Raw genomic sequence first — 57671 nt, forward strand, 5'->3', positions numbered from 1 at the left:
ATAAGGAGTACCAATTCGATCATCCACTTTTACAATAGGAATTGGAAGACGGTGTGGAGGATCCATTGGAATATATATATCATGCATACCTTCAAGAGCAAGAGGCTGGCTTGTATTGACTTCTATAATAACAATATCAGCACTTTGTACGAAGGATGCTGAATTACCCATTGAAGTGGTTGGAATAATATGTCCTTCTTCTGTAATAGCGCAGGCTTCAATGATCGCTACATCTACTTTTCCACCCAAAAATCCATATCTAGACATTTGTGCAGTATGACTTAGATGCAAATCACAATACTTAACGCCACCAGAATTAAGAGACTTGCGTATTTCATTGTTCGTTTGATAGGGTAAACGTCTATTTATACCATTAACTGCGGCAAGTGCTCCATCGAGTTCCTTCCCAACGGATGCACCAGTCCAAAGGTTAATTTGGAAATGTTCTTTTTTGATTCTTTCAGCTAAGGCCAAGGGTACTGCTTTCGGATAACCAGATGGGGTAAATCCACTTGTTCCAACATTCATTCCTGGCTTAATCACTGCCGCCGCTTCATCTGCGCTCACAATTTTGTCATGTAATGCAGAATTACGCACGCGATCTTTGATATCGATCATTTATAATGCCCCCTATTTTTTATCTCCTAGCAATCATACTAGAGATTGCTCAATAGAAAAAATCTCACCTCTGACAATTTTTCTGGTTTAGATAAATACTTTAATAGTTAAAAAGAAGAGCCCTTTCATCAGGCCCATAACAATCATATTTAATTTGTAAAAATAACTGCATAACTCACTAAACCGATAATACCAAACATAAAAAATACTACCATAAATCCTTGCCATCGATATGGAACACCAAAATTCCAGGTATCTCCTAAGAATCCTCGGCGAGTGAAAATATTGCTTTTCGTTCTTTTTTTAAACCACTGAGCCTTTCGTTCTTCCCCAATGATTTTAGCAATTATATAAATAATGGCTAAGGACGTCACAAAAGATATGATAATCCGTGTTACTTGCTGCGCCTCTCCCATCAGATCTCACCACCCTTCTATCTTCTGATCTACCTGCCACCATACACTATATATCCTCGAGGACAAGGAATGTCCTTGTCCTCGAGATGCAACTTGTTCTTCTAACTTACTTAGCAGGGAAAAATGGCCATACCATAGGAATAATGATAATGGATACAATGAAACATACCACAACAAGACCTGTACCAGCTTTTACATAATCCATGAATTTATAACCACCAGGCCCAAGAACCAGAGTGTTTGGTGGAGTTCCAACAGGAGTTGAAAAGGCACAAGATGCTGCGACAGCAATTGCCATCAACACTGCATGAGGACTAGCTCCCAACCCATTGGCAATGGAGATACCAATCGGTGCTAACAAAGCTGTACATGCAGTATTTGACATGATTTGCGTTAGCCCACCAGACAGGGCGAATAATATGGCTGTCACAAATATAGGGCTAGGGTTATTGCCAAGAATGCCAACTACTTGATCGGCAATTAACTTACCTGCACCACTTGTTTCCATCGCCGTTGCAATGGGCATCATACCAGCAAAAAGGAAGATGGTGACCCAATCAATCCCAGTATATGCTTGTTTCTCAGATAAACACTTGGTCAAAACGAGAATGAGAGCACCAATCACAGCAGCAATCTCAAGAGGTAATTGTTTTAAATCAAGGGCCATGACAATAACAACACCGATGAGGGTCGCTGCAGTGATCCACATTTTCTTAGGATCTGTTGAACCTGCTGTCGCTTCCGCCACTGCTTCTTCATCAATGACAACATCGCCAGTAATATGAGCTTTCGGTAATAAATGTTTACCGACAAACATCATATAAGCAATACCCACAAGAGTCAAAGGAATACCAATCCATGCAAATTCAAAGAAACCAAAGGGCTCAAAACCAGCAGCTTTTAATGACCCTGCTGCAATAATATTAGGCGGTGTACCAACAAGAGTAATAATACCACCAAGTCCTGCACCAAAAGCTAAAGGCATAAGCTGACGAGATGCAGGGAGTTTTGCTACTTTACAAATACCGATAATAACAGGCATCAATGCTGCTGTCGTACCTGTATTAGAGGATACTGAAGAAATAGCAGCCGCGATGACCATTGTACCAAACATTAAGGCATTTTCACCTTTACCAACAGCTCGTACGACAGCTTCTCCTAATTTCTGAGCTAATCCAGTATGAAACATGGATGCGCCAATGACAAACATGCCAGCAAATAAAACAACAGTTGAATTTGATAAACCAGAAAAGACCATTTTCATGGGAATAATACCAAGAACACCGAGAGCAATTGCACCGCCGATAGCAGTGACGGCTAGAGGAATCACTTCTGTAACAAACAATAAGGCAACAATACCTAAGACAATCAGTGTGATTACAGCTGCTGACATATAAATTCCCTCCTTTTTTACATACCCATGAGAAATTTGATCAGTTGGATTGTACATGGTAGTTGTCAGGAATGAGAGTATCCTTTTATATCTCATTCCTGGCAAACCAATGATAGAGACGTCACTCTATTCTCTATCATTGATACCAATAATTACTTGAGCATTGCGAGCATCGTACCAGCTGCAACAGCCGTTCCAATAACACCTGCTACATTAGGTCCCATGGCGTGCATAAGTAAATAGTTGCCAGGGTTGGCTTGTTGACCAACAATTTGGCTTACACGGGCAGCCATGGGTACTGCTGATACACCAGCAGAACCGATTAATGGGTTAACCTTACCACCACTAAAATAATTCATGATTTTACCAAACAGTACACCACCAGCAGTACCAAAAGCGAATGCCACTAAACCAAGAAAGATAATCTCAAGAGTTTGGATGTTAAGGAAATTTTCAGCTTTCATTGTAAGACCAGTACCTGTTGCCAAGAAAATAGTCACGATGTTGATCAGTGCATTTTCTGAAGTATCGGCTAAACGAGCTGTAACTCCTGATTCCCGAAATAAATTTCCAAGCATAAGCATCCCCATCAAAGATGAGATAGGAGGCAATAATAAGCTGATAATAATAGTAGTCACGACCGGAAAAGCCAGTTTTTCAAATCTAGAAACAGGACGTAATTGATCCATCACAATTTCTCGCTCGGCTTTCGTCGTCAATAATTTCATAATCGGAGGTTGAATGAGTGGTACTAAAGACATATAAGAATAAGCAGCTACAGCGATAGCCCCCAACAAATGAGGAGCCAATTTCATTGTTAGATAGATGGCTGTCGGACCATCAGCACCACCAATAATACCGATAGAAGCAGCTTCTTGCACATTAAAACCAAGAGCCATAGCCCCCATTAACGCCACAAAAACGCCAATTTGAGCGGCAGCACCTAATAATAAAGTAGAAGGACGAGCAATCAGAGGACCAAAATCAGTCATAGCACCAACACCTAAAAAGATCAGAGGTGGAAAGACTTCATGAGAAATACCAAAACCAATCAGTTGCATCAAACCAGGATCTGTTTCAAATCCTGTTTTAGGAAAGTTGGCTAGAATACAACCAAAAGCTATGGGAGATAATAGTAAAGGTTCAAACCCTTTGGCAAAAGCTAAGTATAGCAAAATGATACCAACAGCAATCATAATCGCGTGACCGGAGGTGAAATCGGTAAAACCGCTATCTGCCCACACAGCCTGCAGGGAAACAATAAATGCATCCATCGTGTTTTTTCCTCCTATATCGTCATGTTTAGCATGCTTTATTACTTTAAGCAGTCACAATTAGCACATCACCGGTTGACACTAACTGCCCTACAGTAACGCGTACATCTGAGACTTTACCATCCTGGGTTGCCATAATTTCATTTTCCATTTTCATGGCTTCTAAAATGCAGATAACATCACCACGTTTAATTAAATCACCAGGCTGCACGTTTACTTTGAATATTTTGCCTGGCATTGGTGCAAGGACCGTTTGTGCACCTGCGGGAGTTGCTGTGGGTGTTACCTTAGCTGCTGGGGCTGGAGTCGATGCCGGAGCAGATACTGGACTTGGAGTTGGAGTGGAAACAGTTTTCTTTACCACTGGAGTCCCTCCAGTAATTTCTTCCACATCTAATTCATAGACTTGACCTTTAAAAGTAATTTGAAATTTTTTCATGTGTAATCCTCCCTTATTCTTCATATCATGGCATATTACTTACTATCCCTATTCAATTTAATTCATTCCGTTTTTTCGATTTGCACCTTCTGTACGAGCCACTTGTGTCCAAGTTGGAGCACCGATTGGGCGAATAGCGACAATTCGTGCATCACCATGACCATAAGCAGCAATGGCTGCTGTGAATAGGATCATCATTTCATCGTAATCCTCTTCGATAGCGGCATCAGCCACGACAGGAGCGGAATTAACGACTACCGGTAATTCATTTTGTGTTATCTTTTTTTTTTGCGTAGGATCGATGATGCGAATCAGATTGACAATTAGGCTAAGACCATACAAAACAGCGAATACCACGGTCATATTGATTGCAGCAATCAATATTGGATTGGTTGTAACTGGTTGACCCATTATGTTCACCTTTTTCCTTTCTTAAATTTTTATTAATGTTTAACCTTACCTATACTGGAAAGTTACCATGACGTTTCGCAGGGCGTCCTTGCCGTTTCGAAGCCAGCATACTGAAAGTATTAATCAATACTGGACGGCTTTCTTGAGGTTCAATCACCATATCAACGAACCCGCGTTTAGCTGCCTGATAAGGAGTAGCAAAATTTTTAACATATTCATCTGTCTTAGCCTTGATATCCTTATCATTCTTGAAGATAATATTGGCAGCACCCGCAGGTCCCATCACAGCAATTTCAGCCGTCGGCCAAGCGATAACTTGATCTGCACCAAGATCTCGAGAACACATGGCAAGATAAGAGCCTCCATAGGCTTTTCTAAGAACAAGAGTCACTTTTGGTACAGTTGCTTCTGAATACGCATAGAGCATCTTAGCGCCATGACGAATGATACCACCATATTCTTGATTCGTACCAGGTAAGAAACCAGGAACGTCAACAAGATTAAGGATTGGAATATTAAAAGCATCACAAAATCGAATAAAACGAGAAGATTTATCCGAAGCATTAATGTCGAGGCAACCAGCCATGACCTTTGGTTGATTGGCAATGATCCCCACAGTTTTGCCATCTAAACGAGCAAAAGTTGTGATAATATTAGGTGCATAATAAGGTTGTACCTCATAAAAATCCCCATCATCTACAATCTTAGCAATCACGTCTTTCATATCATAAGATTGGTTCGAATTATCAGGAATGATTGTATTGAGGGTTTCATCCATTCGCATAGCGTCATCACCATTGTCAATAACAGGTGTAACTTCCAAGTTATTACTAGGAATGAAACTAATAAGGCGGCGAATTTGTTCTAAACAATCATCATCATTCTCTGCCACAAAATGCGCTACGCCTGATGTAGCATTATGAGTCATAGCACCACCAAGATCTTCAGAAGTGACTTCTTCACCCGTAACTGTTTTAATTACTTGAGGACCTGTGATAAACATTTGGCTGGTATTCTTCACCATATAGATAAAATCTGTTAATGCAGGAGAGTACACTGCACCACCAGCGCATGGTCCCATGATCGCCGAAATTTGAGGAATGACACCAGAAGCCAATGTATTTTTGTAAAAAATTTTTCCATACCCCGCCAAAGCATCTACAGCTTCTTGAATGCGTGCACCACCTGAATCATTAATACCAATGATTGGAGCTCCCATTTCCATTGCGAGATCTTGTACTTTGCAAATTTTTGCCGCATGCATTTCTCCAAGGGAACCACCAACGACAGTAAAATCTTGTGCATACACATAGACCAAACGTCCTTCAATCGTACCATATCCTGTAACGACACCTTCAGCAGGCGCTTCTGTTTGCTCCATACCAAAATTGGTACAACGATGAGTCACAAAACGATCTAGTTCCATAAAGCTTTTTGCATCTAGTAATTTTTCAATGCGTTCACGAGCAGTTAATTTCCCTAAGGAATGTTGCTTTTCAATGCGCTTTGTTCCACCACCAGCCATGATTTTTTCTGTCTGTTTTTGCATATCCTTGATTTTTTCAAGTGTTGTCGACAAGAATTCCACCCCCAACTCTTCTTTACTAAGTTTCATTAATCTAAAAATACACAATTTACTGACTTTTTTCTAGTATAGTTAACTTTTGAAAGCTATCTGTAATTAAAGTATATAAAGTAATTAAAGTAACCGCAATTAATGGCTATTTTATAAGCAGTTTAGTAATTAAAATAAAGCTAATCTTACCATATAAAAGTGGTAAAGATTAGCTTTATTAGTTATATTTCTCCCTATCTCTCACACTAAATACCCTTGGATACTTAATCTTGAGAAAGATCACACAATGATAAAAGCATCACCAGGCGGTTTTCTCCTGCACCATATTCATCTACCCTTCTATCTTTCCCCACGAAGCCCAACTTTTCTTGATAAATCTTAATTGCACTAAAATTTTTAGGATCTACAGTCAATTCAACTGCTTCAATATTCTCTTCTTTCAATGCTCTCAAACTAGTGCGCATCAATATTGTACCTAGACCCTGTCCACGTAATTTTTTTGCTATGGAGACTCCCATTAGATATGCCTTATTTGGATTCTTCCAATCCCGCATATACTGAATCAATCCTACAACTTTTTCTTGTTCTTTAGCAATATATACTTGACCATGACGGATAAAGGGCACAAGATGCCATTCATTTAATCCTCCTATTCCAAATGCTTCTGCTTCCAATTGTACTAAACTCTGTAAAAAATCTAAATCAAATTCCTCTACTAATTCAATTCTCATATTCTTTTCCTCCTTTAAATTGTTTTCTTACATAACGTGAGTCGCTTACGGAAAGTAACCCTGGATACGTCAAGCCAAAAACAACTTCATCACCAACTGCAATTTCTTTGCTAGTATCGGTGATATCTATAATTGTATGATCACTGCTAGCACCTAGTATGTTAAAATCTCCTTCTAATGGAAAAACACCTTCAATATACACATCTTGTTTGCCTAAAGCTAAAATTGCACGTTTTCTGATTCCTATATCAACGAATTTAGGAGTATTACCAAAAGCATCTTTACCAACTTCCCCAATTGGCATAGACGGTTTGTCTTTTACCTCAATCACTTCAGCTCTAAGAGTAAATGCATCTTGATGCAGCCAGGGAATCTTTCGGTTATTCGTTGTATCCGTTCCTAGTAAAATCCCTTCTCCAATCCGTAGCTGATTAATCCCCATTGGAACCATATCATTCTCCACTAATAACAGAGTCGACGTACCACCTCCAGAGACAATGTCCAATCGATGTCCTAAATGTCTTTCTAGATCATGCCGCAATTTCGCTAAAATCCCCAAATTGTCAACACTCGGTAATATACCACCAAAACACCCCATGTTTGTTCCTAACCCAACAACGGTAACTCCAGGCAAACCGCAAATCTGCTCGGCTGTATCTAATACATTCTCCTCCATGATTCCCTCACGCAGATCCCCCAGATCTACCATCAAAATAATATTGTGTACTTTTCCACTACGAACACTTGCAGCAGCTAATGCTTTTATAACCGCGACTTCTGAATTAATACTGGTATTGGCATACTGGACTACATTATCTACATTGCTTAGTCGTGGAATCCGTAATAAAGTAACTGGATTATGAATATTTTGTTTTCTAAGTTCAACGATATTTTCCATTCTAGCATCTGCCAACTCTTCAATACCTCCAGCAAGCATTGCATTAACAATTTGGTGCATGGCGCTAAATCCTTTAGTAACGCCAAGAACTTGTATTCCCTTTTCCCGACATTTTTCTACTACTTGTTCTGCATTCTCAGTAATTTTACCTAAATCAATTTCAAGAACTGGACATCCTTGCATTTTCGTCCCCCCCTTATCCTTTATATTGATCGTAACCAACTTACTCAAGATCTTCCCTAGCATTATTAAGCAATTTGTGAACATGGAATATCTCTCTCAAAATATCTTTGGCAATGGGCGCTGCCGACTGCGAACCGTACCCACCATGTTCAACAAACTTTGGATTTTCAAATGGTGCATACGCTACAAACCAACCATGATCATCACCATGTCGATTTTCTGCAGTCCCTGTCTTACCTGTAATAGAAATGGGGAATCCTTGAAAAACATCTGCATCCGTACCACCGGGCAAAGCATCACGAATAATCCTAAGTGTTGCCTTAGATATATTGATATAACCAGTCTCTTATGAGATACCTTTATTAAATATATTTGGATCAAAAGCAGGTCGGCTTACCATCGCTAAAATCTCACCAGTCTTTATATTCATAACCATAGCGGAGGTAGCCTTAGCCTTTAGTTTATGTTGTTTAGACTGCAAATAATAAAGTCTTTTATCAATTGCTTTTTCTGCAGCCCTTTGAATATTGTAGTCAAGCGTCACCACCAGATTATTGCCGGGTATAGGTTGTCTCTCATCCAATACGTTAATCGGTTGCCCATTAACGTCGACTTCGATTTGTTCAGCCCCAACCGTACCACGAATATATTTATCATATACTTTTTCCAAACCAAATTTTCCTACAATATCACCTGTTTTATAACCTTCTTTCTTTTTATCTTTTAATTCTATCTCGTCAATCTCACCTACATATCCAAAAACGTGTGCTGCAAAATCCTGATAAAGATACTTTCGAATTGGCTGTACTTTAATCACTATTTCAGAGAATTCTTTGCGATTTTCTTCTATTTTAGTTATAGTTTCTGAGTTAACATCAGACTTTAACAAAATTGGCTCCAAAGTGAATTCGGTTTTTAGATTAACTTTTTCTTTAATTTCCTCTGCGCTCATATCCAAAATTTTACCCAATTTATAAATCACAGAATCTGGTATAGAATGTGAAAACGTTGCTACCGCGCCTTCGAAGCTAGGACGTTTAGAGACTAACTCTAACCGTCTCATCATGACTTGCCCCACAAGAGACCTCCTTTCCTACTATGATTATTTAATTAATATACAGGAATATTATTTCTAAACATCTCGGCAATGATTGTTTCCATGCTATATATTCCATGAGGTTTACCTATGAGAAATTTCACTGCAAAAATAGCTCCTTGCCCAAATGCGGCCCTATTTATGCTTTCATGGGATAACCTTATCATTTGATTTGGTAGGCCAAAGATGATTTCATGACGCCCAACGATCCCACCAACACGAATTGAATGTAAATGTTCCTCTACGTTAAGGCAAAGAGCATTTGCAATTTTTTTGGCAGTTCCCGATACTTCTTTTTTCCCTTTAAAATGTTCCTCTATAATTTCAATATCTGCATGAGGAGCTATTTTTTGCAAAATTTGAGCTGCTACCATCAATACATTAATTCCGAGTGTAATATTCGGAGAATAAAGTACCGATGTAGACTCTGCAAAACTTTTCAACAGATCTAATTCTTTTTGCTCATATTTTGAAATAGCAGATATAATTGGTATTCCCGCTTTTGCTGCTTTCTCATATAGATAGAGTCCTGTAGAGTCAGAGAAATCTACAAGAGCATCTACTGGTTTTTCTATAAAAAACATTTCGTCAATGTCCTCAACAGAAAAGATTTCCCCTGCATCAAACTCTTGTCCTAATAGTCGACTAGCATATTTATGATGTTTTTCGTGACCTTTGCGCACTACCCATTCCAGTTGAAATAAGCTGTCATTTAAAAATTCAGTGGCAACAATTTTACCAGTTTTCCCAAAACCAAAAATACCGATTCGAATTTTCTCCATTTCGATTCCTCCTTATATTCTGAACTATTAAATTATTTTTTTTAGCCTTATGGCTATTGTTAAAATTCTCTTATTAACTCTAATTTTACTTAACATTTGCAGTAGCAAAATAGAAATTATGTACTTTTTTTTGATCAGTAACAATCGATAATATCATTGGTTTATCACAAGCAATTTTCTTTTCTAAAAAATAAAAATAACATTGTAGTCTGAACACTGCTTTATCAGAACGTTTGAAAGTCTCCTCCGCTTCCTGTGGAATTACAACCTCATAATTTTGAATCACTTTTTTATTTTGCTTAAGTACGACTTTAGCTTTTTGCCCGAAATATGGATTATCTCCAAATAAAACAACACTAAAGCTTAACACATTACCATAATTTTCAAATATTCTTTTACTATCTTCTAATGAGATTTTCTGTCCATTTAAGCTTTTTTCTCTGGCATCTGTGGCAATTAATAAAAAAGATGTATATAAATATGCATGTTCTGCGCCTTCATTAAGTCTCTCAGCTTTTTCTTCATAGGATATCCATGGCTGCAAAAAATCATAGAGCGGGCTATAGTTATGTTTTTGTCCATAATCTTGAGCTTCTTTTATCATATCAATATTGATCGGCGAAATTGCATAAACTGTATTATTTAGCATCAATATAAATAAAATCGTCCAAATAATTTTCATTGTAATAACTACCTCCTGCATATTACATGTTATTTTAAAACTCAAATTTCTTTTCTAAAAAAAACAGATGAAGTCCGTTTTGCAGACTCCACCTATAATTTACTTGCAATATTCATTTATATTGAGTGAGTAACCAACTTATTTTTATTAGTACATGAAAGCATGATCTACAATTTAAGAACAGGTTTTGTCTAACAACTCTATCATCTACAAAGAAGTTGTTAGTTATATAATATATTATTTTACAATTAATATCAAGATCTATTTAATAATTAATAACACTCTTCCGCCAAATCACGGAGTTGTTTCCCTTGATCAGCATTAGCCATCACAAACAGATAGTCACCAGCAATAACTCGTGTATCCCCTTTAGGAACAATTTCAACATCACCACGTTTTATACTTACTAATAAACATTGTAGTGGCCAGTCAATATTCTTAATTTGTTTACCATCTAGCTTTGAACCAATACAAATTACTAATTCAATAATCACTCGTTTTTTTGACGCCATATTTACTGGAACTTTCCCCTTCCTACTCAAGGATCGCTCCAATAATTCTTCATAGATAGGTTTCATTTTAAAAATATCTGCAACAAGATAAGAAATCATCGATACAACAATTAGTGAAAGCATATGATCAAAAGAACCAGTCATTTCCATAATCAAGATACTACCTGTAATTGGTGCTTTAACAACAGCAGAAAAATAAGCGGCCATTGATAAAACAATAATTGTTGTACTGTAATAGCTATCGAGTACTCCAATCGGAATGGCGATGTGAGTAAATACGCTACCTGCTAAGGCACCAATCACCAACATGGGCAGAAAAATTCCTCCTGGAACACCAGAACCATAACTAAGCATTGTAAAGAGAAATTTAGAAATCAACAATACACATAAGAATGTTAGACTAAAATGCTTTGATGCTAATTCATCAACTAAGTTATTACCGCCACCTAATATTTCAGGTAGAATAAATCCAATGACTCCAGCAACCATCAGTGGCAAGATTACTTTTCCCACACCAGTTAGCACCTTTTGTTTTTCATAAATGTTCAATGTCTTGATTAGCATACGATTAAAAACGATACCTAATAATCCCATGGCTATACCTAATAAAATAATGAATCCATAGTAACGAACGGGAAGAATTGGCAAGCCATTAAATTTAAATACTGGATTCACTCCAAAAAACTGTTGCGTTATTACATCTGCCGTTAACGCTGCCGCTACTGCAGACATTAATACTGCGGGTGAAAAATTTTTGTGTAGTTCTTCTAAAGAAAATATGACTCCTGCCAGTGGAGCATTGAAAGCAGCAGATAATCCTGCACTAGCTCCACTTGTGATTAAATATCGCTCTTCCATTTTTGTTCTACCTAATAATCGACTCAATCCTTGCCCGATTGTTCCCCCTAATTGAATTGATGGTCCTTCTCGCCCTAGAGACAATCCTGCTCCAATCGCTATGATCCCCCCAATAAATTTACTGACCAATACTTTTAACCAATTCATTTTCATTAAACTTAAAATAATCCCCTTAACTTGAGGAATACCGCTACCAGCAGACATCGGCTCAAATCTAATGATCCAGTTCAGTATATAAGCAACCCCCAATAGGCCTAAAAATAACAATACTGTCATCGACAAGTGTCCTGTCTGTAAATAGTTATAAACCCCTCCCCGTAATTCTTCCGCTTGTTCAATGAAATAACGAAATAACACAATAATAATTCCAGCAAAAACTCCAATTAAGATACCCTCTCCAAATAGCTTAAGCCTAAAATCCTGCCAATGAGTTAAAGAATAATAGACTTTACTAAGCCGTTGTATACGCATAAAACTTCCTCCATAAAAATTATATAAAAATTCGGGAATGGCATATTATCCATCCCCGTTTATTATTCTTTTTGTTTATTTATAAAATCAGTAACCTTGTGTAAAACATTATTGGGTCCTACAACCACAATACGATCCTTTGCTTGAAGAACTGCATTCGGACCAGGCGAAACAATAATCTCAGTCTTCCGACGAATAGCTATAATCGTAGCACCAGTGTTATGCCATAATCTAATATCTGCTAATGACTTTCCTACTGCCATTGAATCATCTATAATTTGAATTTCGACAGGGTTATAGGGTGTAAGATTCTTTAAACGATCAGAATAACGCATAATTTGAGTAACATTTTTATGAAATTGCTTATCTGTTTCTTCTTTTTTTTCAAGCAGTATTTCTAGTTCTTGTTTTAAGGAGTAAGCAGAAACCATTTCCTTATGATGTTCAATAAAATGATAGGATTGTTGTGGAGATAATACAACAATTTCTTTTCCTTGAGATACTGCAACAACATTCGCTTCTTTCAAAATAGCAATAGCTTTGCGAATGGTTTCAGGTGAAACGTTATACTGACTAGCCAGTATTGTTCGACCAGATATTTTATCCCCTGCAAAAAATTCAGCATTGACAATTCTTTTAGCAATATCCAATGCAATCGATTGATAAGAAGCAACAGTTTTTTTCACGTATCCACCTCATAAACTTTATCATTTCTTTAAAATAGAATTAAAAAGTGTAACACTTTTTGATTCTAAGTAAGATTAATCACTACTTGGGAAAACCAAGCTTACCTATAATTATATTATACATCAATTTTTCACAAAAAAAAACCAAACTAAAAACTCATTTTTTTCAGGAGGAGTTGTTAGTTGTTTGTAGAATTATATCTTATTACCTGCTATAAAGACATAAAAAAGAAAGGAGCATGAAATTTGTCACTATCAAAAAAGAGATTACCATTATGGTTTATAATGATCTCTATATTGCTGTTAATTAGTATCTATTATCTCCCACTTTCCTCAGGATCAGGGGTGCCAGTCTTAAATTATCATCAGATCAATGGGGAAGCGCACAACGTATTAACACTCAGCCCGCAAGAATTTGATGCCCAAATGGCTTATTTGTATAAATCCGGTTACACTGCAATATCTCCTAAGGAGTTAGTTGATCATTTGCAATATGGTACAATTCTTCCTGAAAACCCCATTTTAATTACATTTGATGATGGCTATGAAGATAATTATCGTGTGGCATATCCAATATTACAAAAGTATCACTTTACTGCAACATTTTTCATTATTACCGATTTCGCTGGCAACAATGATCGCTATATGACTTGGAAACAAATCAGTGAAATGTACGATAAGGGTTTTAGCTTTGAATCTCATACTTTAAGCCATCTATTTCTGACAAATATTTCAAACGATGATGATATTCTTTCTCAGCTTATAAAATCACGTGAATCACTAGAATGGCATCTTAAACAAAAAATAGAATATCTTGCCTATCCTGGTGGAATGTATGACCAACATATCATCGAATTGGCAAAACAAGCTGGCTACCGAGCTGCTTTTACAATAAATTTAGGACGCGATGCAATAAACTGTAAACTATTCACATTAAACCGAATCCCTATTTTTGCAGCATCTCACAGTTTTTTGCGTTTTTGGTTGCGTTTAAATTTCACCGAAATTTTTATGTATTTACAAAATCTTAAAGATAGCCTTACTAGACTCGGCGCACCAAAAATAGCAAGCTCAATTATAATTCCATAAATTTTTGTATAAAATCTATTTGATTTTAACTTAGGAGGGAATCATTGTTCTAATGAAGAAATTAGTTATTCCAATTATATTGTTCACACTTATATTTTCTATACAACCTTGGCGACATGCTATGATTGCAACAGCTGAGAAAGCCGAAGAAAATTTATACCAGCGAGCTAACGATTTAAGTCGCAAACCAGAGGATCCACCTTACCTCAGCCTTTACTATCGTTTCAAAAAGATGTGCTTTTCCATTGATCCTCATCATGCTCATCCCGTAGTATTTTTAGGTGATAGTATTACAGATGAAGGTAACTGGTCAAAATTGTTCCCAAACTCACTTGTAGAAAATAGGGGTATTGGTGGTGATACAACGTTAGGTGTATTGAATCGATTAGATCAAGTCATTTTATCAAAGCCTTCTCAAATTTTTTTGATGATTGGAACAAATGACCTTTGTTTTAACCGTTCAATTCCAGATATTATCACTAATTATCGCCATATCCTTACGCGTTTTCAGACTGAGCTACCAAATACAAAGGTTTATATTCAAAGCGTATTACCCTTTAATGATACAATGTTCCCTTCACAAAATTTGCGCACTAATAACAATATAACACAGCTAAATATCGAAATTAAACGTTTAGCTCACGAGTACCATTACAAATATATTGATTTGACTCCTGCTTTTACTGGTGTTGATGGTCGCCTACCAACTCAAGATACAATTGATGGCCTACACCTTAACGATACTGGGTACTTAATTTGGCATGAACAAATTAAAGGATTAGTGAATGTATCACACTAAATAAAGCCATTTTCCCTTAACAATGATTAGGGAAAATGGCTTTTCGTATAATAAATTTTTCATATTTACTAAAATTGTTTTCATTTTACATTTTTTCAATATGGAAATAATAATTTTATTGATGGGTTCTTAATATATTTAATTTTTATCATAAGATAGTGTTCTTACCCTTGTTTAAATAAGTTGGGTTAGTATAACTATTTATGGCTAATTTAATAATTCTAAGAATCATACCATTAGTAAATTATTATAAATAGCGTTGAATACAATTATTTACAGAATTAATACAGCGATACTTATAGATAGGTCTACCCACAGTTCCATAAATTAATTCTAATTGTAAAGTTCCGATTTGGCGCAAAAATTCTAAATATTTACGCATAGAGACTCGCGAGATTCCAACATATTTTGCCATTTCTTCTGTTGAAAAAAAGCCTTGTTCTAGTTCTTTTATCTTTCTCCATGTTATTGTTAGGGTATTTCGGTCAATCCCTTTTGGCAATTGAATGGATGTCGGTTGTTCTTTATACAAGATGCATTGGTCTAGTTCAATCTGACTTAATCGTTCTTGATCATCCATTAAATTAGACAAGCCTTGATATGCTGACAATGCAGCATTAAGTCGCTCAAATTCAAAAGGTTTGATGATATAATCGACAGCACCAAATTGTAATGCTTTTTTTATATTATTACTATCACAAGCAGCTGTGATCACAATGACATCAATACTTTTACTCATTTGCCTTATTTGAACCAATAATTCCAAGCCATTTATACCCGGCATAAAGATGTCTAACAATAGCAGGTCAACATCTTCAGTATCCAATATTTTGAGAGCTTGACTAGCCGAATGAACGACATATTCCACATGAAATCCTGCTACTAATTCTACATAACGTTTATTAAATTCTGCCACCATAGGATCATCATCAACAATCATAACTTTAATCAATATATCCCTCCTTGCTCCAATAAGGCATAATCACCTGAAAGACAGTTCCATGCCCCACTATTGAATTCACTGAAATTGTTCCACCTAATCGCTGTAAGCTTCGCTCAATCAAATATAAACCTCTACCTCGATCATCTCCTTTAGTGGAGTACCCTTGTATGAAGATATTTTTTTTTATTTTTTCTTCAATTCCCGCCCCTGTATCACCAACCTCAATTGTTAAGATGTCACTATCATAAGAAAAATCTACATGAATCTGTTTTACTGTGGAATTCTCGACTGCTTCTAACGCATTATTAATTAAATTTCCAACTATTGTGATTAATTCATGGACGACTTCCGGCTCAGCTGGTTCTGGTACAAAACTACTCTCAGACAAGATCAGTTCTGCGCCATTTTCACGAACCAAACTTAATTTCCCCAATATAACTCCCGCTAAAACTGGATCTTTAATTTTTTTAACCACATAGCCAACTTCGACTTGATATTGATTGGCAATTTGACTCACATAACTAATCAACCGCTCATAATAACCCATGCGTACCATACCAACAATAACATGCAGTTTATTCATAAATTCATGGGTTTGAGAGCGCAATGCCTCAGCATAAACTTGAACGCCTGTGAGTTTTTCCGCTAATTGTCGCATTTCCGTCTTATCACGGAAAGTAGAAATCGCACCTACAATTTCACCATCAACAATAATGGGAATACGGTTAGCTAAAATAATGATCCCATTTAAATCCTGTTCTTGGTCAAACTCTGCCTGCCCATTCATTAAAATATTTTGCATTCGAGTATTCGGTACATACTCATCGACTTTTTTTCCAATTGGATCATCCAAGATACCCACTTGGCGAAAAATCCGCATTGCTTCTTCATTAGCAACCGTGATATGAGAGCCTTTGTCAACTGCTAAAATTCCTTCTCTCACGGTTTGCAACATTGCGCTACGTTCTTCAAAAATTTTTGCAATTGCAAAGGGCTCCAATCCAAACATACTTTTTTTAATATTTCGTGCCAACGCCAAAGAACCAACGATGCCCACTAATAGCCCAAAACCAACGGCAACATAAATGGCAGCTCGACTATTATCGACTGCTGCTTGCACACTCTCACTCAAAATTCCAACAAGTACAACTCCGACTTGCTGACCATCAGAATCAAAAATCGGTGAAAATGCACGTAAAGAGATTCCTAATGAGCCTCTATTTATCGACATAGTTTCTTTTCCATCAAAAGCAGGATTCACATCATCTTCTTCATAATGGGACCCAATCAAGGATGGATTAGGATGTGATTTTCGAGTTCGATTCATATCCATCACAGTAATAAATCGAACTTCACTAACACTCAGAACTTTATCAGTAAAAATTTGAATATCTCTTTCATCTCTTTTGCCACTTAAGGCTTCTATAATTGTAGGAGAATAGGCAATAATGCGAGCAATTTCAATGGATTTATCTGTGGCACTAATTCGTGCATTTTCAGAAATCTTATCGTTAATAATGATATCAGCAACTAGCAGAGCCAAGGCAACAACAATACAAGCAAATACAGCAATTTTCGTCTGAAGACTAAATAAAGGCTGATCTTTTCTCAAACTACCATCATCCTTTCCCTATCTCACACCTAATCCGTTCTTTGGATATCGTAAAAAACGCAAAAAAACAAAGTGAAGCCTTGTTGACAGACTCCACCACAAAAATTTCTTTTGCCTTCTATAAAAATACAAAAGAAAATTTAACTCTATTCTTTTTTAATTATTATCTAAATTGTCATTATTTTTACTTTTATTTCTGTTGTTTAACTTCCATAAGGCTTCTTATAATTCCTGCTTTTAGTGTTTAGTTCTATAAAAAAATAATAATTTATTTAAATAGGAATATTTTTCCTAAAATACTGTATTTTTTTAAAAAAAGAAAGGTATTACGCAATTTTCTTCGAATTATTCGTAGAGTAAAGCATTAGCATTCACTGTACACGGTCTCTTTAACATAATTAAAATCATAGAGGAGAGTTATCATGTTATCAAATCAAGCTTGGATTGCCTTAAGTCTATTCATTTTAGCTTATGGGGTTATTGTCTCAGAAAAAATTCACCGAACGAAAATCGCTCTTATCGGTGCCATCTGTATACTACTATTTAGAGTCATGCCCCAAGAAGAAGCCATTCGTTTGATTGATTTTAACACCATTGGTCTCTTAATTGGAATGATGATCATTGTTGCCATTACGAGTAAAACGGGTCTCTTTCAATACATGGCAGTCAAAGCTGCTAAAGCCGTCGGAGGGGAGCCAGTTAAAATTTTGGTTGTTTTTTTCTGGTTAACTGCCCTCTGTTCTGCCCTTCTTGATAATGTAACAACAGTATTATTATTTACCAGCGTTACCTTCGCAATCAGTGATATTTTACAGCTTAATCCTATTCCTTTTCTAGTTGCAGAAATCATTGCATCCAATATTGGCGGAACTGCGACTTTGATCGGTGACCCTCCTAATATTATGATCGGAAGTGCAACAGGACTTGGATTTAATGATTTTATTATTAATTTGAGTATCCCTATTCTTACGATTACTATCGCAACTAATTTAATCCTGTATTGGCTGTACCGTAAGGATCTCAAAATTGCCGCTGAACAAAGACAACGAGTTATGACTTTGGATGAATCCTCATTTTTGATTGATTTACCTTTGATGAAAAAATGCATTGCAATTCTTTGCTTAACAATCCTTGGCTTCATGTTACACCAATTCCTTCACCTTGATTCTGCAACAGTTGCCATGTCAGGTGCCGCTCTGCTACTATTAATTGGTAAACTTGAACCTGAAGAAGTCTTTAAAGAAATCGAATGGAATACTATTTTCTTTTTCATTGGATTATTTGTTTTGGTAGGTGGTCTTGAAGTCACAGGAATTATTCATATGGTCGCACAATGGGCGATGGATGTAACTCACGGTAATGTGATCATGATGCATTTTTTAATACTTTGGCTATCAGCAATTGGTTCAGCCTTTGTCGATAATATTCCCTTTGTTGCTACTATGATTCCTTTGATCAAATCAATGGGCGAAATCGGCAAGATGGATGTAACCTCGCTCTGGTGGACTTTATCTCTTGGTGCATGTTTGGGTGGAAACGGAACTCTCATCGGTGCTTCAGCCAATGTAGTCGTTTCAAGCCTAGCTGCAGCCCATGGACGGCCCATTTCCTTTATGGGCTACATGAAAATTGCTTTTCCTCTGATGATCTTATCGATCATTATTTCCAATATTTATATTTACTTTGCTTATTTATTATAAAAATTACTTCTTAATTTTCATGGACAAAATAATAAATTTACTTATACAATAGATTACAATGTGAAAAATGATCTGAAAGGTGGTTCTTTATGAAAAAAACTGTAGCACATTCAGAAGTACATATTTCCAAACTCATTAGTCCAAGTCCGAAATATCCAACAGGACGTGTACATGCAGGAGAAATTATGCAGCTTATGTATGATACTGCACGACAAGTTGCAACTAAACATGCTGGTACAAATGTGACAGCAATCCGTGTTGATGAGATGCTTTTTCTTCATCCCTTGCGTGTGGGAACTGTTCTTACTTGCCACGCCTATCTAACATTTACTGGTAAAACATCTATGGATATTGAGGTCAATCTTTATGTAGAAGGTTTAGAGCCCTCAAAAGCGGCTCTTACATCTTACTTTACCATGGTTGCCTTAGACGAACATCACCAACCAACTACAGTACCAGGATTAAAATTAACGACTGACTCCGAAAGAATTAAATTTGAACAAGGAAAACAACGCTATGCGTTACACCACACCGTTGCAAAAAACATTCTTCTATGACTCTGATCCGAGACGTTTTGTAAAAATATGAAAAAATATAGTTGTTAAAAGAGAAATTGCCCTTACTATTGACGCAAGGGCAATTTTTTTATTGATTCTTAGAAAAATTTCAGAAGAGATTATTCTCTACAGTCCAAGGGGTAACCCTATTTCTCCCTGCTATTTTACTTTGATACATAGCTTTATCTGCTTTTTTTAATAAATCGAATATCATATCACCATCTTCAGGGAAAGAAGAAACTCCTGCACTAAATGTAATTGTAGTTTCATGGTCTCCCTTTCCAATAAATGTTTTGTTTTCAATTATTCTTCTTAATTTATTAGCAAACTCTACTGCCTGTTTTTTATCTGTCTCTGGTGCAAGTATAACAAATTCCTCTCCGCCAAACCTACCAATAGAATCTGATTTTCTACAGAATTTTTTTAACACTTGTGCAAAATCAAATAAAAGTTTATCTCCAAGTAAATGTCCATGAGTATCATTAAAATGTTTAAAATTATCAATATCAATAAAAATAATACTCATTTCAGTCAAATGTCTTTTCGCTAAGGATAAATTTTTTTCAAATATAACATTTAAAGCATTCTTATTATAGATATGGGTAAGACAATCATGCATGGTTTGTTTTTGCAGTACATCAACTAATTTGAGAATTTTTATTGCTTCACAAACCTGTAAACCAAACATTTTGAGCAAAAATATTTCTTGAGTAGAAAATGGATCGACTTTTTTCCTTGCAACAGTGATACATCCTGTACTCATCTCTTTCCCTTTCAGTGGAACGCTGACAACAGATCGTATACCCTCTTCACGAAAAATTGCCCTGTTATTACAATCCATCACTCGAGTAATATCAGCATGTACAAAGGGTTTACTATCAGCTACCACATGACCAATAATTCCCTCACCAAGTTGGATCGAAGACTTGGATAGATAGATTTCAGAAAGTCCATACGCCCTAATAATTTTAAGTTTTCCACTTTCTATATCAAAATCTCTTATAGCAACAGCATCAGCATTTGTGATAAGAATCGTCGTTTGAATAATATAATCTAAAATATCATCCATCTCAATACCGTCGACTAACCGTTGTGAAATAAAAAACATTTTTTCTAAAGTTTCATCACTAGGTAGGACTGAAAACATCTCTACACCTCATACATTCTGATTTTAGCGACCAAAATTTTAATTATTTTCTTCTTCACCATTTTCTAAATTTTCCCTATTAATAATTTCAATTTCTTTGTAAAGCTCAAAAACATCGCAAATTAACTCATCTATTTCCATTTCATTGATATGATCTTCAGCTTCTTCTTGCTCGTTAATAAAAAATCCCCCTCAAAAAAAAAACTACCAGGCACATCAAATCATGATGCAACCTGGCAGTCATAGAATCATACTATCGTTAGACCCAAGGCTTTGCGTCCCTGCCTTTCGGAAGGTTTGCTTATAATTCAATTTTATAAGTATCAAAAATACTTCTTATTGGACTTTATTAAGTATAATTCAATATCCAACTATATTCTATTATCCCTGTAAGCTAATTTTTTAGCGAAAACATAAGAAATCTTTATCCTCAAACAAAATTTACCATTACTTTTTAATGTTTTTTTATAAATTGACTAATACTATATAATTTTAATGCCACTGCAAGAGCTAAACGTGTCTCGAATAAATCAATCGATACTCCTAAGATTTTTTCAATACGTTGTTTGCGAAAAATCACTGTTTTAGGATGGAGAAACATTTTTTCTGCTACTCTTTTCAAAGTTGAACTTTTTAAAATTTCATCCAAGGTAATTAGAAAATTTGTCCCCTTATCTTGATCATAACTGATGAGTTTACCAAGTTGTTCTCGTATAAATTCATCCGAACTTTCATTTCCTATACTTCGAACGAGAAGCTGTAGAATCCCCAAATCTTTATAATGATAGGTCCCTTCTAATTTCTTACCATGGCATTGGGCTGCAACGGTAGCACTCCATGCTTGCCAATAAGCTTTACGAAAACTATCAAAACCCCTTTGTACGCTACTAATTCCAACCATAACTTGTAACTGAGGATTATTTTTTTTGATTTTTTCTAGTAAAAAATCAGCAAAAAAAAGACTACGTTCTTCATTTTCTTCCTGCTTTTCAATATAATGATAGATAATCCCTATATTATTTTTACACTCCCAGACAACATACTCTTTACTCTCACTCAATATTTCTATTATAAAATTTTTTTCTTTTTCGTTATCAACGAAGCTTTCACTCACTAATAAACAACAAAATAATGGACGTGAAAGGTCAATGCCCAACTTTTTCATGGAACGGCTGACAATTTCATTGACCTGTATACTTCCTGTGATAATATCATTTAAAAAATCACTTCTACGTCTTAATTCATAGAGAAAATTTAATACATTCTCAGCCTGTTTACGATCAGTAATATCATGCAACGTACCTAAAGTACCTATTATGTTTTCCTCTTTATCCATCCTAGGTCGCATATAGATCTGTGCCCACCGCAATTCACCTTTTCTAGTGCAATAACGAATTTCATAACGACAATATTTTTTGTCTCCTCGTATGACAGCTAAGAACTGTTTTTGCTGAAAATCTCGATCATCTGAACTTATATAATTCAAAAAGTATTTTCCTAAACTTTCTTCGCGACTAAAACCTGTAAGTTTCGTCCAAGTAGGGGTTAAAAAAGTCCATAATCCATTTTTATCAGTCTGAAAGATAACACCTTTCATATTATCAATAATGGCCTTGTATTTTTTCTCTATATGTACAAGTTTACTTTCAAGATTATTGATATGTAGTACTAATTTGTTCTTAGACTCTCGACAATTACTTTTAATCTCTTCACTACATGTGATGCCACATTCAAAATCTTTACTAATTTGTTTTCCCCTATTATCCAAAAGGCATCTCTCCTTCTGAGTTGTTAGCGATACTGAATTAACTACTCTTACCAGAAATTATGAATTAATCTTATTTCTTCTTTTACTTAAAATACATACTCTTTCATTGCTTATGATATTATACTACTATCTGGTAAAATTCCATAGCTTTTGCCACTATGTCTTGATAAAAAATTAAGAAAAGACTTGGCTTGTGCCAAGTCTTCAGACGCAGGCAGAAGCCTTAGCCGTTCTTACTTGTAATCGAGAAAGTGTTATACTTTCTGATTACGTAAAGAAAGGCGAGGTAATCGCTACCTCGCCTTTCTTTAGTTTGTAATTAATAGTTTACTCTTTTTAAAATAATAATAATCTACAAAGTTTTTGTATGTTTCACGCGATAGTTCTTAATCATTCCCACTCCATTTTCAATTAGAACGAAAAGAACTGGGATTAAAAAGATTCCAAGAGTTGTCGCTGCTAGCATACCACCTACAACCGCTGTCCCCATGGAATTTCTCGCACCGGCACCAGCGCCAGTAGCAATAACCAGAGGCAAACATCCAATAATAAAGGCTAGTGACGTCATTATGATTGGACGCAAGCGTAATTTAGCCGCTTCAATGGCTGCCGAGACTGGATCCATTCCTCTATCTACCCTAACTTTCGCATATTCTACAATTAGAATAGCATTTTTAGCTGCTAATCCAATCAGCATAACCATACCAATTTGCATGTAAACATCATTTTGTAAATTACGTACATATTGGAACAAGAATGCACCGAATATCCCCGTCGGAACTGATAAGAGAACAGCAAATGGAATACCAAAACTCTCGTAAAGAGCTGCCAAACATAAGAATACAAATAACAAAGCAAAACCAAAGACAAAAGGAGCACGGCCTGCTGATATTTTTTCCTCACGACTCTGATCAGCCCACTCATAACTAAAATCAGTTGGCAAGGTTTGTGCTGCCACTTCTTCGAGGGCCGCTAAAGCTTGCCCTGAGCTATAGCCAGGTGCTTGGTTACCACCTACCTGAATGGCTCTATATCCATTATATCGTTTAATAACTGGCGGAGCCGTAATTGTTTGTGGTTTTAATAAAGTATTGAGTGGTATCATGGCTCCCGAAGAACTACGAACGAAGAAGAAACGTGTATCTTCTACATCATTACGAAATTTTTCATCCGCCTGCATGACGACTTTATAGGTTCTACCAAAACGGTTAAAATCATTGACCTGCACACCGCCAAGGAAAGTCTGTAAAGCAGTAAATACGTCTTTTACTGGAACACCTAACTGCTCTGCCTTCTCTCGGTCTACGTCAAAACGATAACCAGGAGTATCAATGCCAAAGGTAGAATAAATCATACCAATTTCTGGACGTTTACGAGCAGCAGCCATAAATTCCTTAGAAATTTTATCCATCTGTTCAATGGTATTGCCGCCTTTATCTTCGATCATTAAGGTAAAGCCACCTACGGTACCAATACCCGGTAATGAAGGAGCATTAAAGGAAACGACTCTGGCTTCTGGAACATGAGAACCATTCATCAGAACTTTCATAACTTGATCTTGAACACCAAGTCCAGGGGCCATACGTTCATCCCAAGAATCAAGTCTTGTGAAAATAATCGCTGAATTAGCTTTTGCTGCACCAGCTAAAATATCATAACCTTGTACGATAATCGCATCTGTTACCCCTGGCTGTTTACGTATATCGTCTGCAATTTTATTAGCTACATTCGCAGTACGATTCGCACTTGCCGCCTCTGGTAAGCTGATACTTGAAATAAAGTACCCTTGGTCCTCACTTGGCACAAAAGAAGATGGTACAAGTTGAAATAGTTTACCAGTGACAAGTAATAAAACTGCTAAAAATACAACACCTAGAGCAGACCGTTTAATAAACTTTGCCAAACCTTTACCGTATCGCTCTACCGTTGCCTCAAATAGATCATTAAATTTGTTAAAGAATGTTTCTAAGATACCTGAATGAGCATTTGGATCATGAGGCTTTAAGACCAATGCACAAAGAGCTGGCGTTAAGGACAAAGCCACAATAGCCGATAAAGCCATTGATACTGCAATTGTTAAGGCGAACTGTTTGTATAAAACACCTGTTGTTCCACCAAAAAAGGCTACAGGAATAAATACAGATGCTAGTACAAAGGCAATCGCAACAACTGGGCCAGATACTTCACTCATGGCCAACTTAGTTGCATCTTTCGGACTCATACCATTATAGCGCATGTGATGTTCTACTGCTTCAATTACAATAATCGCATCATCAACTACGAGTCCAATGGCCAAAACCATCGCGAAAAGAGTTAGGGTATTAATTGAGAACCCCATCACCATAAATGCACCAAAAGTTCCGATTAAGGAAACTGGAATAGCCAGCATAGGGATGAGAGTTGCACGCCAACTTTGTAAAAACAAAAATACAACTAATAATACTAATAGTAGTGCTTCTGCAAAAGTTTTAGCAACTTCTTTCATGGATTCTCGTACAAATTTCGTATTATCAACGACTGAAAAATAAGAAACATCTGAAGGGAATTTTTTTGATGCTTCTTCCAATGCTTGCTGTACCTTGGTAATCGTTTCTAAGGCATTGGCATCTGTGGTCAGCTGAACTGCAAATGCAACTGCTTGATCACCATTAAGGAAAGCTTGAAAGCCATAGTCTTTGCCACCCATCTCAACTGTGGCTATATCTTTTAGACGAATAAAGTTATTATCCTTGGAACTAATAATGATATTTTCAAATTCACTTGGTTCGGTCAAACGACCTTGTACCCGTGCGGAATATTGAAATTCTTGCTGAGCAGCCGTTGGTCTTTGACCAATGGTTCCTGCTGGCGCCTGGACATTTTGTGTCGTAATGGCATTAGAGACATCACTCCCTGTCAGTCCTAACTGAGCCATTTTGTCAGGATGCAGCCAGATTCTCATGCCATAATCGGCACCATATTCCATAATATTACCGACACCCTTGATTCTTTTCAAATCTTCAACAAGGTAAATACTACCATAGTTCTTTAGAAAAGTACTATCATAAGTCCCTTTCGGAGAGGATAGAGTAAAAATCAACGAATTATCAGGAGAAACCTTACGAGTCGTAAGACCCGCTGTAGTAACTTCTGTAGGAAGGGATGCATTAGCTTGCGCTACCCGATTTTGAGTTTGTACAGTTGCCATATCAGCATTCTTACTTAAATCAAACTTTGCCGTCAAAGTGTAAGAACCTGAATCGGAGCTAGTGGAAGTCATGGACACCATATCTTCTGTTCCATTAACTTGTAGTTCAATGGATTGGGCCATGGTCTGTTCTACAACTTCAGCATTTGCCCCTGTATAACTACCACTTACACTCACTTGTGGTGGTGTAATTTGCGGATATTGAGCTATTGGCAAATTAAATGCGGAAATTAAGCCAACTAGCGTAATTACAATAGATAACACGATCGCAAAAATGGGACGATCAATAAAAAACTTAGCCACCCGATTACCTCCTATTGCTTCGCCGGAGTTTGTAAATCATCCGGGCCGATCATTATTACCGTTACAGGTGTTCCCGGCGGAGTCTTCATAAAGCCTTCTACGACAATACGATCATTTGCTGTCACGCCTTCATTTACAACCCACATATTACCAACTTTTGTACCCATTTTAACGGCCCGCGTTTCGGTCTTCTCACCTTCGACGACAACCGTAACGAGAGTTTTATCCAGCATTTGCTGAACAGCTCGTTGTGGAATTAATAAGGCTCCTGGACGGACCTCACTTTGAACTGCAACACGAGCAAACATACCAGGTACAAGCAGCTTGTTAGGATTAGCAAAAGAGGCCTTAAAACTTAATGTCCCTGTGCCAGTTGTTAACCCTTTATCTACCTGTTCGATTTGTCCAGTGATTGGATAGGTAGAACCATCACTGAGAATAAGTTTCAAGTTTTGTCCCCACTCAGTTGGAGAGGCACCTGGTTGAGTTTTAGCAAACTGTAAATATTCATTTTCACTCATACTAAACTTTACCATGACTGGATCAATGGAAGAAATCGTAGCCATAATTGTCGATCCAGCTGACACAAAGCTACCTACACTTAAGTCATTAATATCAATTTTACCATTAAGGGGGGAAAGAATAACTGTGTCTTGAATATCTTCTTGCGCTTGCTGTACTTTAGCCCAATTTGCCTGAGCAGCAGCGGCGTTTTGTTGTTCAACAGCTACTGCATTATCTAAAGTTTGCTGGGAAACAGCACCTTGTGATGCAAGTTGATTGTATCTGCCAACCTCTTTGCGTGCATTCGCAAGTAAAGCTTCTGATTGTGCTGCTGTTGCTTGATTTGTCAGTAATGCAGAGTTATATTGGCGACTGTCAATACGGAACAGCGGCTGACCTTCTGAAACAGTAGCCCCTCCTGTTACCATCTTAGCCACAATATTACCTGATACTTTTGCCCGAATTTGAACTTCATTTTTCGCTTCTACCGCTCCGACAAATTCGTATGTAATCGGCGTATCTTTCTGCATAACCTGCATAACTTTTACCTCTACAGCCTGGGGAGCTGGTTTTGCGACTTGACTACTGCACCCACTCACCGCAACCATCCCAATTAAAAAAGTGAGTAAAGCGACATATTGCCAACTTTTTTTTGATCTCATATGAACCAATTCATTTACCTCCTAACTATTGTGACTAACCAGTCATTAAAGTCTTATTCGACTCAATCAATACAATTCCTTCCTGTAATTTCTTTTTTTTATAAATTATTATTCTTTTTTTAAATAATAATTTATAAAAAAGAAAAGACTTGGATTGCGCCAAGTCTTCAGGCGTCGGCAAAAGCTTGAGTCCTTCTTACTTCAAACCGAAAAAAGATTACTATATTGATTCTATAACATACTATTTTTTTATGAAGTTGATCATGTAAGTCTTAAGCATAGCCAAGTTGCTTCTAAAATTTTCTGTCCTTTATAAAAAGCAACTCCCGTTTGTTTTAGTACTTTATCGGAAACTTTAAGGTTTTTTACGACCATTTTAACAGTTGCCTTCGATTTAACATAACCAAAAAAATGAACATTTTCCAATGAAGCTAATCCCCAGGACGCTTTTTGAAAAATACCAATTTGAGTTACGCCTGCCCCACCGCATTGTACCATTGATTCGATAAGAATAACGCCTGGAACGATTTTCTCTCCTGAAAAATTCTCTTGGTAAAATAAAAAAGATGTATTATAAGTTTTTATTCCTACTGTTTCATTTCTATCTGCAGATAGAATTTCATCAACAAATAAAAAAGGGTAACGCTGAGGAAGTAACTGCTCAATCTCAGACAAAAATTCGCCTCCTGACAATGTATATGCATTGAATTAAGGATTATACGTGGCACTTCAATTTTTTATTGCAACTTATACATTCTTCATTGTAATTGTCGTTTCAGCCCCATCCTATCAATTTTACCACTTTTATTTAATGGTATTTCATCAATAAAAATAATCTTACTCGGGCAATAATGAGGGCGCATTTTTCTTCGACAAAACTCTATAATATCTCCACTCATCAATGTCTTACTCTTTTTCACAATCCATGCACATACTTTTTGACCTCTGATCGAATCATCAATACCGCCAACAACAACATCTGCAATACCAGGACATTGAAGTAAGACTTTTTCAACTTGTTCAGGAATCACTTTGATCCCTCCCGCATTGATCAGCCCCTGCTTGCGGCCCAGCAAATATAAATAACCGTCTGCATCAATTCGACCTAAATCTCCGACTGTCGCCTTGGGTCTATAGTCTGGAGCAAGATATGGACTTTGAGCCCATATACAATCATCCTCAATCGTAAGTATGACACCAGGAAAGGCTTTGCCGACAGATTCAGGATTGAGCAAAAGATCTTCCGCTGTTGAATAACTTACATGCCCAAGTTCACTTGCGCCATAATATTCATAGATCTTTGCCTGAGGAAATTTTTCCACTAGCTTTTGTACTGTTTCTTGGTCAATTTTTGCTCCTGCGGTAACGATTGATGTGACCTGAGGAAGAGAACTTTTCATAACTTTTAGTAAGATTCGATAATTAGCCGGAACCATAAAAATAGCACTAATATCATGATTCATCATGTCTTTCAGCCAAGTACGCGGCAGACTATGACTTGCCATCACAACCGTACCACCCTCAGAAAAAACGTGTAGACATGCATTCAAATTTGCCGTATAAACAAGCGAACTAACCAAATAAAGAGTATCTAAACCAGAAATAGTAAAGGTCTTACTTTGAATAGGAAACCCCCTACTCCAACTCTGATGATCTCGCCATATCAACTTAGGTGTGCCCGTACTTCCTGAGCTTAAAGCACCTAGAAAAAGATCTTCCTGATTTATTTTAGGAAATTCCGATACTACCTCTGTTGAAAGTTGAAAATTTTCATCAATATATAAATTAATGTTGTGCCTTTCCATCAATTCTATACATACTTCCTCTGAAGTTGACGAATCGATGAAAACACATGCACCACCGACTTTTAGAATACCAAAGAAATAGAGTAATTGTGATACAGGATTTACAAGTTTGACAAGTATCTTATCACCTTTTTTTATGTGTGTACCTAGCTGATAAGCTAACTCATCAACATTCTGTATAAATTCACCATAAGTGAGCTGTATCTTTCCGTAAATCAAACATTTCTTATTAGTATCAAAATCCTGAATGTGATCAAATATTTGATGAATCAGCACGTTTTTTAGCACCTTTCAATAAGGGTTGCAATTCCCATACCGCCCACAGCACCGATGGAAGCAATCCCAAATCGCCCTTCTATCTGTTCTAAGGCTTTTAGTAAATGCAATAAAATAATGGCTCCAGAAGCTCCATAAGGATGGCCATAAGCAAGTGCACCCCCTAGCATATTGGTCTTCTCTAAGCTAAAATTCAATTGCTGACAACATGCTAGTATTTTAACAGCAAAAGCCTCATTGATTTCAAGAGCATCAATTTCGTTTAGGTCTAACCCCTGTTTCAGCACTAGCTTTTGAATGGCTGGAACAGGACTCAAAGGAAAGAGATTGGGGTCACAACCGCAGCTGACTGTTCCTCTGATCAACGCCTGGGGCTTTAAATTATATTTTTTAACTGCTTGCTTTGATGCAAGGAGAATAACAGCTGCGCCATCATGTTTTAGACAAGTATTACCTGCCGTAATATCTCCATCATCTCTAAAAACAGGTTTCATTCTTTCTAAAAGTTTAAGGCTCATGCCTTTTCGTATACATTCATCAGAATCAATGATTTTTCCAGACACCGCGATGGGAGTCATAATTTCTTTTAGCAAACCTTTTTCTTGAATTAAAAATGCTCTCTTATGACTCTCAAGCGCTAATATATCCATTTCGTTTCTCGAAATATTCATCAGTTTAGCAAGATTTTCTGCTGCTTCACCAATTTCTGGATCACCAATAGCAGGGGTAGAAAAGGGTGCTCTTTCATAATATACATCGTCCCCTTGGAAACGTGGATCTGTCGAATTAAATTGCCGCCTTGGAGCCATACTCGTGCTTTCGACTCCTCCGGCTATGACAAGATCAGCCTGGCCTGCCATGATTTGGTTCGTGGCTACCTGAATAGCACTTAACCCCGAACCACACTGAGAATCAACAGTGAGTGCGGGAGTGCTGTAAGGCCATCCCGCTTCAAGTGCAGAAACCCGGGCAATATTCCCCCCCGGCCCCACTGCATTCCCCAGTACAATTTGCTCTATGTCACTAGGTGATAGTTTATAGTGAGCGATAACGTCATTGAGAACAATAGACGCTAATTGTTCTGGCAATAAATCTTTTAGAAAACCACCTGTTTTTCCAATTGGTGTTCGCCTGCCGCCAATTAAATATACCTCGTTCATGGACGTACTCGATTATGAGGCAATCGTTTATTGATAGCCACTGCAACAATTGTAGCGACAAAAGCTTTAAATAAATCACCTGGTATATAAGGAAGTGCACCGACTGTGATGGCCTTTTCGAGTCCCATGCCTGTCACATAACTGAGCCATAATACCCCAAAAAGATAAACAATGATGATTCCACCTATGACATTCGCTAGAGCAAGACGCCAAACTTTATTTTGTTTCCCTTTTAAGAATGCAATGGCCATAGCGCCAACTAAATAACCAATCAAATATCCACCTCGTGGGCCAACAATTATACCAATACCTCCAGTCATACCTGCAAAAACAGGTACACCAACGGCACCGAGTAACAAAAAGGTCAGCACACTATAGCCAGCCTGACGCACCGTTAATATGCCTCCTGCCAACATAATGGCTAAGGATTGACCTGTAATAGGAACGGGGCTTATTGGTATGGGGATGGACACTAACCCAAGCACCGCAATCAAAGCTGCAAAAAGTGCTGAATAAATAAAACCAGTTAATTGATCTTTCTTATACATGATAATCCTCCGAAATACAATATTTTAATCTATGATCACTAAGAAAAAGTATAAATCACCCTCATAATGTTGTCAACCGATATTCTCTCTTAGGTTAACTGTGAATAAAAGTAATAAAAAAAGGACTTGGCTTACGCCAAATCCTATGATTGATGATTTATCCAATGACCAAGTCTCTCTTTATGAATTCTTTTCTTGACCAGCACCATTTAGAATTACATTCAAAACAATCGCTGTTATACTCCCAGCAGTAATACCGCTGTGAAGAATAACTTGTGCCCAGCTAGGGAAATTTTTATAAAACTCTGGAACAGCTAAAGTAATCATCCCAATACCGAGGCTCACAGCAACAACCATAATATTATGTGTGCCCTCAAATTGTACTTTGGAAAGGGTTTTAATACCACTCGCCGCTACCATACCAAACATAGCAATCCCTGCACCACCAAGCACTGGAACAGGAAGAGATGAAATGACCGCTGCAAATTTAGGGAATAAACCAAGAGCCACTAGAATGACTCCAGCAGCCGCTACAACAAAACGGCTCTTTACTTTAGTTAAACCCACTAAACCGACATTTTGAGCAAATGCAGTATAAGGGAAACTATTCAAAATACCACCTAACATTGTAGAAAATCCATCAGCTCGTAAGCAACGGCTTAAATCTTCAGCATCAATTTCTTTCTCGACAATTTCAGCAACAGCAATACAATCACCTGTTGTTTCCGTCATAACAACCAACATCACAATAACCATGGCGGCTATGGATGCAAGATCAAAAGTAGGCATACCAAAGTAGAAAGGAGTGGTGATACCAAACCAGCTCGCACTTGCCACTTGAGAAAACTTAACCAAACCTAAAGGAATAGCAATGAGAGTACCTGTAATGAGTCCTAATAAAACTGCAATATTACTTAAGAAACCCTTGAAATAACGATAGAAAAATAGCACAAGCATTAAAGTCACTAACGCCAAACCAATATAAGGTGCTGCCGCAAAATCTTTCGCTGCAGGATTTCCACCAGCTGCCCATCTCACAGCTACAGGCATGAGGGTTACACCAATTAAACTAATGATACTACCAGTCACAACAGGAGGGAAAAATCGTAATAAACGGCTAAAATAAGGAGCAACTAAATACGTGACAATCCCCGCCACAATAATTGAACCATAAATACCTTGCAAACCGTGTGACTTACCAATAATGATCATCGGCGTCACAGCCGCAAAGGTAACACCTTGAATAATAGGAATCCGAATCCCCATGTTCCAAAAACCAATGGTCTGGATAATTGTAGCAATCCCACAAGTTAACAAATCTGCATTAATTAGGTAAATCAATTGTTCTTGAGATAACCCTAGGGCATTGGCAAGAATCAAAGGAACAGCCACAGCACCTGCATACATGGCTAGCACATGCTGTAAGCCATAAGTAAATAATTTTCCGAAAGGTAACATTTCATCAACAGGATGAATTGAATTTTGGTCTTTCATCTTTTTCCTCCTCATATAAGTTGAATTAAATTGTATAAAGATAATCGCCAGGAATGGTCTATGACCTAATAGCCATTCCTGACAGACTAACAATATAGAGCATGAATTCTTTACTTTTTGTATATCAGTTATTATTTATTATTTTGTACTGCCATGAATATTTTTTCAGGAGTAATCGGCAATTGATTGATTCGGACCCCTACCGCATTGTAAACAGCATGAGCAATGGCTGGTGCAGGAGTATTCACAACAACCTCACCTAATGATTTCGCACCAAAAGGACCTGTTGGTTCAAAACTTTCTTCAAAAGCCACTCGTATCTTTCCAATATCTTTACGACAAGGAATCTTATACTGCATAAAACTATCTGTTTGCAAACGCCCTTGCTCACCATATCGAACCTCTTCATAAAGGGCCAAACCAATGCCTTGTACAATGCCACCTTCAACCTGAATGGTCGCCAGCTTTGGATTGATCACCGTTCCACAATCGACGACAGCTACATAATCCAATAGCTCTACTTTTCCAGTCTCAGTATCGACTTCAACTTCTGCAAAACCCGCAATAAAAGGTGGTGGTGATACAGGACTGCCATAAGTACCTTGACCAACTAACTGTAAATTCCCCATCCCAAGTACCATGATTTCAGCTAATTTTTCTAAGCTAAGCTCTTTTTCACCAGTCATTGTGGTAAGCAATTTTCCATCAAATTCAATCGTATCTGCTGAAACTTTGAGAATTTTTGCTCCACTATCAATAATTTTCTGTTTCAATTCTTCAGCGGCTTTTACCACAGCCATTCCTGTTACATAGGTAGTACTCGACGCATAAGAACCTGGATCATAAGGAGAAACATCCGTATCCGCAGCATTAACAATGATATTGTCCACTGTCGTTTCTAAAATTTCAGCAGCCATTTGAGCCAATATGGTATCACTACCTGTTCCCATGTCTGTAGAACCAAGTAGCAATGTATAATTCCCATCATCATTTAAGCGAATCTCAGCGGATGCAGTATCAATGCCTGCAATCCCTGACCCTTGCATGGTGACCGCCATACCCACAGATTTGACCTTATTGCCATTGATTCTAGATTGAGGATATTTTTCATCCCAGCCAATCATTTTTTTACCTTGCTCAATGCAACGATGCAACGATGAACTACCAAGAATTTTACCATGATATGCTAAACTGGTTTCGCCTTCTTTGATTAAATTCTGCAATCGCAGCTCTGTAGGATCCATATTAAGCTGCGCTGCTAATTTATTGATTGTTGCTTCAAGAGCAAAGGTTCCTTGAGTCGCCCCATAACCTCGAAAAGCCGCACCAGGCATTTTATTAGTATACACTACTTTTCCCATAAATCGAACAGCTTTTGTTTTATTATATAATGGCAACGTTTTTTGTCCGACCACCATAAATACAGTCGAAGCATGTTCACCATAGGCTCCTGTATCGGACAAACCTTGTATATCAACAGCTCGAATGTATCCATCCGCATCTGCACCGACTCTAACAGTCAGGCGCATGGCATGACGGCTATTAGTACAGGAGAAGGTTTCACTGCGATCATAGATGATTTTTGCTGGCTTACCAGTCTTTAACGTTACGATTGCTGTAAAAATTTCTACAACAACTGTCTGCTTACCACCAAAACCACCACCAATTCTCGGTTTAATAACCCGAATCTTGCTGGCAGGTATTTGTAAGGCTAAGGCAAGTTTTCTTCTTACATGGAAGGGAATTTGCGTAGAACTTACTACAACCAATCGTCCCATATGATCAAGATAATTAAAAGAGCGGTAAGTTTCCATCATGCAATGAGCCTGAGCCTGAATATAATACGTATCCTCAGCCACAACAGCACACGCTTTTAATTCAGCTTCAATATCGCCAATTTCTACAGTCTGGTCCGATACAACATTTTTCTCCTGCTGCATACCGATATCAAAATTACAATGTAAATCAGTCTCAGGATGAATGACAGATTCATGCCCCTCAGCTTTCTCAAAATCGAGTACAGGCGTAAAAACTTCATAGTCCACCTTAATCAGTTTCATGGCTTTTAAGGCAGTTTTTTCATCAACAGCAGCAATAATTGCCACTTCATCTCCCACATAGCGAAGAATTGGATCTAAAATCAACCGATCATAAGGAGAGGGCTCAGGATAGGATTGCCCTGCAACTGAAAAGCGTACATTAGGTACATCTTTATACGTAAGAACACATTCAACGCCAGGAACTTTTTCCGCCTTGCTCACGTCGATTGTCGTAATTTTTGCAAATGCATAAGGGCTACGAAGTATTTTTACCACTAAGGTATTTGGCATGACTAGGTCATCTGTATATACAGGCTTACCAGTCGCAATCGCCATCCCATCAATTTTGCCAATGCCTTTACCAACAAAATTCATGCTACTCCACCCCCAAGTAAGTTTTCACTGCCCTGAGTTGCCCCATATAACCTGTACATCTGCATAAATTTCCTGTCAAATAATGAATGATTTGTTCTTCTGTCGGATTGGTTAGTTCATTCTTCATCGCAATGACAGTCATAATAAAACCAGGACTGCAAAAGCCACACTGTTCAGCACCCTCTGCAACTAAAATTTGGGCAAACTCCTCAGCTTGCTGACTCACGCCTTCAATCGTTGTAATCTGTCTGCCATTCGCTCTTATGGAAAGAATGTTACAAGATAAGGTTGGTTTACCATCTAGCCATACGGTGCATAGACCGCAGCAAGATGTATTGCAACCTTTTCGAATACTCAAGGTTCCATAATTCCGTAAGGTATCTGCTAAAAATTCATCATTCTCAGCCTTCATTTTGACTACTTTATTATTTAGAGTAAATTCTATTTCCATTGTAACACCTCCTGAATGGCTCTCGTGATCAGTACTTTAGAAATAGCTTTTCGGTACTCTCCTGTTGCCTTTGCATTCGTTCCAAATACTAATTCATCAGCTGCAATTGCAGCAATATCATCACACTTAAGATTTCCCTTGCTTAATTCAGCTGAAGCTTGATAAGCAATTTTAGCCCGCGACGGCATAGCTCCAACTGCGATAATCCATTGATGATCCGCCTTTGAAACAGCAACATTGAGGATAGGAAAATCACTTGCCGAACTACGGAAATTTTGATAGGCGACTTTTCGTTGATCTTTTTTTATAAAAATCTTGGTCAGAAAATCTTTTTCATAAGCTCTACCTAAAAACTCTACTAGCGGCATTCTGCCGCCTTTATATAATTCAACCTCAGTATCCAAGGCTAATAACGCTGTAATCAAATCAGAAAATCCATATTTTGCATAAACCGATGCTCCCACTGTAACCACATTACGAAATTGAACACCAATAATATTACCAACAGCTTTTGGAAGTACACCATTAAAATATTCCTGCAAAATCAAATTGGTTTCAAGATCTCGGAATGTTGTCATCGCACCGATTTCAATATAATCAGTCTGCTCTGTGATATAGTTTAAGTTTAATTTCGACAGTTCGATGCCAGTACCAATCCGGCTAGAACCCAATCGAAGAAAAGCACAGCCTCCGAGAATCGCATTATTTCTCTTAGCCATGAGTATTTGATATGCTTCATCAATCGTATCTGGTTGCACTAAGTCAAGTAATGTAAACAAAATGATCCTCCCTCCTATCTGCTATCCATGTGTTTCGACTAATTTCGACTAAAATTGTAACATGGTCTGATTGATAAGTAAATTTAATTATTTGCGATAGGCGAAACAAATCGATCAGTTCAAAAACATACGATAATATCGCCCTTTCTGATTGAGCAACTGATCATGATTGCCTTCTTCGATAATTTCACCTTGATCAATGACCATGATTCGATCTGCACCGCGAATGGTATTCAAACGATGAGCAATGATAAAACTAGTGCGCCCTTGCATAAGATTTAATAGGGCATCTTGTATATGCAGCTCAGTTCGAGTATCAATGCTACTTGTGGCTTCGTCGAGAATCAGCAAAGTTGGCTTAGCAAGCATGACTCTTGCAATCGCAAGCAGTTGCCGTTGCCCTTGGCTTAAGTTACTACCATTCTCTGATAATAGAGTGTCATATTGTTTAGGAAGACGCTGAATAAATCCATCAGCATTGGCCATTGCTGCAGCTAATTTCATTTCTTCATCCGTAGCGTCTGGCTGACCATATTTAATATTTTCTTTAATCGTACCCGAGAACAAATATGCATCCTGTAATACAATGCCAAAACACTGTCGCAAGCTATCTCGTGTATAATTTCTAATATCCCTGCCATCAAGTAATATCCTACCACTTGTGACATCATAAAACCTCGTAAGGAGATTCACAATGGTAGTTTTCCCAGCCCCTGTAGGACCGACAAACGCTGTACTACTCCCTCCTTTTGATTCAAAACTGACATTCTTCAAGATCGGCACATCAGATCGATAGCCAAAACTAACATTTTCAAATACAATGTGTCCTTTCGAATCCTCTAAATCAACTGCATTTGCTAAATCTAAGGGTTCTTCTTGTTCATCAAAAATTTCAAATACTCGTTCAGCACCAGCTACTCCTGATTGCAATACATTAAATAAATTAGCCAATTCATTGAGTGGGCGTACAAATTGTCTTGAATAACTCAGGAAACTGGCAATAACGCCAATCGTAATCATATTTTTCATTGCAAGAACACCACCAATGATTGCAATAAAAGCAAAACCAATATTATTAATCACATTCATCAATGGCATTAAAAAGCCCGACCAAATTTGTGCTTTTAATCCAACATCATATAAATTTCCATTGATTACATCAAATTCTCCGATTACCTTATCCTCATGATTAAAGGCCTTTACGACTTGTATCCCTGAGATACTTTCTTCAATATGACTATTTAGCTTACCAAGCTGTACTTGCTGTTCTTTAAATAAATCACGAGTTTTTTTGCTAATCACGCGAGCAAGTAAAAAAACTAGAGGTACAATCATGACCGTAGCCACTGTAAGGGAGGGACTGAGCACAATCATCATGATTAATGAACCGACGATCGCAATTGTTCCTGACATAAATTGAGTGATTGACTGAGATATGGTACTACTTACATTATCCACATCATTCGATAAACGACTCATTACTTCCCCATGAGGATGAACATCAAAAAAAGCAATGGGGAGTTTCTGAAGTTTTTCAAATAGAGTGGATCTTAAGTTCATAACAATGCGCTGGGACAGACCTGCCATCATCCATCCTTGGAAAAAAGTAAGAATACCGTCTGTAATATAGGCTGCGATCAGTACCATAACCGTCATCTTCAATAGTTGGAAGTTGACGTCTCCACTGACAATTCCGATGGCATCAATGGCCACGCCCATTAAGTAAGGCAATGATAGTGTTAACAAAGCATCGATAAAAATAAAGAAAAAAATAATAATTAACATTTTTCTTTCCTTACCAAAATAAGACCAGAGTCGCTTGATCGTCACTGTAAATTTTTTTGGTTTTAAAAGGACCTCACTTCCACGACGTCCACCAAAATTTCGCCGCGCCCCCCCAAAACCATGCAGAGTCGAACTTGAATACTTTTCTTTATCTTTGGATTGTTCATGTTCTTGAGACATGATTTTTCATCACCTTACCCATTTGAGATGTAAAAATTTCCTGATAAATTTCACAACACTGCAGCAGTTCATGATGTTTACCGCTACCGACGATTTCCCCCTGATCAAGGACGACTATTTTATCTGCATCCATGACCGAAGTGATCCGTTGCGCAATCATGAAACAAGTCAAATGATCCATATATTTTTTTAAGGATTCTTTGATCTTACCTTCCGTCACAACATCAATAGCACTCGTAGAGTCATCAAGAATCAGAATTTCAGGTTTTCTCACCAAGGCTCTTGCAATCGATACCCGTTGTTTTTGCCCTCCAGAAAAATTAACTCCCCCCTGACCGACTCTTGTTTGATAACCTTCAGGAAACTCAATAATAAAATCATGTGCCTGTGCAATTTTTGCCGCATTTTCAATCTCTTCGATCGTAGCATCTTCTTTTCCCCACCGGATATTCTCAATAATCGTACCAGTAAATAATACTGTTTTTTGCGCAACGACGGCTATTTTTTCTCTTATTCTATGTGGATTGCTCTTCCCAATCTCTTCACCATCTAGTTTGAGGGAACCTGAAGTAATATCATAAAAACGAGGAATCAGATTGACCAAACTACTCTTTCCTGAACCCGTTGAACCAATAATTCCAATGATTTCTCCAGGCATACAAGTCAGATTTATATTCTTAATCACAGATGATTCAGTTTTCCCTTCATAAGAGAAGTATACATTTTTGAAAACAACTTGTCCTTTTTGAGTGCTACCTTCTATGGCGTTTTCTTCCCATTTCATGCTATTTTCTTGAAGAAACACTTCCTGAATACGCATCGCCGAAGCTTTGGCCCGTACGAACAACGTAAAAACCATGGAAATCAGCATTAATGAGAATAACATTTGTGTCATATAGTTAATAAATGCAATGATCTGTCCTGCTTGCATATCGCCATTATTGACTCTAATTCCTCCAAACCAGAGTACCGCAACGATGCCAAAGTTCACACTCATCATGATTCCTGGGCCAAATGCCGCCATCAATCGCATGGCTTCCACTGACCTAGATTGCAGCCTGCTATTGGCATCATTAAATTTTTCTACTTCATATTCAAAGCGGTTAAAAGCCTTCACAACTCGTACACCAGATAAATATTCCCTCATAACGCTATTAACCTGATCAAGAGCCTGCTGGACTTTATTAAAAAGCGGATACCCCAATTTCATATTTACGATAATTAAAATACCAACAACAGGAACAACGACTGCGAGTACTAATGATAAATTGTAATTGAGACGAATGGCCATAATCAGACTTCCGATACAAAGCAGAGGGGCTTTGATAAAAATTCTCATTAGTCCATTTACAAAGTTTTGCACTTGAGTCACATCATTGGTGAGTCGAGTCACTAATGAAGCTCGATCAAACTGATCAATATTTTCGAAGGAAAGATGTTGAATTTTCTTATACAAATCGGATCGCAATTCCGTCCCAAAGGCTTGAGAAACACGGCTTGATATTAGATTTCGAGCAGTTGCCGCTGCAAATCCAAGTACTGTAATCAATAACATCTCGCCCCCCATGGACAAAATATAATCCATTTCCTTGGCGGCAACACCGATATCGATAATTCGTGCCATAATCGTAGGTAGCATCAGATCACACATGGTTTCACACATGACAAAAAATACTGATAAGCAAAAAGATTTACCATATTTTCTTCTATATTTGTTCAGAAATTCCATGTTTAAATTCCCCTTGAAAAATTTGTCTGAACTACTCTATTTACTCTTACAATAGTGAAACTCCTGCAAAGTGTCTGCACTTTACAGGAGTTTTATTATAAGAAATTAGTCATTCCAATTTGTATGAAAGATTCCTGAACGGTCAGTACGTTCATACGTATGAGCCCCAAAGTAATCGCGTTGTGCTTGAAGTAAATTCGCCGGTAACACTGCACTTCGATAGCTATCATAATAATCTAACGATGCACTAATAGCCGGTGTTGGAATACCAAGCTCTTTGCACGTGATAACGACCAAGCGCCAATTATCTTGAGCCTTTGCTAATATCTCTGCAAAGAAGGGACTCATCATTAGGTTCACAAGCTGGCCATTATCAGCATAGGATTCTTTGATCCGATCAAGAAAGCGAGCACGGATAATACAACCACCTCGCCACAATAAAGCAGTCTCACCAAAATTAAGATTCCAGCCATACTCTGCACTTGCGGCTTTAAGCAAAGCAAACCCTTGAGCATAAGCACATATTTTTGAAGCATAAAGAGCATCGTGAATAGCGCTAATGAGTTGTTTCTTATCACCTTTATATTGTTTCTGAGGGCCTATTAATGTCTTTGCTGCAGCCAAACGTTCGTCTTTATAAGCCGACATACAACGGGCAAATACAGCTTCTGTAATGGTCGGCGTGGGAACACCTAGATCCAATGCACTTTGAGAGGTCCATTTACCAGTACCTTTCTGCCCAGCTTTGTCTAAAATAACTTCGAGCAATGGTTGACCCGTAATTTCATCTTTGCGTGTAAAAATATCCCGCGTAATTTCAATTAAGTAGGAATCCAATTCGCCTTGATTCCACTCTGAAAAAACTTTATGTAACTCCTCGGTTGATAACTGAAGAACATTTTTCATAATGTAGTATGCTTCACTAATAAGTTGCATATCACCGTATTCAATTCCATTATGAACCATTTTTACATAGTGACCTGCCCCATCAGGACCAACGTAGGAACAACAAGGCTGACCCTCTACCTGAGCTGCAATTCGCGTAAAAATCGGTGCTAATTCTTCATAAGCACTAGGGCTGCCTCCTGGCATCATACTAGGACCTTTTAATGCTCCTTCTTCGCCACCCGATACACCAGCGCCAACAAACTGAATTCCTTTTTCCTGAAGATAAGTCGTCCGTCGTCTTGTATCTTCAAAAAATGAATTGCCACCATCAATAATAATATCATTTTCTTCAAGGTGAGGAAGGAGTTCATTAATCATATCATCAACGGGCTTACCAGCCTTAACCATTAGCATCACTTTACGTGGTTTACTGAGCATCCCAACCAATTCAGCGATAGAATAGGCACCGCCAATGGTATCATAGTCCTTATTTTTTTCTAAAAACTCATTTACTTTATTCACTGTACGGTTGTATACGACCACTTTAAAACCTTTACTGGCCATATTAAGGACTAGATTTTCCCCCATCACTGCAAGTCCAATAAGTCCAATATCATATTTTTTATTCATCATTTTCTCCGTCCTTTCTTATTAGTACTATACTCTAATATTATTCGAGACATAATGAGACAACACCTGTCACACATAGATATTTTTTTCTTTATTACAACAATTGTAAAGTATTCACGGACTTTTGACCTATTTTCATTAAATGTGTTACACTTCTTTTTGTGTTTTTCTCTAGATTATGTTATATTTATAGTACCATTATAATTTTAGGGAGGTCTTATGACGAAAAAAAACACATCTTTAAATTATTTTTTCAAATTCTTATTCTTATTTATTGGATCAACTCTCGCAGCAATTGGTCTCGAATTTTTCTTGATTCCTAACAACATCATTGATGGAGGAATCGTTGGTATTTCTATTATGGTCAGTTATCTTAGCAACTATCCGTTAGGCATGTTTATCGTTGTTTTAAACATTCCATTTCTAATCTTAGGTTATAACCATATCGGAAAGACTTTCGTGATATCTACCTTATTTTCCCTCTGCTCCTTATCTGTCTGGGTTAGCATCCTACATCCACTACCACAATTAACCGAAGATCTTTTGCTTGCCGCTGTATTTGGCGGTATTATATTAGGTATCGGAGTCGGCTTAATTATACGTTATGGTGGATCGTTAGATGGAACAGAAATAGTCGCTATTATCTTAGATAAGAGGACGGGATTTTCTGTTGGGGAAATTGTCATGTTCTTTAATCTTTTCATTTTGACTAGTGCTGGTCTTGTTTTTGGTTGGGATAAAGCCATGTATTCTCTAATTGCTTATTTTATCGCATTTAAGATGATTGATATTACCATTGAAGGTTTAGAGGAAACCAAAGCTGCTATGGTTATCTCTGAGAAATCAGAGCTTATTGCCGAAAAAGTAATGGCTCGCCTCGGTCGGGGAGTTACTTTCTTGAATGGCAAGGGTGGCTATAGTGGCGAAGATCGTGCCGTTTTATATCTAGTTGTTACACGACTAGAAGTTTCGAAATTAAAGAATATCATCGATGAGATCGATGAAAACGCTTTCGTGACCATCAGTGAAGTACATGAAGTCATGGGTGGTCGTATTAAGAAACGTGCAATCCATTAAAAAGAAGTTCGCCAACTGGCGAACTTCTTTTTTTTACTTATTGATTGTTGGCCCCTCAGATATTGCGAAAGAGTTTCATTCATCATTCTGATATTTTATCAGCAAGAGGAAATCGAATCGTTACGGTTGTACCTTGCTGTACTTGACTGGTTACTTTAACCTCTGCATGATGTAAATCAATAATTTCTTTCCCAATAGCCAATCCCAAGCCTGTACCACCATTAGCGCGACAATGAGATTTATCGACTTTATAAAGTCGATTCCAAATATAAGGTAAATCTGTTTCTGGTATCCCAATCCCTGTATCAACCACTGTTAATACAACCCAATCATTTTCCATCACTATACCGACGGTAATTGTACCACCTGCCGGAGTATATTTTAAGGCATTATCCACAATGATAAGCAGAAGTTGGATAATACGGTCCCCATTGCCCCAAATCGCGGAGTTTGATTTTTGCGTATTAACAATAATCGAGACTTGCTTTTGCTCGGCCTGTTGCCTGATTAAGTTGACAACACTATCAACCAGCGTCGCCAGTGGCAATTTTTCTTTTTCCATCGGTACCGTTGATGATTGTAAACGGCTTAAGTCTAATAAATCTGTAATTAAACGTTCTAATCGTAGAATTTCATCTCCCATGAGACTGTGATATTTTTTGACTAATTCCGAATCATTTACAGTACCATCCATTAATGCTTCATTATATCCACGAATAATCGTCATAGGTGTCCGAAACTCATGAGATACATTGGCTACAAACTCACGACGAAGTTTTTCAATTTGATTAAGTTCTTCAATATAACTGGCTAAATCTTGAGCTAACGAATTGAGAGCAACTCCCAAATTTCCTACTTCATCACGACTTTCAACGGTAACAGAGGTACTATAGTCACCTTTGGCCATCGCAGCAGCCGTTTCTTGCATTGCCTTAAGCGGGCGAACAATACTACGTGTGAGCCGACTGACAACTAGTAGAGCTAGAAGGAAAGCTACTAATCCTGCGATCCCAATGGAATAATAAATATTATATAAAAAAGAATTAATTTCCGTCACTGGTCTATTGAGCAGTACTGCACCTTCTACACTGCCATCAGCAGCGATAATCGGTACGGCAACTACTAACATTTTTTCCTCATAAAAAGGGTGATCAAATATTTTGGTCCAAACTTTACCTTCAAAAACAGGATCAAGTTCATTCCGTATAAATCCCGCCCCCATCCCTTTGCTAGGGCGATTCACTTTAGAGATTTGTACACCTTGCCCTTTTTGGGCTGTAGACATGGCAATCACCTGTCGTGATTGATTTAATATCCAGACTCGTGATTCAACAAATCCATCTATGCTATTTAAAAAACTAGGCAATTCTTCAAGACTGCCATGTTCTTGTTGAAAAGAACTCACCGCCTGAGCCAATTCGGAGCCTTTTTCAATGAGTTCTTCTTGCTTACTTGCTACCGTCTCTTCCTTAATGATAAGAGATACACCAAAGGATACGCCAACTAGCATGACTACAATCACCAACATAAAACTATACAATAATTTTAACTGCAATGAATATTTCATTGTTGAACCACAAAACGATAACCGACGCCCCACACGGTTTGAATATCCCAAGGAGTATTTTCTTTTGATCCTAGTTTTTGCCTTAGACGTTTAATATGAGTATCAACAGTACGTGTCTCACCAAAATATGTATAACCCCATACTTTTTCAAGGAGTATTTCCCGGGAAAAGGTCCTTCCTGGGTGAGATGTAAGACACCATAGTAATTCCATCTCTTTACCTGTAAGGGATACTTGTTTGCCAAAAGTAGTGATCGTATGTTCCGTAATATTAATTTCTAATTGTGGGAATTCAATTGTATCAGCCTTAACATAGTCCATATCAGGAACACGTCTTAATACAGCATTAACCCGAGCTACAATTTCTCGAGGGTTAAAAGGTTTTGCAACATAATCATCGGCCCCGAGCTCAAGCCCCATAATACGATCCTCATCTTCAGTGCGCGCAGTTAGCATAATAATGGGTATGCGAGAAAATTTCCGTATTTCACGACAGACTTCGATACCATCAAGTATAGGCATCATAATATCTAGAATCACTAAATTAGGCTTCTTCTCTACGACTTTGCGAATGGCTTCCACACCATCAGCAGCCTCTTCAACTGCAAATCCTTCTTTTTTAAAATAAAGGTTCAGCAGCTCACGAATTTGAGCGTCATCATCTACAATGAGTAAAGTCTGTCCAACCATTATTGTCTCACCTTCTTTATAAATTATGTATATATAGCACTATAATATAAATCATATTATAGTGCTATATATATGATTTATCAAACCTTATCATTACGATCAAGATGTTAATAATACCCATATGAAAAAATAACTTTTCACCAACCTCAAATTGCTATGACAATAATATTGAAGTAACTCGCAATAAAATACAAAGGGTATTCTTATATTGAAAGGGAATGTTTGAAAAAAACCGATATTTTGTTTGTTGGAAGGTGAGAATCATGATTATTACTCGTATCATCCATGCTCCACGTCCAAGTACTGTTGCTTTATTACTGCGTCGAACGGCAAAAGAGTCAAAGAAACTAGTAGAAGATACTCATTTTGCTGCGATCGGTCTACTTCAAACTGATCTTCCTAGTTTATTTTATTATACTGATATTGGCCAGAAGGCTGGAAATGTGATTGCTATTGAAATTGTTGGCAATTGTCCTCAACATGTGAATACTATGGCTTTTTTCGGTAGTAATGAAGCGGTAAATGCTACGATGTCAGCCATTACTGCCGCTGATAAGCAAAAATAAAAAACCAACAATATGCAATCCTAAAACTAAATAAAGGACTGTGTTGAAAAAAATTCAACACAGTCCTTTATCTTTTATACATTCATCGTATCTTTTAAATGCTGCACATAAATATCTTGAATCTTAGAATTTTCTCCTAAACCACCAAGATAGACATCAACTTCAAATCCAGCTTTGAGCAACTGCGATTTAGCAGAGTCTTCTTCATCACTCGCCATATCATTTGTAACATGATCGCCAGCGACTAGCATAAATGGCATAAGAGTGACTTTTTTTATATTGTGTTTTTTTAATTTTGGGATCACATTCTCTAGAGTAGGGTAACCTTCTACCGTATAGACAAATACATGATCCAAACCTGCATCTTCGATTTTCATCTGCAAGGCAGCATAAGCTGCATTCCCAGGATGTAATCCTCCATGGCCCATAAAGACAACAGCTTCTTGATTTTGAACCTTTGGTAATTGTTCTTTAATCGCCTGAATCGCAATTAAATAATCATCTGCTTTTCCTTCTTGCCCTGTGTAATAAAGAAGCGGGCGACCAATCACAATCTTATGGAATACATTAGCATGAGCAGAATGTACAACTATTTTTTTCACCTTATCATACTCTGCACCAACAACCACATGTAGAGGTTGAATATAAATTTCTTGATAACCTTCGTCTTGCAGCCGTTGTAATGCTTCTTTTTCATTCTCAATTTGCAGACCGTCACGCGCTGCTAATCGTTTGATCACAATGCGTGATGTGAAAGCGCGGCGTACTTCATAATCAGGAAATGTTGCTTTTATTTTCTTCTCAATGCTTTCAATACTTGACTCCAGTCCACGTTGATAGGTTGTACCAAAACTAACAACTAAGATTGCTTTCTTCACAATATATAACTCCCCTTATTATATTCCATAACTAAACCACTCTAAGCTTTACATCTTCTACAAACGAGAGTTAAAAGCGGCCAAAGCCTGGTAGATAAGTATAAATAAGATTCAGATAGAGTGTTAACTCCATCTGAATCAAGTCTTGTGTGTCTTTCAGTATTGATACTTCCTTTTAAAATCCAGAATGGAATCGTCAGAACGTCAGTCGTTTATCTGTATGAAATGAATCAATACGTCTAATCAATCACTGGAATAACAGGTGCATCTTTGCTTCGTTCATTTTTATTGTATTTTCCATCGATCACATCTTTTACATGTTGTACATAAATATCTTGAATAGCTGCATTTTCACCAAGCCCGTGAAGATAGGTATCTACTTTGAATCCTGCTGCAATAAGCTGGGATTTGAATGAATCTTTCTCATCACCGGCCATATCGTTATTAGCATGATCACCTGCTACAACCATAAAAGGCATTAATGTTACTTTTTTAAATTTCTTTTCTTTTAGTGTTTCCTTAAGGTTTTCAATCGTTGGATACCCTTCAACGGTAAAAATAAATACATTATTTAGTTTACCATCTTGTAACTTTAGTTGCAATGCACCATACGCAGCATTGGATGGATTAACACCACCATGACCCATAAATGCAACAGCCTCACCTTTGCCTAATTTCGGCAATTGAGTTTTCAATGCTTCAATAGCAATCGCATAATCATCTGGCTTTCCTTCTTGTCCTACAAAATAAAGAATAGGACGGCCGAGAGAGATCTTAGAAAAACTTTTATTTTGTACATAGGTATCTACAATACGACTCACTTTTTCGTATTCATCACCAGCTTCCATGTGTAATGGTTGCACAATGACTTCTGTATACCCTTCTTTTTTCAATTTTTCTAATGCTTGTTTTTCCGTATCCATGTGTATGCCATCACGATCTGCTAATTTCTTTATAATAATGCGCGATGTAAAAGCTTGACGGACTTCATAGTCAGGAAAAGCTTGTTTAATTTTTTGTTCTACCGCATCAATTGTAACTTTCCGTGTATCGCCATAAGTTGTACCAAAACTGACCACCAAAATAGCTTTTTTACCCTCAGAAACAGCAGCAGCACTTACTTTTTGCGTCATTGTCATTCCGCCAATCATAGTTGCCGATAAAAATAAAATTCCTAATATCCACATGATTTTTTTCATCAAGATACACCTAACCTTTCAAATTTAAAAAATAAAATTTAGATTACTGACTACTGAATTGTCACTCATTCACCTCACTTATAATAACACTAAGTTTTCAACTAAACTACCGCAACTTTTTATGAAGGATCATTCCTTCATTTTATGACAGAGCATGTCGTGTTTAAAACGGTAAGATACCTACACCACACTGCACCTGACTGAAAAAGGAAGTTCCGTATCCACGGAACCAACTGTCTAACCCACGACAGCCATCGCAATAAATTGAATAATGAAAGTTTGATCTATATGCCAAGCTATGACGCACCCAAATACGAAATAGCCACATACCATAAAAAAAGTAATCTCCCGACCACAAGCCGGGAGATTACATTAAGAACATCCTAGTTATATATAAATCCCGGCGCAAAATACGCCGGGATATAAGTACAATACAACCTTGAATGGCACTTAATCCCCTCCCCATCGCTCGTGGGTAAAACGGTGATTGATAAATAGGCAGTTCTCCTGACTCTGGATCATTGCTAGCCCAAACCTTCCCAAAACTTACGTCTCAGTGGTATACCTTGGGTTTGCTCCTCATTACAGTGGCGGGACCGCGCCGGCATTACACCGGTCTTCCCTATTAAGCCCCGAAGGGCACCTATTTCAAAAATATTTAATTATGAAGTTATTCATTACAATACAAATACTAACATCAATAACTATACTCTACTTTTTATTAAATTACAATAGTCAGATAGTTAAATAATTAAATTTTCCCTAAAATCCATCATCACCATTTTGCGATCAAGTGCAATGATCTTATCGTTCTACATTATTATAAACATCCCATTCTGTGAGCATAGAGAGTTCTTCCATTCCTCGTTTAGCTGCACTGAGCAGTTCTTCTTTATCATGGGGTAAAGTACCTGCTAGCGCAATATGATTGGAAATATGATTACTGCGGAATAAACAATGAGAGGTAAGGGGTAAGTCAAGCTCACGAATGAGTTCATACAATTCACCCATACTTTCTGCAGGTGATAAAATTTCAAATTTCCCTTGTTCATATTCTTCCCGCAGTTCACTCCCACGATACATCATCAAGGTTAGAGCGCTTAACATATTGGGCTTTATCGCATTAATTGCCATCGCGGTATAGTGTGCATGTCCTTTTGAACCTGCTTTTCCTCCTAGACCTACAATCACCATAATGGATAGTTTCATGCCTGAGGCAACGACTCGCTGTCCTGCAGCAATAGACTCCTGCGCATTGACGCCTTTACAGATATGACTTAAAACTTCATCGTCACCTGATTCCATACCATAATACACTAAAGTTAGCCCAGCTTCATATAACTGCTGTAATTCCTGAGGTGTTTTACGTAAAATATCTTTTGGCCCAGCATAACAAGATACTCTGCGCAATTTAGGAAAAGTTTCTTTTAACATAGCAAGAATTTTTAATAAGGTATCCGTTGGTAAGACTAAAGCATTTCCATCAGCTAAAAATATCCGACGAATATACTCCTTATAACTAATCGCTGCATTGACTTGCGCCATGATCTCATCCATGGTACGTACACGAAAATTGACAGATCGATACATATTACAATAAGTACAACGATTATGAGAGCACCCTATGGTCACTCGCAAAATAAAACTATTTGCCTCACTCGGTGGACGAAATACCGGTCCCTCAGCAGTATCAAAATACATAATTATCACCCATTTCACTTTTCTCTTACAAAAAGATCGGTACTCGATCTCCTAGAACAATTTCATCTTCATGTACAACTGAATCATAAGCAAGTAGCTTAACACCCTTGGCAGCTGCTAGTGTTAATGCTTGAGCAAATTCTGGATCCCTTACCACATTAGGCCTAAAATAATGGACATCTTTCATTTGAATTAAAAAAAAGATCGTGCCCCCATATCCAGCCTCTACAGCTTTGATCATTTCATAAATATGTTTAGTGCCACGCGAGGTAGGGGCATCAGGAAACATCACGATTCCCTCTTCTTCAAGAGTTACACCTTTGACTTCAATAAAATTCTGCTGATGATCTGATTCAAAGTAAATATCAAATCGAGAGTTTCCATAAGTCACTTCTTTTTTCATCGCCCTGACTACGCTTATCTCTGGAATGCCTCCTGCCTGCATGGCTTCAAATACAACATGATTAGGCACCTGAGAATCCATATTAATCAATCGTTCACCTTTATACACTGCAATTAAAGAAAAGGCTGTTTTCCGCTCTGGAGTTCTTGCGGGTTCCAGAATGACGACAGCCCCAGCGATCAGTAATTCTTTGCATCTACCCGTGTTTTTTACATGAACAATGTGCTCCTTATGATTAATCAATACATGAGCAATAAAACGATTGACACGTTTTATAAAAATTCCCTGTACGATATTTGTATACTTCATTCAATAACCCCTATCGTTCTAATGAGATGTAAATAAATCAAGATATTGACCATATCCTTCTTTGACTAAGTCTTCTTTCGGAATGAAACGCAACGCCGCTGAATTGATGCAATAACGCAGCTTCGTCGATGTCGGCCCATCATTAAAAACATGACCTAAATGGGAATCTGCTTCTTTACTGCGTACTTCAATTCTGTGCATAAAATGACTATCATCAGGTTTTTCGATCAGAACTTCTGGTGATAAAGGTTTAATAAAGCTTGGCCAGCCACAGCTAGACTGATATTTATCCATTGAACTAAATAAAGGTTCACCAGATACAATATCAACGTAAATCCCGGCATGATTATGATTCCAATATTCATTATCAAAGGACGGCTCAGTTCCTTGATTTTGCGTCACTTCATATTGTAGCTTTGTAAGACGTTTTTTTAACTCTTCTTTATCTTCCCAAGATTTTTTACGATCCATTAAAGAACACCCCTTTACATTTTTATTCAGTGACCAAGTCTTCTTTATTCAATCAAGTCTTCATAACAACTCAAGTAATATTTTCATTATAATAGTAATTACAAATACTGCAACTAAAATTCTTCTTCGTAAAATATTTTACTTATAGCACCAAATTCTTCGCCACCAAATATTATATAAAAATAGTATATTTCTTATTCTATAAATACGTCCCGCGAAGGGAGCATCTCAATGAATAATGAGGATAAGCTGACATTATCTGCAGTTGATTTAGCTATGTTGGAACAACTCCACACTGATGTTGTCGATGACTTTTTGCACCCTGATAACTTATTTGCCAATGTTGTCGGGCTCGGGATCGGAGTAAAATGGAAAAACAATCAACCTACTGGTAGACCAGCACTCATGGCGCTAGTCACTCAGAAAGTAGCCTCCCATAAATTATCTAAGGTCAATTTATTGCCATCGTCACTCTATGGCATCGATATGGATGTTATTCCTGTCGGAAGATTAATGGCTAAGACTAGTAGTTCACAATTTAGCGCTGGGTCCTCTAACCTCACTGAACGTATTCGCCCAGCACAAGGCGGTTATAGCATTGGTCATGTTAGGATTACAGCTGGAACCATGGGTACATGTGTTTATGACCTACTTCCTAAAAACATAGGCATTCCGAAAAAATATTATATCTTAAGTAATAACCACGTCCTTGCGGAAGAAAACAATGCTTACCCTGGTGACCCAATTATTCAGCCAGGCCGCGTCGATGGTGGTTCCTCTCCCTTTGATACCATTGCCACCTTGAGCCGCTTTATTCCCATTGACTTTGAACCATTTATCCCTCGTTACCTGCACAATAATGTTGTCGATGCTGCAATAGCCCAAGGGCAGCTACACAACCTGAATAGAGCCATCTATTGGATGGGCCATCTTCGTGGCTGGCTACCAAAATCAAAAGTAAACGTCGGTCTATTGGTGCAAAAAACAGGTCGTACCACTGGCTTTACCCGAGGTAGAATCGTAGCAACGAATGCTACTGTTGATGTATCCTACGAAGGAGGAAAAGTAGCCCGCTTTAAAGATCAAATTGTCAATACAGCGATGACAGCTGGTGGTGATTCTGGTTCCCTGCTCATTACCCTCATCAATCATCTTCCCTTTGCAATTGGTCTTCATTTTGCCAGCTCTCCTTTCATGAGCATTGCCAATCAGATTGAAAATGTACGTTCACTACTCAAAGTAGAAATTGCTGAAAATAGCAGTGATCGATAATAAAAAAAGCTTTCACAAATTTTGCGAAAGCTTTTTTTATTATAAATCCATCTTATTTTTTATTTTTAGTAGCAATATCAAACCATACAGCAATGACTAATATGCAACCTTTCACAATATACTGCCAAAAAGTTTCAATGTTTAGCATACTCATACCATTATCTAAACTGGACATAACCAATGCTCCGACAATTGCACCGCCTACACTACCTACACCCCCTGCTAAACTAGCACCACCAATTACACAAGCAGCAATGGCATCCATTTCAGCATTTTGCCCAGCTGCAACGGATGCAGCATTCAAACGAGAAGTCAGCAGTATTCCAGCAATCGCAACTAACAATCCATGCATGGCAAACAACGTTAATGTCATTTTCGGAACGTTAATACCACATAACTTAGCGGCTTCTCCATTACCACCAATGGCATAAACTCGACGCCCAAACACTGTTCTCGTCAATATATAGGAAAATATAACGGCTAAAATAGCAAGTATGAGAACGGGAACGGGCAATCCCTGATAAGAATTAAGAACTAAGACAAATAGACCAATCAATACGGCAGCAAAAATAATCTTTACCACTTCCACCGGCATCGGCGTAATGGATAAACCATATTGGGTACGTAAATTTCTACCATTTAGAGAGTTATAAACAATTGCACCGATAGCAAGTATGCCTAGGGCTATACCAATTCCATCAATTAGATAGGCATTACCTAAAAATTTAATTTCGGGTCCAAGAGAAGCGACAGTAGTTCCTTTCGTCATCCCTACGAGTATTCCTCTGAAAACTAACAAGCCACCTAATGTCACAATGAAAGCAGGTATTTTTTTATAAGCAACTAACCAACCATTGAATAAACCAATCCCCAATCCTGCTAGGAGTGTGATCCCCATCGCTACAACACCATCAAATTTAAACCAAACATTCAAAATCGCTACGATACCACCGAGGAGCCCCATTAACGATCCTGCTGAAAGATCAATGTGTCCAGTAATGATAATAAAAACCATCCCGATGGAAAGAATACCAGTGATCGACATCTGTCTAAATAAATTGGACAAATTTCTTGATGTGAGAAAGTCTCCATTGGTCGCTACGCTAAAAATGATCCAGATCGATACTAGCGCCAGTATCATGGTGTATGTTTTTACATCAAAGTTAAAAAGTGCTTTAAATAAATTCTTTTTATTACTAGCAACTGGCACATCTTTTTTTTCTATCATAGTTGTCACTTAGCAGCCCCCCCTACAGCACAATGCATGATTTCTTCTTGACCAATGTTCTTGTTAATAAATTCGCCATTGATTCGGCCCTCATTCATTACGATAATCCGATCAGCCATACCGAGTATTTCTGATAAATCAGAGGATATCATGATAATGCCGATCCCTTCATCTGCTAACTGGTTAATCAAATTATAGATCTCATATTTGGCACCAACATCAATACCACGTGTCGGTTCATCTAAGATCAATACCTTTAATTTGCGTAACAAAAATTTTGCTAGCACAACTTTTTGTTGGTTACCACCACTCAAATTCTTAATGAAGGCATCCAAACCTGGTGCTTTTATTTTTAACTTTGCCATGTATTGATTAGCATCTGTCAGTTCTTTACAATCGTCTATGCCATCTAATCGCAAACGATAGTTGTCGATATTTGCCAATGTCATATTCTGCATCACAGACATTGATTCTATGATTCCATGGCGTTTACGATCTTCAGGAACCATGGCAATGCCTTGCTGCAGCGCATCATTGGGATGATGAATTGCTATTTTCTCACCATTTAAATACACTTCTCCACTACGTTTTCCCGAGTGAAAACCATAAATAGCCGAAACTAGTTCTGTACGTCCTGCCCCAACTAAACCTGAAAATCCTAATACTTCTCCACGTTTTAATGAAAAACTCACATTATGAATGATCTCTTTATCTGGTGCATTGACATCATACACTGTATAATTTTTGACTGAAAAAATCTCTTGATCGGTTACATGGACTTCTTTGGGATATAAATCAGCGATTTCCCGCCCGACCATCATCCTTACAATATCATCTTTAGTTAGATTCTTGATTGATTCTGATCCAATTGATTGACCATCTCTGATCGTAGTCACCGTATCTGCCAATCGGAATACCTCATCGAGTTTATGAGATATGTAAATACAAGTAACACCCTTTGCCTTCAGCTCAGCTAATATATTCATCAGAATTTCGACTTCACCTTCAGAAAGAGAGGCTGTCGGTTCATCGAGGATGAGCATTTGAGCATTTTTCGATAAGGCTTTCGCAATTTCAATTAATTGTTGCTGTCCGGTTCCCAGATGTTTGACAAGGGTATAGGGGCTAACATCTAACTTCATTTCTTTTAGAAGTTCTTGAGTTTTCGCCAACATCGCTGGTATATTAACAAACCCCTTTGAATGTAGCTCATTGCCGATAAAAACATTTTCATATACAGGCAGTTCTTTAAATAACGCCAATTCTTGGTGAATAATTGCAATACCTGCTTGTTCAGCATCAGAAATATTTCGGATCATCAAATTCTTTTGGTTGAAAACAATTTCGCCTTCATAAGTCCCATTGGGATATACACCACTTAATACTTTCATCAATGTGGACTTACCGGCACCGTTTTCACCACATAGAGCATGAATTTCTCCTTTTTTCACCTTAAATGAAACATTATTTAGGGCTTTTACTCCAGAAAATTCCTTGACAATCCCCTTCATTTCTAAAATAAATTCGTCCATTTTTATCCCCCATGTTCAAATTTAGCAGGTAAGAGAGGATGAGTCTCTCACCTGCTCTTTGAATTATCCCTTAGGCCATTTATCCTTTGGAACATTTTTGTATACTTCTTCTAATTTATTGAAACCATCTTTTATCACTGTTTCTACCATATTTTTTGCATCAACAGCAACAGGTGTCAAAAGAACGGATGGAACATCAATTTTACCATTGTTCACTACACCATCAGATTTAGGAGTTTCACCTTTTGCCAATTTAACAGCAACATCAGCCGCTGCCGTTGCCAAAAGTTTGATAGGTTTATACACTGTCATGGTTTGCAGACCTTCCACAATTCTTTGGCAAGCAGCCAGTTCAGCATCTTGACCAGAAATTGGCACCTTGCCAGCCATACCTTGCGCTGTTAATGCCTGAATTGCACCACCAGCAGTACTATCATTGGATGTAACAACAGCATCTATTTTGTTATTATTGGCAGTCAAGCCATTTTCCATAATTTTAAGTGCTTCTTCAGGTAACCAGTCTTTTGCCCATTGATCACCAATGACTTTAATATCACCTTTATCAATCAGTGGTTTTAGCACCTTCATTTGTCCTGAACGGAACATTTTTGCATTATTATCTGTAGGTGATCCTCCCATTAAGAAGTAATTTCCTTTAGGAGCCAGTTTAACAATGGATTCTGCTTGCATTTCACCAACTTTAATATTATCGAAAGAAATGTAGTAATCTACATCGGATTTTGTGATCAAGCGGTCATATGACAAAACTTTAATGCCAGCTTTATGAGCTTGCTCAATGATTGGTGCCATGGCTTCACCATTATGAGGTATGACAACCAAAACATTTACGCCTTGGGCAATTAGATTTTCACATTGTGAGAACTGAGTTTGGTCATCTCCGTTCGCTGATTGTACAACAACTTCAGCACCCAGTTCTTTTGCTTTCCCTACAAATAAATCCCGATCATGCTGCCATCTTTCGAGCCTTAAATCATCCATACTCAAACCAATTTTAATGGTTTTACCTTTTTGTGCAGTCCCCTCTTTCGCTGCTGTCGGTTCTTGTTTTGTACATCCAGCCATCATGAACAGTGAAACAATTAAAACGGACACCATAGCAAGCATTTTTACACTTTTCTTTTTAAACACAATGCTTTTCCCCCAATATTTTAATATTCCGACCACCCTGAGGTACTCAATTTAGTCTTTATATCCACTCCTTTCTTTTTTAAAATTGCCATTAAAATTCTAAAAGATATTGATTTAGAATGGCTTTTATATTTTCTTGTCTACCAGATTTATTATTGATTGGTTTATTTTGCAGCGCATAAGCTTCAAGTGTACGGAAGTTAGCTTTTCCTGAGATAATCTCTAAACCAATCCCTTCTTTAAAGCTACCATAACGGTCATCAATAATTTTTTCAAAAACTTGATCTTCAATGAGTTTGCTAGCAACTTTCAAACCTTTGGCAAAGCTATCCATACCAGCGATATGAGCTAAGAACAAATCTTCAGGCTCAAAAGATCCTCTTCTAGGTTTAGCGTCAAAATTTAAGCCACCTTTACCCAAGCCACCATTCTTCAAGATTTCATACATGGCAAGGGTCGTTTCATATAAATCTGTCGGAAATTCATCTGTATCCCAGCCAAGCATTGTATCACCTTGATTGGCATCGACAGAACCAAGAACACCATTGACTCTAGACATTCTTAATTCATGTTGGAAATTATGTGCAGCAAGAGTTGCATGATTGGCTTCAATGTTCATTTTGAAGTGATCTTTTAAGTCATATTTGCTTAAGAAAGCCATCACAGTTTGTGCATCAAAATCATATTGATGTTTAGTAGGTTCTTTTGGTTTTGGTTCAATCAGGAATTGTCCAGTATAACCAATTTCTTTGGCATAATCCACAGCCATATGCATAAATCTAGCTAAATTATCAAGCTCTAATGTAAGATCAGTGTTTAAAAGAGTTTCATACCCTTCACGACCACCCCAGAATACATAATTTTCTGTGCCTAGTTCTTTTCCTGTTTCCAGACCTTTTTTTACTTGTGCAGCGCAATATGCAAATACATCAGCGTTGCAAGTTGTGGCTGCACCATGGACAAAACGTGGATGAGAGAACATATTGACGGTGTTCCATAATACTTTTGTTTTACTCGTTTTCATATATTCTTTCATAAGAGCGATAATTGTATCTAAATTCTCGTTAGTTTCTTGTAACGTATCTCCTTCAGGAGCAATATCACGATCATGAAATGCAAAGAAAGGAACGTTTAGTTTTTCAAACAACTCAAAAGCGGCTTCCAGTCTCGCTTTCGCTTGATCCATACCAGTCAATTTATCCCACGGTCTGAGCATTGTACCACTGCCAAATGGATCAGAACCGTCCCCAGTAAAAGTATGCCAATAAGCTACAGAGAAGCGAAGCTGTTCTTCCATTGTCTTACCTGCTACTAATTCTTCTGGATTATAGTATTTAAAAGCAAATGGATTCTTAGATTTAGCACCTTCATAAGCAATTTTTCCTACATTATTAAAATATTTCATATTCTCCTCCTAGTTCTTCTTTTATTTTTATGCAAAGCGTGGGGATCATATCGTGATCTTGCTTTTACATTGTACTCATGACTTTAAATGTATCTTTAAGAGTCTCATACAACTGATGGTAAATCGGATACACACGATTGTATTTCTCAATATTTTCTTCATTAGGTTCTGTACTCCAAACAGTTCCAATAATAGCGCTGCAGGCCTCTTCCACACTATCAAAAACTCCTACACCGACAGCCGCTAAGATAGCCGCACCAAAAGCTGGACCATCCACAGAGTTTACTACTTCTACCCTTAATCCAAAGATATCAGCGATAATTTGTCGCCATAGCAGGCTATTTGCTCCACCCCCACTGACTCGAACCACAGTCGTAGGAAGATTTTGTTCACGAATAATTTCGAGTGAATCTCTAAGACCAAAAGTAACGCCTTCTAGTATAGCCCGTGTCATATGGGCTCTGTTATGTACCATGCTCAGTCCTATAAATGTCCCCCTCGCATGTGGATCACTATAAGGAGTACGTTCACCCATTAGATAAGGTAAGAATATCAATCCTTCAGAGCCTGGAGCGATCTTCTCAGCTTCTTCTAGTAAGAGGATATAGCCATTATCATCTAATTGGCAGACTTCCTCCACCCACCATTTCAGACAAGAAGCGGCTGCTAGCATAACCCCCATCACATGCCACTTACCATTGCTGTGACAAAAGGCATGCAACCTATTTTCATCATCCACTGCGTAGTCATCCTGACAAGCAAAGACAACACCAGACGTTCCAAGAGCCA

Annotated in this window: 49 protein-coding genes, 2 pseudogenes and 2 riboswitches (1 of these 53 running past the window's edge); of the genes and pseudogenes, 7 read left to right on the plus strand and 44 right to left on the minus strand. The window is 37.6% G+C overall.

What is annotated here, in order from left to right; genetic code table 11:
- The 15 genes and pseudogenes from ACAN52_RS19675 to ACAN52_RS19745 all read right to left on the minus strand — a co-directional run.
- Nucleotides 1–618 (minus strand): annotated as a pseudogene (locus ACAN52_RS19675) (acetyl-CoA hydrolase); the annotation flags it as partial.
- Between the two features lie 149 nt (nucleotides 619–767).
- Nucleotides 768–1034, minus strand: coding sequence for a hypothetical protein (locus tag ACAN52_RS19680; protein WP_378956718.1), 267 nt, complete (start codon nucleotides 1032–1034; stop codon nucleotides 768–770).
- Nucleotides 1035–1140: 106 nt separating this feature from the next.
- The gene (locus ACAN52_RS19685) at nucleotides 1141–2427 is read right to left on the minus strand and encodes an SLC13 family permease (RefSeq protein WP_378956719.1); all 1287 of its coding nucleotides are present in this window, start codon (nucleotides 2425–2427) and stop codon (nucleotides 1141–1143) included.
- 152 nt (nucleotides 2428–2579) lie between these two features.
- The gene (locus tag ACAN52_RS19690) at nucleotides 2580–3701 is read right to left on the minus strand and encodes a sodium ion-translocating decarboxylase subunit beta (protein ID WP_378956720.1); all 1122 of its coding nucleotides are present in this window, start codon (nucleotides 3699–3701) and stop codon (nucleotides 2580–2582) included.
- 46 nt (nucleotides 3702–3747) lie between these two features.
- On the minus strand, nucleotides 3748–4140 hold the full coding sequence (locus tag ACAN52_RS19695) for a biotin/lipoyl-containing protein (protein WP_378956722.1): 393 nt from the start codon (nucleotides 4138–4140) through the stop codon (nucleotides 3748–3750).
- Between the two features lie 57 nt (nucleotides 4141–4197).
- The gene (locus ACAN52_RS19700; RefSeq protein WP_378956724.1) at nucleotides 4198–4551 is read right to left on the minus strand and encodes an OadG family protein; all 354 of its coding nucleotides are present in this window, start codon (nucleotides 4549–4551) and stop codon (nucleotides 4198–4200) included.
- A gap of 49 nt (nucleotides 4552–4600) precedes the next feature.
- On the minus strand, nucleotides 4601–6130 hold the full coding sequence (locus ACAN52_RS19705) for an acyl-CoA carboxylase subunit beta (protein WP_378956725.1): 1530 nt from the start codon (nucleotides 6128–6130) through the stop codon (nucleotides 4601–4603).
- 260 nt (nucleotides 6131–6390) lie between these two features.
- The gene (locus ACAN52_RS19710) at nucleotides 6391–6858 is read right to left on the minus strand and encodes a GNAT family N-acetyltransferase (protein ID WP_378956726.1); all 468 of its coding nucleotides are present in this window, start codon (nucleotides 6856–6858) and stop codon (nucleotides 6391–6393) included.
- Complete coding sequence (locus ACAN52_RS19715) at nucleotides 6848–7939, minus strand: alanine racemase (protein WP_378956729.1); 1092 nt, start codon at nucleotides 7937–7939, stop codon at nucleotides 6848–6850. The genes ACAN52_RS19710 and ACAN52_RS19715 overlap by 11 nt, the downstream gene beginning before the upstream one ends.
- Nucleotides 7940–7979: 40 nt before the next feature.
- Nucleotides 7980–8273 (minus strand): penicillin-binding transpeptidase domain-containing protein, encoded by a 294-nt coding sequence (locus tag ACAN52_RS19720; protein ID WP_378956791.1) that lies wholly within the window; start codon nucleotides 8271–8273, stop codon nucleotides 7980–7982.
- A 12-nt stretch (nucleotides 8274–8285) separates the two neighbouring features.
- Nucleotides 8286–9017, minus strand: coding sequence for a hypothetical protein (locus ACAN52_RS19725; RefSeq protein ID WP_378956731.1), 732 nt, complete (start codon nucleotides 9015–9017; stop codon nucleotides 8286–8288).
- 32 nt (nucleotides 9018–9049) lie between these two features.
- Complete coding sequence (locus ACAN52_RS19730; protein ID WP_378956732.1) at nucleotides 9050–9817, minus strand: 4-hydroxy-tetrahydrodipicolinate reductase; 768 nt, start codon at nucleotides 9815–9817, stop codon at nucleotides 9050–9052.
- Between the two features lie 85 nt (nucleotides 9818–9902).
- Nucleotides 9903–10499 (minus strand): hypothetical protein, encoded by a 597-nt coding sequence (locus ACAN52_RS19735; RefSeq protein WP_378956734.1) that lies wholly within the window; start codon nucleotides 10497–10499, stop codon nucleotides 9903–9905.
- Between the two features lie 272 nt (nucleotides 10500–10771).
- A complete protein-coding gene (locus ACAN52_RS19740; RefSeq protein ID WP_378956735.1) occupies nucleotides 10772–12340 on the minus strand; it encodes a ClC family H(+)/Cl(-) exchange transporter in 1569 nt (522 codons plus the stop codon).
- A 62-nt stretch (nucleotides 12341–12402) separates the two neighbouring features.
- Complete coding sequence (locus tag ACAN52_RS19745; protein WP_378956736.1) at nucleotides 12403–13026, minus strand: TrkA C-terminal domain-containing protein; 624 nt, start codon at nucleotides 13024–13026, stop codon at nucleotides 12403–12405.
- Nucleotides 13027–13272: 246 nt separating this feature from the next.
- On the opposite strand from ACAN52_RS19745, the gene ACAN52_RS19750 reads away from it, so the two are divergent.
- Both ACAN52_RS19750 and ACAN52_RS19755 read left to right on the plus strand, forming a co-directional pair.
- Nucleotides 13273–14115, plus strand: coding sequence for a polysaccharide deacetylase family protein (locus ACAN52_RS19750; RefSeq protein WP_378956738.1), 843 nt, complete (start codon nucleotides 13273–13275; stop codon nucleotides 14113–14115).
- A 52-nt stretch (nucleotides 14116–14167) separates the two neighbouring features.
- The gene (locus ACAN52_RS19755; protein ID WP_378956739.1) at nucleotides 14168–14914 is read left to right on the plus strand and encodes a GDSL-type esterase/lipase family protein; all 747 of its coding nucleotides are present in this window, start codon (nucleotides 14168–14170) and stop codon (nucleotides 14912–14914) included.
- A 247-nt stretch (nucleotides 14915–15161) separates the two neighbouring features.
- On the opposite strand, the gene ACAN52_RS19760 is transcribed toward ACAN52_RS19755, so the two are convergent.
- The gene (locus tag ACAN52_RS19760; RefSeq protein WP_378956740.1) at nucleotides 15162–15866 is read right to left on the minus strand and encodes a response regulator; all 705 of its coding nucleotides are present in this window, start codon (nucleotides 15864–15866) and stop codon (nucleotides 15162–15164) included.
- Nucleotides 15859–17469: a DcuS/MalK family sensor histidine kinase gene (dcuS, locus tag ACAN52_RS19765; protein WP_378956741.1), complete on the minus strand. Its 1611-nt coding sequence runs from the start codon at nucleotides 17467–17469 to the stop codon at nucleotides 15859–15861. The genes ACAN52_RS19760 and dcuS overlap by 8 nt, the downstream gene beginning before the upstream one ends.
- 422 nt (nucleotides 17470–17891) lie before the next feature.
- On the opposite strand from dcuS, the gene ACAN52_RS19770 reads away from it, so the two are divergent.
- Nucleotides 17892–19169: a sodium:proton antiporter gene (locus ACAN52_RS19770; protein ID WP_378956743.1), complete on the plus strand. Its 1278-nt coding sequence runs from the start codon at nucleotides 17892–17894 to the stop codon at nucleotides 19167–19169.
- Between the two features lie 89 nt (nucleotides 19170–19258).
- Entirely contained in the window at nucleotides 19259–19726 is a 468-nt protein-coding gene (locus ACAN52_RS19775) for an acyl-CoA thioesterase (protein WP_378956745.1), read from the plus strand.
- A gap of 109 nt (nucleotides 19727–19835) precedes the next feature.
- Here the strand turns inward: ACAN52_RS19775 and ACAN52_RS19780 are convergent, their stop codons facing one another.
- The 15 genes from ACAN52_RS19780 to gnd form a co-directional block, all read right to left on the minus strand.
- Nucleotides 19836–20873, minus strand: coding sequence for a diguanylate cyclase (locus tag ACAN52_RS19780; protein WP_378956746.1), 1038 nt, complete (start codon nucleotides 20871–20873; stop codon nucleotides 19836–19838).
- A 224-nt stretch (nucleotides 20874–21097) separates the two neighbouring features.
- Nucleotides 21098–21185, minus strand: a riboswitch (cyclic di-GMP riboswitch).
- A 142-nt stretch (nucleotides 21186–21327) separates the two neighbouring features.
- Nucleotides 21328–22641, minus strand: a complete 1314-nt coding sequence (locus ACAN52_RS19785) for a PAS domain S-box protein (protein ID WP_378956747.1) — start codon at nucleotides 22639–22641, stop codon at nucleotides 21328–21330.
- Between the two features lie 352 nt (nucleotides 22642–22993).
- Nucleotides 22994–26131, minus strand: a complete 3138-nt coding sequence (locus ACAN52_RS19790) for an efflux RND transporter permease subunit (RefSeq protein WP_378956748.1) — start codon at nucleotides 26129–26131, stop codon at nucleotides 22994–22996.
- Between the two features lie 11 nt (nucleotides 26132–26142).
- Complete coding sequence (locus tag ACAN52_RS19795; RefSeq protein ID WP_378956792.1) at nucleotides 26143–27297, minus strand: efflux RND transporter periplasmic adaptor subunit; 1155 nt, start codon at nucleotides 27295–27297, stop codon at nucleotides 26143–26145.
- Between the two features lie 261 nt (nucleotides 27298–27558).
- Complete coding sequence (locus ACAN52_RS19800; protein WP_378956750.1) at nucleotides 27559–27972, minus strand: 3-hydroxyacyl-ACP dehydratase FabZ family protein; 414 nt, start codon at nucleotides 27970–27972, stop codon at nucleotides 27559–27561.
- A gap of 83 nt (nucleotides 27973–28055) precedes the next feature.
- The gene (locus ACAN52_RS19805) at nucleotides 28056–29378 is read right to left on the minus strand and encodes a class I adenylate-forming enzyme family protein (protein ID WP_378956753.1); all 1323 of its coding nucleotides are present in this window, start codon (nucleotides 29376–29378) and stop codon (nucleotides 28056–28058) included.
- A gap of 5 nt (nucleotides 29379–29383) precedes the next feature.
- Entirely contained in the window at nucleotides 29384–30538 is a 1155-nt protein-coding gene (locus ACAN52_RS19810; protein ID WP_378956754.1) for a thiolase family protein, read from the minus strand.
- Entirely contained in the window at nucleotides 30535–31086 is a 552-nt protein-coding gene (locus ACAN52_RS19815) for a biotin transporter BioY (protein WP_378956755.1), read from the minus strand. Before ACAN52_RS19815 ends, ACAN52_RS19810 begins: the two co-directional genes overlap by 4 nt.
- A gap of 180 nt (nucleotides 31087–31266) precedes the next feature.
- On the minus strand, nucleotides 31267–32580 hold the full coding sequence (locus tag ACAN52_RS19820; RefSeq protein ID WP_378956756.1) for a nucleobase:cation symporter-2 family protein: 1314 nt from the start codon (nucleotides 32578–32580) through the stop codon (nucleotides 31267–31269).
- Between the two features lie 131 nt (nucleotides 32581–32711).
- Nucleotides 32712–34994, minus strand: coding sequence for a xanthine dehydrogenase family protein molybdopterin-binding subunit (locus ACAN52_RS19825; RefSeq protein ID WP_378956758.1), 2283 nt, complete (start codon nucleotides 34992–34994; stop codon nucleotides 32712–32714).
- Nucleotide 34995: 1 nt separating this feature from the next.
- Nucleotides 34996–35445, minus strand: coding sequence for a (2Fe-2S)-binding protein (locus ACAN52_RS19830; RefSeq protein ID WP_378956760.1), 450 nt, complete (start codon nucleotides 35443–35445; stop codon nucleotides 34996–34998).
- The gene (locus tag ACAN52_RS19835) at nucleotides 35436–36224 is read right to left on the minus strand and encodes an FAD binding domain-containing protein (RefSeq protein ID WP_378956762.1); all 789 of its coding nucleotides are present in this window, start codon (nucleotides 36222–36224) and stop codon (nucleotides 35436–35438) included. The genes ACAN52_RS19830 and ACAN52_RS19835 overlap by 10 nt, the downstream gene beginning before the upstream one ends.
- A gap of 114 nt (nucleotides 36225–36338) precedes the next feature.
- A complete protein-coding gene (locus tag ACAN52_RS19840) occupies nucleotides 36339–38189 on the minus strand; it encodes an ABC transporter ATP-binding protein (RefSeq protein ID WP_378956764.1) in 1851 nt (616 codons plus the stop codon).
- Nucleotides 38173–39918, minus strand: a complete 1746-nt coding sequence (locus ACAN52_RS19845; protein ID WP_378956765.1) for an ABC transporter ATP-binding protein — start codon at nucleotides 39916–39918, stop codon at nucleotides 38173–38175. The genes ACAN52_RS19840 and ACAN52_RS19845 overlap by 17 nt, the downstream gene beginning before the upstream one ends.
- Before the next feature lie 105 nt (nucleotides 39919–40023).
- The gene (gnd, locus tag ACAN52_RS19850) at nucleotides 40024–41436 is read right to left on the minus strand and encodes a decarboxylating NADP(+)-dependent phosphogluconate dehydrogenase (RefSeq protein ID WP_378956793.1); all 1413 of its coding nucleotides are present in this window, start codon (nucleotides 41434–41436) and stop codon (nucleotides 40024–40026) included.
- A gap of 219 nt (nucleotides 41437–41655) precedes the next feature.
- On the opposite strand from gnd, the gene ACAN52_RS19855 reads away from it, so the two are divergent.
- Entirely contained in the window at nucleotides 41656–42513 is an 858-nt protein-coding gene (locus ACAN52_RS19855; RefSeq protein WP_378956767.1) for a YitT family protein, read from the plus strand.
- An 82-nt stretch (nucleotides 42514–42595) separates the two neighbouring features.
- Here the strand turns inward: ACAN52_RS19855 and ACAN52_RS19860 are convergent, their stop codons facing one another.
- Both ACAN52_RS19860 and ACAN52_RS19865 read right to left on the minus strand, forming a co-directional pair.
- Nucleotides 42596–44080, minus strand: coding sequence for a sensor histidine kinase (locus ACAN52_RS19860; protein ID WP_378956768.1), 1485 nt, complete (start codon nucleotides 44078–44080; stop codon nucleotides 42596–42598).
- Complete coding sequence (locus ACAN52_RS19865) at nucleotides 44077–44769, minus strand: response regulator (protein WP_378956769.1); 693 nt, start codon at nucleotides 44767–44769, stop codon at nucleotides 44077–44079. The genes ACAN52_RS19860 and ACAN52_RS19865 overlap by 4 nt, the downstream gene beginning before the upstream one ends.
- Nucleotides 44770–45032: 263 nt before the next feature.
- Between ACAN52_RS19865 and ACAN52_RS19870 the strand changes: the two genes are divergently transcribed.
- Nucleotides 45033–45335, plus strand: coding sequence for a hypothetical protein (locus tag ACAN52_RS19870; protein ID WP_378956770.1), 303 nt, complete (start codon nucleotides 45033–45035; stop codon nucleotides 45333–45335).
- Between the two features lie 74 nt (nucleotides 45336–45409).
- Here the strand turns inward: ACAN52_RS19870 and ACAN52_RS19875 are convergent, their stop codons facing one another.
- From ACAN52_RS19875 to msrB, 5 genes and pseudogenes are all read right to left on the minus strand, one after another.
- The gene (locus ACAN52_RS19875) at nucleotides 45410–46216 is read right to left on the minus strand and encodes a sirohydrochlorin cobaltochelatase (protein ID WP_378956794.1); all 807 of its coding nucleotides are present in this window, start codon (nucleotides 46214–46216) and stop codon (nucleotides 45410–45412) included.
- Between the two features lie 236 nt (nucleotides 46217–46452).
- Nucleotides 46453–47412: a sirohydrochlorin cobaltochelatase gene (locus ACAN52_RS19880; RefSeq protein ID WP_378956772.1), complete on the minus strand. Its 960-nt coding sequence runs from the start codon at nucleotides 47410–47412 to the stop codon at nucleotides 46453–46455.
- 479 nt (nucleotides 47413–47891) lie between these two features.
- Nucleotides 47892–48074, minus strand: a riboswitch (cobalamin riboswitch).
- Nucleotides 48075–48216: 142 nt separating this feature from the next.
- Nucleotides 48217–49113 carry a radical SAM protein gene (locus tag ACAN52_RS19885; RefSeq protein WP_378956773.1) on the minus strand — a complete coding sequence of 299 codons (897 nt, stop codon included), beginning with the start codon at nucleotides 49111–49113 and terminating at the stop codon, nucleotides 48217–48219.
- 25 nt (nucleotides 49114–49138) lie between these two features.
- Entirely contained in the window at nucleotides 49139–49825 is a 687-nt protein-coding gene (gene sfsA, locus ACAN52_RS19890; protein WP_378956774.1) for a DNA/RNA nuclease SfsA, read from the minus strand.
- Nucleotides 49826–49843: 18 nt separating this feature from the next.
- Nucleotides 49844–50287, minus strand: a pseudogene (gene msrB, locus ACAN52_RS19895) (peptide-methionine (R)-S-oxide reductase MsrB); the annotation flags it as partial.
- A 240-nt stretch (nucleotides 50288–50527) separates the two neighbouring features.
- On the opposite strand from msrB, the gene ACAN52_RS19900 reads away from it, so the two are divergent.
- Entirely contained in the window at nucleotides 50528–51568 is a 1041-nt protein-coding gene (locus ACAN52_RS19900; RefSeq protein ID WP_378956775.1) for a hypothetical protein, read from the plus strand.
- Between the two features lie 52 nt (nucleotides 51569–51620).
- Here ACAN52_RS19900 and ACAN52_RS19905 read toward each other — a convergent pair whose 3' ends face one another.
- The 5 genes from ACAN52_RS19905 to xylB form a co-directional block, all read right to left on the minus strand.
- On the minus strand, nucleotides 51621–52796 hold the full coding sequence (locus ACAN52_RS19905) for a sugar ABC transporter permease (protein WP_378956795.1): 1176 nt from the start codon (nucleotides 52794–52796) through the stop codon (nucleotides 51621–51623).
- Nucleotides 52797–52801: 5 nt separating this feature from the next.
- The gene (locus tag ACAN52_RS19910) at nucleotides 52802–54328 is read right to left on the minus strand and encodes a xylose ABC transporter ATP-binding protein (protein WP_378956776.1); all 1527 of its coding nucleotides are present in this window, start codon (nucleotides 54326–54328) and stop codon (nucleotides 52802–52804) included.
- Between the two features lie 63 nt (nucleotides 54329–54391).
- Nucleotides 54392–55477, minus strand: coding sequence for a D-xylose ABC transporter substrate-binding protein (gene xylF, locus ACAN52_RS19915; protein WP_378956777.1), 1086 nt, complete (start codon nucleotides 55475–55477; stop codon nucleotides 54392–54394).
- A 91-nt stretch (nucleotides 55478–55568) separates the two neighbouring features.
- Complete coding sequence (xylA, locus tag ACAN52_RS19920; RefSeq protein WP_378956778.1) at nucleotides 55569–56882, minus strand: xylose isomerase; 1314 nt, start codon at nucleotides 56880–56882, stop codon at nucleotides 55569–55571.
- Nucleotides 56883–56946: 64 nt separating this feature from the next.
- Nucleotides 56947–57671, minus strand: the final stretch of a protein-coding gene (gene xylB / locus ACAN52_RS19925; protein ID WP_378956780.1) for a xylulokinase. Its footprint extends 766 nt past the window's final position; only the last 725 of its 1491 coding nucleotides appear in the window; the start codon falls outside the window, past its right edge; the stop codon is at nucleotides 56947–56949.

The sequence above is a fragment of the Pelosinus sp. sgz500959 genome, from assembly GCF_042610375.1.
GTDB lineage: Bacteria > Bacillota > Negativicutes > DSM-13327 > DSM-13327 > CTSoil-075.

Excerpts from the sequence above, each read along its gene's own strand:
- ACAN52_RS19680 (WP_378956718.1), bottom strand. The coding sequence starts at position 1,034 with ATGGGAGAGGCGCAGCAAGTAACACGGATTATCATATCTTTTGTGACG.
- ACAN52_RS19685 (WP_378956719.1), bottom strand. The coding sequence starts at position 2,427 with ATGTCAGCAGCTGTAATCACACTGATTGTCTTAGGTATTGTTGCCTTA.
- ACAN52_RS19690 (WP_378956720.1), bottom strand. The coding sequence starts at position 3,701 with ATGGATGCATTTATTGTTTCCCTGCAGGCTGTGTGGGCAGATAGCGGT.
- ACAN52_RS19695 (WP_378956722.1), bottom strand. The coding sequence starts at position 4,140 with ATGAAAAAATTTCAAATTACTTTTAAAGGTCAAGTCTATGAATTAGAT.
- ACAN52_RS19700 (WP_378956724.1), bottom strand. The coding sequence starts at position 4,551 with ATGGGTCAACCAGTTACAACCAATCCAATATTGATTGCTGCAATCAAT.
- ACAN52_RS19710 (WP_378956726.1), bottom strand. The coding sequence starts at position 6,858 with ATGAGAATTGAATTAGTAGAGGAATTTGATTTAGATTTTTTACAGAGT.
- ACAN52_RS19715 (WP_378956729.1), bottom strand. The coding sequence starts at position 7,939 with ATGCAAGGATGTCCAGTTCTTGAAATTGATTTAGGTAAAATTACTGAG.
- ACAN52_RS19730 (WP_378956732.1), bottom strand. The coding sequence starts at position 9,817 with ATGGAGAAAATTCGAATCGGTATTTTTGGTTTTGGGAAAACTGGTAAA.
- ACAN52_RS19735 (WP_378956734.1), bottom strand. The coding sequence starts at position 10,499 with ATGAAAATTATTTGGACGATTTTATTTATATTGATGCTAAATAATACA.
- ACAN52_RS19740 (WP_378956735.1), bottom strand. The coding sequence starts at position 12,340 with ATGCGTATACAACGGCTTAGTAAAGTCTATTATTCTTTAACTCATTGG.
- ACAN52_RS19755 (WP_378956739.1), top strand. The coding sequence starts at position 14,168 with ATGAAGAAATTAGTTATTCCAATTATATTGTTCACACTTATATTTTCT.
- ACAN52_RS19770 (WP_378956743.1), top strand. The coding sequence starts at position 17,892 with ATGTTATCAAATCAAGCTTGGATTGCCTTAAGTCTATTCATTTTAGCT.
- ACAN52_RS19775 (WP_378956745.1), top strand. The coding sequence starts at position 19,259 with ATGAAAAAAACTGTAGCACATTCAGAAGTACATATTTCCAAACTCATT.
- ACAN52_RS19780 (WP_378956746.1), bottom strand. The coding sequence starts at position 20,873 with ATGTTTTCAGTCCTACCTAGTGATGAAACTTTAGAAAAAATGTTTTTT.
- ACAN52_RS19795 (WP_378956792.1), bottom strand. The coding sequence starts at position 27,297 with ATGAGATCAAAAAAAAGTTGGCAATATGTCGCTTTACTCACTTTTTTA.
- ACAN52_RS19810 (WP_378956754.1), bottom strand. The coding sequence starts at position 30,538 with ATGAACGAGGTATATTTAATTGGCGGCAGGCGAACACCAATTGGAAAA.
- ACAN52_RS19815 (WP_378956755.1), bottom strand. The coding sequence starts at position 31,086 with ATGTATAAGAAAGATCAATTAACTGGTTTTATTTATTCAGCACTTTTT.
- ACAN52_RS19820 (WP_378956756.1), bottom strand. The coding sequence starts at position 32,580 with ATGAAAGACCAAAATTCAATTCATCCTGTTGATGAAATGTTACCTTTC.
- ACAN52_RS19825 (WP_378956758.1), bottom strand. The coding sequence starts at position 34,994 with ATGAATTTTGTTGGTAAAGGCATTGGCAAAATTGATGGGATGGCGATT.
- ACAN52_RS19830 (WP_378956760.1), bottom strand. The coding sequence starts at position 35,445 with ATGGAAATAGAATTTACTCTAAATAATAAAGTAGTCAAAATGAAGGCT.
- ACAN52_RS19840 (WP_378956764.1), bottom strand. The coding sequence starts at position 38,189 with ATGTCTCAAGAACATGAACAATCCAAAGATAAAGAAAAGTATTCAAGT.
- ACAN52_RS19845 (WP_378956765.1), bottom strand. The coding sequence starts at position 39,918 with ATGGAATTTCTGAACAAATATAGAAGAAAATATGGTAAATCTTTTTGC.
- gnd (WP_378956793.1), bottom strand. The coding sequence starts at position 41,436 with ATGAATAAAAAATATGATATTGGACTTATTGGACTTGCAGTGATGGGG.
- ACAN52_RS19855 (WP_378956767.1), top strand. The coding sequence starts at position 41,656 with ATGACGAAAAAAAACACATCTTTAAATTATTTTTTCAAATTCTTATTC.
- ACAN52_RS19860 (WP_378956768.1), bottom strand. The coding sequence starts at position 44,080 with ATGAAATATTCATTGCAGTTAAAATTATTGTATAGTTTTATGTTGGTG.
- ACAN52_RS19865 (WP_378956769.1), bottom strand. The coding sequence starts at position 44,769 with ATGGTTGGACAGACTTTACTCATTGTAGATGATGACGCTCAAATTCGT.
- ACAN52_RS19870 (WP_378956770.1), top strand. The coding sequence starts at position 45,033 with ATGATTATTACTCGTATCATCCATGCTCCACGTCCAAGTACTGTTGCT.
- ACAN52_RS19880 (WP_378956772.1), bottom strand. The coding sequence starts at position 47,412 with ATGAAAAAAATCATGTGGATATTAGGAATTTTATTTTTATCGGCAACT.
- ACAN52_RS19885 (WP_378956773.1), bottom strand. The coding sequence starts at position 49,113 with ATGTATTTTGATACTGCTGAGGGACCGGTATTTCGTCCACCGAGTGAG.
- sfsA (WP_378956774.1), bottom strand. The coding sequence starts at position 49,825 with ATGAAGTATACAAATATCGTACAGGGAATTTTTATAAAACGTGTCAAT.
- ACAN52_RS19900 (WP_378956775.1), top strand. The coding sequence starts at position 50,528 with ATGAATAATGAGGATAAGCTGACATTATCTGCAGTTGATTTAGCTATG.
- ACAN52_RS19905 (WP_378956795.1), bottom strand. The coding sequence starts at position 52,796 with ATGATAGAAAAAAAAGATGTGCCAGTTGCTAGTAATAAAAAGAATTTA.
- ACAN52_RS19910 (WP_378956776.1), bottom strand. The coding sequence starts at position 54,328 with ATGGACGAATTTATTTTAGAAATGAAGGGGATTGTCAAGGAATTTTCT.
- xylA (WP_378956778.1), bottom strand. The coding sequence starts at position 56,882 with ATGAAATATTTTAATAATGTAGGAAAAATTGCTTATGAAGGTGCTAAA.